Here is a 54,967-nt window from a genome sequence, read left to right on the forward strand (position 1 = left end):
CGCCCCCCCGGGGGGCCCGGGCCGGGGGGCGCGCGTCCCCCCCCGGCTCCCCCCCCCGGGGGGGGCCCGCGGGGGCGCCGCGCGCGCCCCCCCACCGCCGTTCCCGGAACACGGCACGGAGCACGACACGGCGTACACGCGCACGGGACTCGGCCGCCCGTGCGCATGGCGGAGGGCTGGCGAACGGCGGCGCGCCGAGGGCGCTCACTCCTTCGGGTGAGATCGCCGGGGGGTGTTCCCCCATGGACCGCACGGTCGGCAGAATCGACGCGGCCGCAGGGGCGGACCTGTGGGCCGCAGGGCCTTCGGGCGCTGTCGAGGCTCGGGAAGGGCCGTGCATGATCCGTACCAGGTCGTTGGTCTCCGCTGGCTCCCGGCTCCGCCGGCTGGCCCCGCTCGCTCTTCCCACCGCCTGGGGCGCGGTGGCCGTGGTGTGGAAGTTCGGCTGTCCGCTGGCCCGGCAGCCGGGACTGCCCATGCGGATCGCCACCAGCGTCGTCTTCCTGACCGTCGGCACGGGGCTCGTCCTCGGTGTCCGGCGGGGGCTCGCCCGCGAGCTGGCCCGGGTGCGGGCCGTCGCCGATGCCACCCAGCAGGTGCTGCTCCGGCCGCCTCCCGCGCGTCTCGACGGACTGGCGCTCGCCGCCGGGCAGTTGTCGGCCTCGCGGAGCGCGTCCGTCGGCGGGGACCTGTACGAGGCGGTGGCCACTCCGTACGGTGTGCGGATCGTCGTCGGGGACGTGCGGGGGCACGGGCTCGCCGCCCTCGGCGCGGTGGTGGCCGTTCTGGGGAGTTTCCGCGAGGCCGCCCACGACGAAGCGGAACTGGGCGGTGTCCTGCGGAGGTTGGAGCGGGCCCTCGAACGGCATCTTCGGGAGCGGGCGCGCGACGAGCACCCGGCGCGGAGCGGGGTGGCGCCGGAGCCGGTGGCCGAGGAGTTCGTGACCCTGCTGCTCCTGGAGGTCGCGGGCGACGGACGGCTGTCGGTCCTCAACTGCGGTCATCCCGGCCCCTACCGCATCGGACGGAGGGTGGAGCGGCTGCCGCTCGGCGAGCCGCTGCCGCCGCTCGGAGTCCTTCCGCTGCCCGTCGCGCTCGCGCCGTACACCGCTTCCCGGCTGCTTCCCGGCGAGACGCTGGTCCTGTACACCGACGGGGCGGAGGAGGCCCGTGATCACCGCGGCCGGTTCTTCGCCCTCGACGACGCCCTGGCCGCCGTGGCCGACGAGGCGCCCGCGGCGCTGGTCCGCCGGGTCCACGCGGCCGTCCTCGACCACACGGGCGGCCGGCTCACGGACGACATCGCGCTTCTCGTCGTCCGCAACGACCGTGTCCGGGTGCCGGCGCAGCCCGCCGAACCCGGGCTGCGCCGTCCCCGGCCCGCCCCCTCCTCCCACTGTTGAGCGGAGGGGCCGGCGCCGGCGTCGCCCGCTCCGCCACGGAGTGTCGGGCAGATCGGCGGAGCGGGCGACGCGGACCGGGCGGCCGCACTGTTTGAGGGGGGAGCCGGCGGCCCGGTCGTCGCCTTGCGGCGAGAAGCACAGTCAACCGGCGCGGGGCCGGGCCCGGCAGAGTACGCGGACCGGAAGAACGGGTACTTCGTTCACACCCCGTGCGAAATCGACCCGTAGGGATTTGGTCACGCGCCGGGGCCGAAACGCCCTAGGGTGAGTTCACCGAGCGATCGGAGGGGGCATGCAGCCCAACACCCTGCTCGACGCCCTGCTCGACGAAGCGGGCGTCTCCCACGCCGGGCTCGCCGCCCGGGTGAACCGGGCCGGTCGGGCCAGGGGGATTCCCCTGCGGTACGAACACACCGCCGTGGCCCGCTGGTTGAAGGGCCAGCGGCCACGCGGCCAGGTGCCCGACCTGATCTGCGAAGTGCTCGCCGCACGGCTGCACCGCCAGGTGACCCTCGACGACATCGGCCTCGGGGTGCCGGGCGGACCGCCGCCCTCCTTCGGGGCCCCGCTCTCCGGCTTCGTCGAGCGCGCCGCTGCCCTGTGGCGCTCCGACGAGCAGCAGCGCCCGCACATAGTCGGTGCGCAGGCCGTGACGGGTACGCCCGCGGTGATGCCGGTGTGGGAGTGGGAGAACCCTCCGGAGGACGTGGACGTCTCCCGCGACGGCCGGGGCACCACGGTCTCCGCGGCCGACATCGCCGTACTGAGCGCCGCCCGGTCCCACTACGAGCAGATGTACCGCAAGGCGGGGGGCATCGCGACCCGCGCCAGGATCGTCGGCTTCCTCACCACGGAGACCGCGCCGCTGCTCCGGGGCGCGTACAGCGACGCCGTCGGCCGGCGGCTGCACCGGGCCACGGGCGGGCTCGTGGCGGTGGCCGGAATCTGCGCGTACGACGCGGACGCGCACGGTCTCGCCCAGCGCTACTTCCATCAGGCGCTGCGGCTCGCGAAGGCCAGCGGGGACCGGGGGCTCGGCGCCTACGTCATCGCTCTCCTGGTCAACCAGTCGCTGTTCATGGGGGAGTACCGGCAGGCGGTGGCGTTCGCGGAGGCGGCGCTGCGGGCCGCGGGCCGGCGGATCACTCCGGCGCTCGCCGCCGATCTGACGGCGATGCAGGCGAAGGCGTACGCGCACCTGGGCGACGGGGCGGCGGCCCTGGCCTGCATCCGGCGGGCGGAGGCGGAGGCGGAGCGGATCAGCCCGGGTGCGGAGCCCGCCGAGACGGGCTATGTCCAGCCGGGGTTCGTCAACGTACAGGTCGCGGAGGCCCTGCTGGGTCTGGGTGATCTCGCGGCGGCCCACGAGCACGCCTCGGCAGCGGTCAGGACGCCCTCGCACGACCGGGGCCGGGTGCACCGGCTGGCCATGCTGTGCCAGATCGAGCTGCGGCGGGGCGAGGCCGACGAGGCGGCGCGCACGGCGGTGGAGATGACCGAGCGGGCCCGGGGGATGGAGTCGCGGAGGCTGCGGGACCGGCTGCGGCAGGTGCGGAAGGATCTCCTCGCGAGTGGCGGAGGCGATGCCCGGGAGGCGGCCGCTCTTATCGACGGGGCCCTGCGCGTTCCCCTGTAGACCGTCAACTGCTGCGATATTGCCACCAAACAAGCACCGACCAGTCGGAAGGTGGCAAGAACGTGCAGTGGACGAAACTGAGTGAACACTCTGTCTATGAGAATCGCTGGTTCCAGGTGAACCTCGCGGACGTCGAACTCCCGGACGGCCGCCACCTCGACCACTATCTGATCCGGCTCCGCCCGGTCGCCGTGGCGACCGCCGTCAACGAGGCCGACGAAGTCCTGATGCTCTGGCGCCACCGCTTCATCACCGACAGCTGGGGCTGGGAACTGGCCGCCGGTGTCGTCGAGGACGGGGAGGACGTCGAGACCGCCGCCGCCCGCGAGATGGAGGAGGAGACCGGCTGGCGGCCGGGGCCGCTGCGCCATCTCCTCACCGTCGAGCCGTCGAACGGCCTGACCGACGCCCGCCACCACCTCTACTGGGCCGAGCAGGCCACGTACACCGGTCCGCCCGAGGACGCCTTCGAGTCCTCACGGCGCGCCTGGATCCCGCTCAAACAGGTCCCCGACATGATCGCCAGGGGCGAGATTCCGGCCGCCAACATGGCCGCCGGGCTGCTGATGCTCCACCATCTGCGCCTCGGCTGAGGCCCTTGGAGGGAACGGCGCGTGACATGCCGGACGGCCCGTACCTGTGCGTGAGTGCGGGCCGTCCGGTGTTCAGGGGAGGCGTCAGGCGTACGGGTAGAAACCCGAACCCGTCTTCCGGCCGAGCCGGCCCGCGTCCACCATGCGCTGGAGCAGCGGGGGAGCGGCGTACAGCGGCTCCTTGAACTCGGCGTACATCGAGTCGGCGATCGAGGCGATCGTGTCCAGACCGATGAGGTCGGAGAGCTTCAGCGGGCCCATCGGGTGGGCGCAGCCGAACTCCATGCCGTTGTCGATGTCGTCGCGGCTCGCGATGCCCGACTCGAACATCCGGATCGCGGAGAGCAGGTACGGCACGAGCAGGGCGTTGACGACGAAGCCGGAGCGGTCCTGCGCGCGGATCGCGTGCTTGCCGAGCGCCTTCTCGGCGAAGGCCTGCGCACGGCTGATCGTGCCCTCGGAGGTGGTGAGGGCCGGGATCAGTTCGACGAGCTTCTGCACCGGTGCCGGGTTGAAGAAGTGGATGCCGATGACCTGGTCGGGGCGCGAGGTCGCCACGGCCAGCTTGACGAGCGGGATGGAGGAGGTGTTCGAGGCCAGGATGGCGTCGGGCCGGGTCATGACCTGGTCGAGCACCTGGAAGATCTCGGTCTTGACCTGCTCGTTCTCCACGACCGCCTCGATCACGAGGTCACGGTCGGCGAACTCGCCCAGGTCGGTGGTGAAGCTGAGGCGCGCCAGCGTCGCGTCCCGCTCCTCCTCGCTGATCTTGCCGCGTTCGGCGGCCTTCGACAGCGAGTTGTAGAGCCGCGTGCGGCCGAGTTCCAGCGCCTCGCCGGTGGTCTCGGCGACCTTCACCTCAAGGCCGCTCCGGGCACACACCTCCGCGATGCCCGCGCCCATCTGGCCGCAACCCACCACTCCGACGCGCTCAATGTCGGCCATGGAGTCCGTCACCTCGTGCCTTTCGCTCTTCTCTGGCGGCGGGCCCCGTGTGATTCCGGTGTGTCCGCCTCGACCCCCACGACGTTACCGCTCATTAACCGATGATCGATCGTCCGGGCCGGGCATGCTGTCCGGGTGCGTGTGACGTATCCGACAGGAGAGGGGTACAAGTGCGGCCTATCGGCAGAAGAGGGTTCGTGGCCGGCGCCACCGGAGCGGTGCTCACGGTGACGGGCGCGACATCGGGGGCGGCGGGCGGAGCGGTGGCGGCAGGGGAGGAGGCGGCTTCCAAGGCAGCGGGCTCCGGCCGGAAGGGGGCGCGCGGGTATGAGTTCCGGGGGATGTGGGTGGCCACGGTCGCCAACCGCGACTGGCCCTCCCGGTCCGGCCTGACCGCCGAGGAGCAGCGCGCCGAGCTCCTCGCCCTCCTCGACACGGCGGTCGAGCGCCGCCTCAACGCGGTGGTCCTCCAGGTCCGGCCGACCGCCGACGCCCTGTGGCCCTCGCCGTACGAGCCGTGGGCGCAGTACCTGACCGGTACGCAGGGCCGTGACCCGGGCTGGGACCCGCTGGAGACGGCCGTCGAGGAGGCCCACGCGCGCGGGCTCGAACTGCACGCCTGGTTCAACCCGTACCGTGTGGCGAACCACACGGATCCGGCCCGGCTCGTCGCCGACCACCCGGCCCGGCTCCGTCCGGAGTGGGTGCTGCCCTACGGCGGGAAGCTGTACTACAACCCCGGCCTGCCCGAGGTCCGCCGCTTCGTCCAGGACGCGATGCTGGACGCGCTGCGCCGCTACGACATCGACGCCGTGCACTGGGACGACTACTTCTATCCGTATCCGGTGGCCGGGCAGGTCTTCGCCGACGACGAGGCGTACGCGCGGTACGGCGGGGACTTCCCCGACAAGGCGTCCTGGCGGCGGAACAACACCGACCTGCTGGTCTCCGAGATGTCCGCCCGGATCAAGGAGACCAAGAGACACGTGGCCTTCGGCATAAGCCCCTTCGGCGTGTGGCGGAATGTCGCCACCGACCCGGAGGGCTCGGACAGCCGCGCCGGAGTCCAGACGTACGACGACCTGTACGCCGACACCCGCAAGTGGATCCGGGAGGGCTGGATCGACCACGTCGTCCCGCAGCTGTACTGGAACATCGGCCTGCCGGCCGCCGACTACGCGAAGCTGCTGCCCTGGTGGGACGCGGTGGTACGGGGCACCGGCGTCGGCCTGTACGTCGGCGAGGCGCTCTACAAGGCGGGCGACCCCGCCCAGCCGGCGGCCTGGCAGGACCCGAAGGAACTGTCACGCCACCTGGAGCTCGCCGCGACGTACCCGTCGGTCGGCGGGCACTGCTTCTTCGCGGCGAAGGAGGTGGCCGAGGACCCGGCCGGGGCGATGGCCACCGTGGTGGCCGACCACTACCCGACCAGGGTCCGTCCGCCGAAGGAGAGGGCTCAGCGAGCCTCCGCCTCCGGGTGATGGCGTACGACGGTGTCGGGGCCGGGTGACATCAGAGCCTCGTGACCGTCGTCGTCGAATTTCACGCGGTACGGAGGAGTGCCGTTCTCCCCCAGTACCTGCAGAACCTCGGCCGTACGGTCGTGGTGACCGACGGTGCGGCCGTGCACCAGCAGCTTGTCGCCCACGCTCGCCTGCATCGGGGTGACCTCCTCGCGAAACCGCGCCAGTCCTACTCGGGGCCTATGTCTGCCATTGTGACCCGGGTCACCCCGATCCGTCGCGTCGGTGGCGGCTCCGTCAGCTCCTCGCCCGCTGGGTCACCGCGATGCAGACCAGGACACCCACGGCGGCGAGGGGGGCGGCCAGGGGCAGCGACTCCCCGAGCAGGAAGACCGACCAGAACAGGGTGAGCAGCGGCTGCCCCAGCTGGAGCTGGCTGGCCTTGGGGATGCCGATCTCCGCCATGCCCCGGTACCAGACGTACAGGCCGAAGAAGGTGGAGCCGGCGGCGACCCACAGCAGGCCGACGACGCCATGGGCGTTGAGGTGGACCGGCTCGATCGACAGCGTGACCGCCGAGGCGACCACCATCAGCGGCAGGCAGAGGACCAGGGCCCAGCCGATGACCTGCCAGCCGGGCATGAGCGACGCGAGCCGGCCGCCCTCCGTGTAGCCGGCGGCGCACACGAGCAGCGCTCCGAAGAGGTACACGTCGCCCGTGGACACCGCGCCGCCGCTCTGCTGGAGCGTGAAGGCGATCACCACGAAGGCTCCGGAGACGGCGGCGAACCAGAAGGTACGGGACGGGCGCCGCCCGGTCCGGATCGCGGCGAGCGTCGCCGTGGTGAGCGGCAGTAGGCCCACGACGACGGCGGCGTGCGAGGTGGTGGAGGTCTGCAGGGCCAGGGTGGTCAGGAGCGGGAAGCCGATGACGACACCGCAGGCGACGACGGCCAGGCCGGCCCAGTGGCGGCGATCCGGCAGCCGGACCCGGCCGGCGAGGAGGAAGGTGCCCGCGATGAGCGCGGCGAGCGTGGAGCGCACGGCGACCAGGGACCAGGGGCCGAAGCTCTCCAGGCCCCAGACCGTCGACGGGAAGGTCAGCGAGAAGGAGACCACGCCCAGGAGGGCGAGCAGGGTGCCGCGGGTCCGGGCGGCGGGGGCGTCGCGGTCGGCGGTGGTGGCGTCCGTGGTGCGAGCCGTCGCTTCCGCGGTGCCGGGTGCGGCACAGGCCGCGACTCCGGAGGTCCGGGCGGAAGTGCTTCCCTCGGTGGCGGTGACCGCTATCGTGGTGGCGGCGGTAGCGCTATCCTGTGCTCTCATGCACGAGCGTAGCAGTGTGGCTGAACTGGCGGAATCCCTGAAGGCAGAGCTCAACCGCTACTCCCCAGGTGGAAAGCTGCCGTCGAGCCGGGCTCTCGTCGAGCGCTACCGCGTCTCCCCGGTCACCGTTACCCGAGCCCTCGCCCAGCTCGCCGCCGAGGGCCTCGTCGTCACCCGCCCCGGCGCCGGCGCCTTCCGTGCCGAGACACGCGCCACCCCTGTCGCCGGGGACACCTCCTGGCAGGAGCTCGCGCTCAGCGCCGACACCGCCACCGAGCTCGTCCCCCGGGCCGTCGACGCTTCCGGCGTCCTCGTCACCCTCTCCGCGCCGCCGACCGGAGTGATCGAGTTCAACGGCGGCTACCTCCACTCCTCCCTCCAGCCCGAGCGGGCCCTCGCCGGCGCCCTCGCCCGGGCCGGCCGCCGCCCCGGCGCCTGGAGCCGCCCGCCCACCGACGGCCTGCCCGAACTGCGCGAGTGGTTCGCCCGGGAGATCGGCGGCAGCGTCACCGCCGCCGAGGTGCTGATCACCGCGGGAGGCCAGTCCGCCATCACCACCACCCTGCGCGCCCTCGCCCCGCCCGGCACCCCCGTGCTCGTCGAGTCGCCCACCTACCCCGGCATGCTCGCCGTCGCCCGCGCCGCCGGGCTCCGGCCCGTCCCCGTGCCGGGCGACGCCGACGGGGTCCGCCCCGAACTCCTCGAAGCCGCCTTCCGCGCGACCGGGGCCCGGGTCTTCGTCTGCCAGCCGCTCTTCCAGAACCCGACCGGCACCGCGCTCGCACCGGAACGGCGCCGGGAGGTCGTCCGCATCGCCCGCGCCGCCGGTGCCTTCGTCGTCGAGGACGACTTCGCCCGCCGCCTCGTCCACGAGGACGCGGGGCCGCTCCCCGCGACGCTCGCCGCCGAGGACCCCGACGGTGTCGTCGTCCACGTCTGCTCGCTCACCAAGCCCACCTCGCCCAGCCTGCGCGTCGGCGCGCTCGCCGCCCGAGGCCCCGTCCTGGAGCGCCTGCGCGCCATCCAGGTCGTCGACAGCTTCTTCGTGCCCCGGCCCCTCCAGGAGGCCGCGCTCGAGCTCGTCGGCTCCCCGGCCTGGCACCGCCACCTCCGGGCCGTCTCCCAGGAGCTCAGGAACCGCCGCGAGGTCATGACCGCGGCCGTCGCCCTCCACCTTCCCGAGTTCGCCCTGCCCCGCGTCCCCTCCGGCGGCTACCACCTCTGGCTCCGGCTCCCCGACAGCCTGCCCGAGGCCTCGCTCCTCGCCACCGCCCTGCGCGCCGGCGTCGCCGTCGCTCCGGGCCGCCCCTACTTCTGCGCCGAACCCCCCGCCGGGCACATCCGGCTGAGTTTCGCGGGTGTGGCCGGCCCCATCGAGATCGTGGAGGGCGTGCGCCGCCTGCGGACGGCCGTCGACGAACTCACCGCCTGAGCCGCGCCCGGGTCCGGGCGAGGGCCCGGACCGGCCGCACCGGGATGAGCGCGCGCGGCAAATTCACCTGACAACATCCCGCGCCTCCTGCGACCCTGCGGCCATGAACCCCCGCACCACCTCCGCAGCCCCCGGCGCCACCGTCATGCACGGGGCGTACGAGATCTCAGCCGATCCCGCACGGATCGACGCGGCCCGCGTCCACCACTGGCTCTCCACGGACGCCTACTGGGCCCTCGGCCGACCTCGGGAGAAGCAGGACGCGGCCATCGCCGGCTCGCTCAACTTCGGCGCCTACCACGGCGAGACCGGCGAGATGGCCGCGTACGCGCGCGTCGTCACCGACTACGCCACCTTCGCCTGGCTCTGCGACGTGTACGTCGACCCGCGGGCCCGCGGTACGGGCCTCGGCACCGCGCTCACGACCGCTGTCCGCGACCACCTCGCACCGTGCGGACTGCGCCGCATCCTGCTCGCCACCGCCGACGCGCACGGCGTGTACGAGAAGGTCGGTTTCACGCCACTACAGAATCCGGACAAGTGGATGGCTCTCGGACAGCAGTGACCCGGCGCCCCTCCCGTCCTGGGGAATGACCCCTTGACCTGGGGCGCCACCGGCCTCACGATCGCGGCCATGGGTCTTCGGGTGACGCTCGTCGCGGCGGCACGCAGCTCCTCCCTGCTCGCCGAACGCTTCGACGACGACCGGCCGCTCGACGAGGCCGGTTGGTACGAGGTGCAGGTCGCCGCGCCCGCGCTCATCCCGCTCGGCGCGGCCGAGCTGCGCTACTGCTCCCCGACCCCGCGCAGCCGCGCCACGGGCACCGCCCTCGGCTATGCGCCCCTTGCCCAGCCCGCGCTGCGCGAGTGCGACATGGGCCGCTGGCGCGGCCTCACCCTCGCCGAGGTCGCCGCCCTCGAACCGGCCGGCGTCGATGCCTGGCTCACCGACGCTCGCACCGCCCCGCACGGCGGGGAACCGCTCCTCGCCTTCATCACCCGCATAGGGAACTGGCTCGACACCCGCCCCGCCGAGGACTGCTCCGTCGTCGCCGTCGCCGAACCCTCCGTCATCCGCGCCGCCCTCGTCTACGCCCTGAAGGCGCCACCCGCCACGTACTGGAACGTCGACGTCCGCCCGCTCTCCACCGTCACCCTCACCGGCCGCCCCGGCCTCTGGCACCTCCAGCTCGACGCGGCCCTGCGCTGAACGGCAGAGCCGGCGGACAGCGCTTCGTACACCTCTCCAGCCGGTGGACGCCGACCGCGTACGACCTCCGGCCGGCGGGCACCGACCCCGTACGACCGCGTACGAGGGAGCGCGGCCGGGGTACGGACACGCCGACGTCACGGAGCGCGGTCGAGCGCACCCCGGCGATGACCACCCCCGCCACCGGCCCCGCCTTTCCCGGGGACCCGGACGCCCGCAGCCCTTCGCCACACCACGGGAAGGACTCCCCGCCGCCGCCGGCGGGCACGCTGAGGGGGAGAGGGGGGCCGCGACCGGCTAGCCTGGGAGCACGATGAACCGTTTGACCACGTCATGGGGCGCCTTCACGCTGACCCGCTTCCCCGAGGACCCGCGCGATCCGCTGCGGGCCTGGGACGCGTCCGACGAGTACCTCCTCGGCCACCTGGCCGAGAGCGGTACCGACCTGTCCGGCACCGTCGCCGTCCTCGGCGACCGCTGGGGAGCCCTCGTCACCGCACTCCAGGCCGCCGGTCCCGGGGAGCTCGTCCAGATCTCCGACTCCTACCTGGGCCGGCAGGCCACGCGGGCCAACCTCGAGCGTGCCGGGGCCGCGCCGGACGCCGTCCGGCTGCTGACCACCCAGGACACTCCGCCCGAGCGGATCGACGTCCTCCTCGTCCGCGTCCCCAAGAGCCTCGCGCTCCTGGAGGACCAGCTGCACCGGCTGGCACCCGCCGTGCACGAGGGCACCGTGATCGTCGGCACCGGCATGGTCAAGGACATCCACACCTCCACGCTCCGCCTCTTCGAGCGCATCCTGGGGACCACCCGCACCTCGCTCGCGGTGAAGAAGGCCCGGCTGATCCACACCACGCCCGAGCCCGGCATCTCCCCGCGCCCGAACCCCTGGCCGCACCAGTACGCCCTCCCGGCGGACACCCCCGCCCCCGGCCTCCCCGGGCTGGTCGTCACCAACCACGCCGGCGTCTTCTGCGCCGACCGCCTCGACATCGGCACCCGCTTCCTCCTCGCGAACCTGCCCGGTGGCCTCGGCCGGGCCCGCGTCGCCGACCTCGGCTGCGGCAACGGCGTGGTCGGCCTCGCCATCGCCCTCCACGAGCCCGACGCGGAACTGGTCTTCGCCGACGAGTCGTACCCTGCGGTCGCCTCGGCCGAGGAGAACTTCCGCACCCACGTCGGCGAGCACCGCAAGGCCGAGTTCCTCGTCGGCGACGGTCTCTCGGACCTGCCCGCCGGCTCGGTCGACCTCGTCCTCAACAACCCGCCGTTCCACAGCCACCAGGCCACCACCGACCGCACCGCCCGCCGGATGTTCACCGACGCGCGGCGCGCGCTGCGCCCGGGCGGCGAACTGTGGGTCGTCGGCAACCGCCACCTCGGCTACCACGTGACCCTCCGCCGCATCTTCGGGAACAGCGAACTCGTCGCGAGCGACCCGAAGTTCGTGGTCATCCGCGCCGTGCGTCAGCCCGATCGCGACGACACCGCCTGAGGCGTCAGCCCCAGGTACGGGAGCAGAGGACGAGCTGGTAGCCGTCGGGGTCGGCGACGGTGACGCCGTACTCGTCCCAGTACGGGTTGTGCGCGGGTATCCGCGTACCGCCCGCCGCGAGCAGCCGCTCGACCTGCTCCTCCTCGACGGGCGCGCCGAGATAGACGACGAACAGGTCCTCGACGGTGGGGGCGGGCTCCACCGGGCGCTCGGGATCGCGCGTCAGCTCGAAGTGCCAGCCGCCACCGGGCGGGCCGACCATGAGGAGGTCGTGCTCGCCGGGCTCCCGCGCGGTGGTCCGCCACTGCACGGCGGGCCCGAGCCCGTCGACGTAGAACCGCTCGGCGGCGGCGAGGTCCCGTGAGGGGCGGGCGACCCGCACGTGGGTCTGCGCATCGATGATCATGCCTCCAGATTAGGAGCATCTCGCTCGGCGGCGTCTCCGGGATCACCCTCCCTCTCCCCGCCTGCCCACCGGCACCACGCACGACCGCACCCGCCGTCTCCGCGGCCCCCGCCGTCCGCAAGGTCCCCGCCGCACCCGCAGGATCCGCCGTCTCCGCCGTCTCCGCCGTCCCCGCAGGACCCGCCCTCCCCGTCACGCCAGGGTGACGAGCCCCCGGTACTCCTCGCTCCACAGGTCCTCGTCCGCGTCCGGGAGCAGCAGGACCCGCTCCGGACGCAGCGCGTCGATGGCACCCTCGTCGTGTGTGACCATGACGATCGCGCCCGGGTAGGTGCCCACGGCCGCCAGGACCTCGTCGCGGGAGGCGGGGTCCAGATTGTTCGTGGGCTCGTCGAGGAGCAGCACGTTCGCTCCGGAGTGGACCAGGGCGGCCAGCGCCAGCCGGGTCTTCTCGCCGCCCGACAGCACCCCGGCCGGCTTGTCGGCGTCGTCGCCCCGGAAGAGGAAGGCGCCCAGCACCGCCCGTACCTCACCGTCCGTCAGGTGCGGCGCGGCCGCCGCCAGGTTCTCCCGGACCGTACGCCCCCGGTCCAGCGTCTCGTGCTCCTGGGCGAAGTACCCGAGACGCAGGCCGTGGCCGCGTACGACCCGCCCCGCGTCGGGGGTCTCCGCCCCGGCGAGGAGCCGCAGCAGCGTCGTCTTCCCGGATCCGTTGAGTCCGAGGACCACCAGCCGGCTGCCCCGGTCCACCGCCAGGTCCACCCCTTCGATGACGGGGACGGGGCGCTCCCCGTACGTCTTGGTGAGCGAGACCGCGCCCAGCGGCGTACGGCCGCAGGGCGCGGGCTCCGGCAGTCGGATGCGGGCGACCCGCTCGGCCTGGCGCGCGGGGTCGAGGCCGGCGAGCATCCGGTCCGCCCGGCGCGCCATGCTGCGGGCCGTCGTCGCCGTCGCCACCCGGGACTTCATGCGGTCGGCCTGCGCGTGCAGGGCGGCCGCCTTCCTCTCGGCGTTGGCGCGCTCGCGCACCCGGCGCCGCTCGTCGGACTCCCGCTGGGCGAGATAGACCCGCCAGCCGGTGTTGTGGACGTCGAGCGCGGCGCGCGCCGGATCGAGGTGGAAGACCCGGTTGACGGTGTCGGTGAGGAGCTGGACGTCGTGGCTGATCAGCACCAGGCCGCCCCGGTGGGCGGTCAGGAATCCGCGCAGCCAGCCGATCGAGTCGGCGTCCAGGTGGTTGGTCGGCTCGTCGAGGAGCAGGGTGTCCTCCGGCCCGTGACCAGCGAAGAGGATCCGCGCCAGCTCGACCCGGCGCTTCTGCCCGCCGGACAGCCGCCCGACGGGCCGGTCCATGACCTCGGCGGGCAGGCCGAGCCCGGCGGCGACCCGGGCCGCCTCCGCCTCCGCCGCGTATCCGCCGCCCGCCTCGAAGGCGGCCTCCGCCCGGGCATAGGCGGCGAGCGCCCGCGCGTCCGGCGCCTCGCCGAGCCGGCGGGCCGCCTCCGCGAGCCGCCGCACGGCGACGTCGAGGCCGCGCGCGGAGAGGATCCGGTCGGTGACGGACACGGTCGGGTCGGCGGCCCGCGAGTCCTGCGGGAGATGGCCGACGGAGCCGGTACGGGTGACGGTGCCGGCGGCCGGGGCGCGCAGCCCGGCCAGGATGTCGAGCAGGGAGGTCTTACCGGCGCCGTTACGGCCGACGAGGCCGATCCGGTCGCCGGGGGCGACGTGGAAGGAGACGCGGGACAGCAGGAGCCGGGCGCCGACGCGCACGTCGGCACCACGAACGGTGATCATGGGATAACGCTCCGAAACAGCTGAAGGACACACGGGTGGCGTGGGCGTGGGTCCGCAGCTAGGAGATTCGGGGCGTAGACATACGTCGAGGCTACGGGAGCGGGCACGGCGACGCATCGGAATATCGCCTCGCCTTGGCCCCCATCCCCACGCCCCCGCCCCGCAGAGCCTGCCGGGCCTCTCACCCGTCGGGAAAGGCCAGGTCCAGGGCGCGCACCCGGTCCTCCCCGGTGGTGATGTCGAGGGCGACGATCCGGTCGTGCCGGAGCGCGAACGCCACCGCGGACACCGGGAGGCCGGCGACGAAGGCGACGACCCCGACGGACCCGTCGACCAGCGCGGGCCTGGCGACGTCGGCGAGGCGGGCGAAGGCGGCCGCCGCCTCCGCGACGGCCGGGGCGCCGTGGACCGGGCCGCGCTCGGAGTACGCCACGACGTCCGGGGCGAGGACGGCGGCCAGCGTGCGGGCGTCACGCGCGCGTGACGCCGCGAGGAACCGCTCCACCACCGCCCGCCGCCGCACCGGATCGCCGCCCGTACGCCCGGACCCGCCGCCCCGGATCCGCTCCCGGACGCGCCGGGCGAGCCGCGCCGCGTCCACGGGGGAGCCGCCGGTGACGCGGGCCGTCTCGTACGGCGGCAGCCCGAACACGTCATGCAGGACGTACGCGAGCCGCTCCTCGGCCCCGAGGGACTCCAGGACCACGAGCAGCGCGAGCCACACGGAGTCCACCCCGGCCGGCACCCCGGGCGAGGCGGTGCCTCCGCCCTCGCTCCCCGTCCGCCCCGCGGCCGCCCGCTCCTGGAGTCCGCGGACGCACGCCCGCCCCACATGGGCCGCCAGCCAGGACCGTACGGCGACCACTCCGTCCCGCTCGAGCTCCGCCCGCGCCGCCGCGAGCACGTCCTCCGCCTCGGCCCACGCCCCCGTCATCCGCAGGGCCACGTCCCGCAGCAGCTCCTGATCGGCGTCGAAACGCCTGTTCAGAGCGGTGAGCAAAATGTCGTCGTGCATGGGGCCTCACTCCTCGTCGGTTCCGTCAGCCCGTTGACGACAGGACACCCCCCGTTGTGACACGAGCCCCCGGCACGGGCCTCCGAGGCCCGTCCCAGGTCAGCCGTCGTTGCATAAAACTGCGGACGCACGTATAGTCATGCCATCTATGAGGAGGGTTTCGATGAAGGTACGAGCAGCGGTCGCCGGCGCGAGCGGGTACGCGGGCGGAGAGCTCCTGCGCCTCCTTCTCGCCCACCCCCACGTGGAGATCGGCACCCTGACGGGCCACTCCAACGCGGGCCAGAAGCTCGGCTCGATCCAGCCCCACCTGCTCCCGCTGGCCGACCGCGTCCTCGCGCCGACCACCGCCGAGGAGCTCGCCGGGCACGACGTCGTCTTCCTGGCGCTGCCGCACGGGCAGTCCGCCGCCGTCGCCGAGCAGCTCGGTCCCGACGTCCTCGTCGTCGACATGGGCGCCGACTTCCGGCTCCAGGACCCCGCCGACTGGGAGACGTACTACGGCTCCCCGCACGCCGGGACCTGGCCGTACGGCCTTCCCGAACTGCCGGGCGCGCGCGTCGCCCTCGAAGGGTCCAAGCGCATCGCGGTGCCGGGCTGCTACCCCACCGCCGTCTCGCTCGCGCTCTTCCCGGCGTACGCGAACGGTCTCGCAGAGCCCGAGGCCGTGATCGTCGCCGCCTCCGGGACCTCCGGCGCGGGCAAGGCCGCCAAGCCGCACCTCCTCGGCAGCGAGGTCATGGGCAGCATGTCGCCGTACGGCGTCGGCGGCGGCCACCGCCACACGCCCGAGATGATCCAGAACCTCAGCGGCCCGGCGGGGGAGCGGGTCACCGTCTCCTTCACGCCCACCCTGGCTCCGATGCCCCGCGGCATCCTCGCCACCTGCACGGCCGCCGCCAGGCCCGGTGTCACCGCCGAGTCCGTGCGGGACGCGTACGAGAAGGCCTTCGCGGACGAGCCCTTCGTCCGCCTGCTCCCCGAGGGGCAGTGGCCGGCGACGGCGTCCGTCTACGGTTCCAACGCCGTTCAGGTGCAGGTCACGTATGACGCGGCCGCGAACCGGATCATCGCCATCAGCGCCATCGACAACCTCACCAAGGGCACCGCCGGCGGTGCGGTGCAGAGCATGAACATCGCCCTCGGCCTCCCCGAGGCCACCGGACTTTCCACGATTGGAGTCGCTCCGTGAGCGTCACCGCAGCGAAGGGATTCACGGCAGCGGGCATCGCCGCCGGAATCAAGCAGAACGGCAACCCGGACCTGGCCCTCGTGGTCAACACCGGGCCCCGCCGCGCCGCCGCGGGAGTCTTCACCTCCAACCGCGTCAAGGCCGCGCCGGTCCTCTGGTCCCAGCAGGTCCTCGCCGACGGCGAGCTGACCGCCGTCGTCCTCAACTCCGGCGGCGCCAACGCCTGCACCGGCCCCCAGGGCTTCCAGGACACCCACGCCACCGCCGAGAAGGTCGCCGAGGTCCTCAGCGCGACGGGCGCCGCGGGCGCGGAGGTCGGCGCCGGTGACGTCGCCGTGGCCTCCACCGGCCTCATCGGCATCCTGCTCCCCATGGACAAGCTCCTCCCCGGTGTCGAGAAGGCCGCGGGCGAGCTCTCCGAGCACGGCGGCGAGAAGGCCGCCATCGCCATCAAGACCACCGACACCGTCCACAAGACCTCCGTGGTCACCAAGGACCGCTGGACGGTCGGCGGCATGGCCAAGGGCGCGGGCATGCTCGCCCCCGGCCTCGCCACCATGCTCGTCGTCCTCACCACCGACGCCGACGTCGACGCCAAGACCCTGGACAGCGCCCTCCGGGGCGCCACGCGCGTCACCTTCGACCGCGTCGACTCCGACGGCTGCATGTCCACCAACGACACCGTGCTCCTCCTCGCCTCCGGCGCCTCCGGCGTCACCCCCGCGCAGGACGAGTTCACCGAGGCCGTACGGGCCGTCTGCGACGACCTCGCCCGCCAGCTCATCGGCGACGCCGAGGGCGCCAGCAAGGACATCCGCATCGAGGTGATCAACGCCGCGACCGAGGACGACGCCGTCGAGGTGGGCCGCTCCATCGCCCGGAACAACCTCCTCAAGTGCGCCATCCACGGCGAGGACCCCAACTGGGGCCGCGTGCTCTCCGCCATCGGCACGACACGGGCCGCCTTCGACCCGGACCGGCTGAACGTCGCCATCAACGGCGTGTGGGTCTGCAAGAACGGCTCCGTCGGCGAGGACCGCGATCTCGTCGACATGCGCTACCGCGAGGTCACCGTCACCGCCGACCTCGCCGCCGGCACCGAGTCCGCCGTCATCTGGGCGAACGACCTCACCGCCGACTACGTCCACGAGAACAGCGCGTACTCGTCGTGAACAAGTCCGAGAACCCCAACACCCCCGCGCGGAAGCACACCGCCCTCCCGAAGGCCCAGATCCTCATCGAGGCCCTGCCCTGGCTCACCCGCCACCACGGCAAGACCGTCGTCATCAAGTTCGGCGGCAACGCCATGATCGACGAGGACCTCAAGGCCGCGTTCGCCCAGGACGTCGTCTTCCTGCGCCACGCCGGCCTCAAGCCGGTCGTGGTGCACGGCGGCGGCCCCCAGATCAGCGCCGCCCTCGACAAGCACGGCATCGTCAGCGAGTTCAAGGCCGGCCTGCGCGTCACCACCGAGGACGCCATGGACGTCGTACGGATGGTGCTCGCCGGACAGGTCCAGCGCGAGCTCGTCGGGCTGCTCAACCAGCACGGCCCGTTCGCCATCGGCATGACGGGCGAGGACGCGCACACCATCACGGCCACCAAGCACCAGCCGGTCATCGAGGGCGAGCCGGTCGACATCGGCCGGGTCGGCGAGATCACCGCCATCGACACCGGTGCCATCGAGGCGCTCCTGGAGGACGGCCGGATCCCGGTCATCTCCTCCATCGCCCGCTCCCAGGACGACGGACATGTCTACAACGTCAATGCTGATACGGCGGCTGCGGCACTCGCTGCGGCGCTGGGTGCCGAGACCCTGATGGTCCTGACCGACGTCGAGGGCCTCTACGAGGACTGGCCGAACAGCGACGAGGTCATCAGCAGGCTCACCGCGAGCCAGCTGGAGAAGCTGCTGCCCGAGCTCTCCAGCGGCATGGTCCCCAAGATGGAGGGCTGCCTGCACGCCGTACGGAACGGGGTCACCACGGCCCGCGTGATCGACGGCCGGGTCCAGCACTCGATCCTGCTGGAGATCTTCACCGACGAGGGCATCGGCACGATGGTCGTGCCCGACGGACAGGGGGACTGAACCGATGAGCAGCGCCGGCAACGAGCAACTGACCCAGCGGTGGCAGGGTTCGCTCATGGACAACTACGGCACCCCCCGGCTGCCCCTCGTCCGCGGCGAGGGCGCCAAGGTCTGGGACGCCGACGGCAAGGAGTACCTCGACTTCGTCGGCGGCATCGCCGTCAACGCCCTCGGCCACGGACACCCGGCGATCGTCGAGGCCGTGACCCGGCAGGTCCAGAGCCTCGGCCACGTCTCCAACCTCTTCGTCGCCGAACCGCCCGTCGCCCTCGCCGAGCGGCTGCTCGGCCTCTTCGGCCGCCCCGGCAGGGTCTTCTTCTGCAACTCGGGCGCCGAGGCCAACGAAGCCGCGTTCAAGATCGGCCGGCTCACCGGCCGGTCCCACATGGTCGCCACCGACGGCGGCTTCCACGGCCGGACCATGGGCTCCCTGGCGCTCACCGGCCAGCCCGGCAAGCAGACGCCGTTCCTGCCGCTGCCCGGTGACGTCACCCACGTCCCGTACGGGGACGTCGAGGCGCTCCGCGCCGCGGTCACCGAGGACACGGCCTTCGTCATCATCGAACCCATCCAGGGCGAGAACGGCGTCGTCGTCCCGCCCCCCGGCTACCTCAAGGCCGCCCGGGAGATCACCCGCGCCACCGGCACCCTCCTCGTCCTCGACGAGGTCCAGACCGGCATCGGCCGCTGCGGCCACTGGTTCGAGCACCAGGCACACGAGGGCGTCGACCCGGACGTCGTCACCCTCGCCAAGGGCCTCGGCGGCGGCCTCCCGCTCGGCGCGACCGTCGCCTTCGGCCCGGCCGCGGAGCTCTTCGGCCCCGGTCACCACGGCACCACCTTCGGCGGCAACCCGATCGCCTGCGCCGCCGGACTCGCCGTCCTGGACACCCTCGGGGCCGACGCGGCCCTCGACCACGTCAAGTCGGTCGGGGAGCGGCTGCGCCAGGGAATCGAGGGTCTAGGCCACCCGCTGGTCTCCCACGTCCGTGGTGCGGGCCTCCTGCTGGGTATCGTGCTCACCGAGCCCCTCGCACCGCAGGTGCAGCAGGCGGCTCAGGACGCCGGCCTCCTGGTGAACGCGCCCGCCCCCGATGTCGTACGGATCATGCCTCCGCTGGTCCTCGCCGACGACGAGGCGGACACCTTCCTCCGGGCCCTCCCCGGAGTCCTCGACGTGGCGAACGGGCAAGGACGAACCGGAGAATGAGACGACGATGACCGACGCGCAGGAGAACGAGCACGGCGGGCCGTCCGTTCCGCAGACCCGCACCGCACGCCACCGCAGGATCGTCGACATCCTCAACCGTCAGCCGGTGCGCTCGCAGAGCCAGCTCGCCAAACTCCTCGCGGACGACGGGCTGAGCGTCACTCAGGCGACGCTCTCCCGCGACCTCGACGAGCTCGGCGCGGTGAAGATCCGCAACACCGGCGGAGAGCTGATCTACGCGGTGCCCAGCGAGGGCGGCTTCCGCACGCCGCAGGCGCCGCTCGGCGAGTCCGCCAAGGAGGAGCGCATGCGCCGCCTCTCCGGCGAACTGCTGATCTCCGCCGAGGCCTCCGCCAACCTGGTGGTGCTGCGTACCCCGCCGGGCGCGGCCCAGTTCCTCGCGTCGGCCATCGACCAGGCCGAACTCCGGGCGATCCTCGGCACGATCGCGGGCGACGACACCCTGCTGCTGATCAGCCGGGACCCGACAGGCGGCCAGGCACTCGCCGACCACCTGCTGCGCCTGGCCCAGAAGGACCGCTGACCCGCGACGCACGCGAAGCTCTGACGCAGGGGCAGCTTTGACGCGGTATCAGTACCGCGTGATCGCCGTCGGACCGCCGCGCGTGCCGACGGCGATGTGCGGTCGGCGCGCGGGATCGGCCCAGGCGAGGACCGCGCATGGCGGCGGCCGGTACGGACACGCAACCGGCCGTCGCGCCGCACCCGTCGACGTGCAGGAAGATCCAGGCCGAGGAGCATCCCGCACACGACAAAGGGCCATTAGGCGGGCGGAGCGGCCAGTCCTGCTTCGCCCAACTTGCCCGCCTCAGCGCCGCCGTTCCGCGTTGCGCCTCCGTATCTCCGCGAGCCGGTGGGTGAGTTCGACGGCATGCCGGTCGCGCAGTGCGCGGATCTCGTCCGCGTGCGGGCCGGTGATCTCCGTGCGCCCCCACAGGACTCGCACGGCCTCGTCGCGGGCCCTCGTCCGTACGGCGCCGTCCGCGTCGTCGCACATGCGCAGAGCCACGAGGAGTGACTCCGGCCCCCGGCGGCGCAGGATCAGGGCGAGTCCGGTGGCACGCCGGGCCCGTGGGCTGCCGGGGGCGACCATGTCGAGCAGCAGGGGCAGGGGGATGTCGTGCGACGTCTCCAGCAGTGTGCCCGCCGCCGCCCGCGCGACCTTCGGGGACGGGTCGTCGAGGAACGGCAGGGCCGCGGGCCAGTCGATGCTGTGCCTTAGCGACAGATGCGTCAGCGCCCCGGCCCGTACGTCCGCGTACGGGAGGGACAGGAGGTCGCGCAGCGCGCGGGGACTGTCGCGTACGAAGCTCAGGGCCGTGGCCCGCACCGACGGGTGCGGGTCGTCGGCGTACGCCGACGGTTCGTCGCCGGGCAGTGCCCCCAGCATGCGGAGAGCGGCGAGGGCCCGAGCACGCACCGTTCCCCGGGGGTGCCGAGTCAGGGAGCGCAGGAGGGGGATGTCGTCTGGCGTTCCGTGCTCGGCGAGGCCGGAGACCGCCCCGGGGGTGACGGCCGACGGGTCCACGCAGGCGGTCCTGTACGAGGTGTGCGGATCGCCGCCCGTAGCCAGGAACTCACGGCACGCGGCCGCGCGCACGCGTGCGTACGCGTCGGTCAGATGCCGCTCCAGCTCGTCGCCCCGGCCGGCTGGCCGCAGTCGTTCGACGGCCGCTGTCCGTACGACCGCGTCCCGGGCGGTCAGCAGCCGGTCGAGATGTGGGTCGCCGTCGGTGCCGATTGTCAGGGCGGTGACGACACGCCGCCTGATCACCGCGTCGTGGTGCGTGAGGGCGAGCCGTACCGAGTCCTCTGGGCGGAGGAGGTCCGCCTTCTGGGCACCGGTCAGCGCCGCGTGGCGGAGGGAGGGATCCCGGCAGGCGTCGAGGAAGGCGAGGAAGCGGTCGCGCGCGTCCTTCGGTGCCGGTCCGTCGCCCGCCGGTCCGTCGCCCGCCGGTGCGGCCCGCACGGCGATCCGGATCGCCGTGCGCACCGCGTGCGCCCGGACACTCATGTCGCCGTCCCGTTCCGCAAGCGCGTACGCCTCGGCCGACCGGATCCGGCCTGCCGCGGCGCCGGCCCGCAGTCCGGCGATCCGGAACTCCGGACGACGGCTCGCCATCAGCTCGTCCACCGCCCGCGCGGGTGTCCCGCCGACCCGGGCGAGGACCGTCTCGCGGCCCCATCCTCCGAACCGACGCAGGTCCAGGACGAGGGCGAGCGGAGCCAGCGCCCGCACGACGTCCTCGTGGGCTTCCGCGAGTGCGCGGTCGAGAACCGCGCGAGCGAGCTCGCGGACCGTCGTGTCCGTGTCGGCGCAGCGGATCAGGACGAGCGGCAGGGCGGTGGCGGGCAGCGCACCGTCCTCGACGAGCCGGAGCGCGGCGAGGCGGATCCTGGGGTCGTCGTGACAGAGCCCCATGGCGATCTCGCACTCGGTGGGCGGCGAGCTCCAGCACACACCTGCCCCCGTCCCCGCCCCCGCGTCGGCCTCGTGCCAGTGGGGTGACCTCCTCCAGTCCGAGATCTCGCGGTCGTCGAACCAGTGGAAGCCGACGCGCAGGCTGCCCTGCCTCGACCAGCGGGCGTCCGTTCTCCAGGCGTACGTCCACACGCTGCTGTCGAGCGCGATCCAGTCCTCCGCGCGTCCCGCTCCCGCGGCCGAGGCGATGCCCTTCCCGTGCAGCAGTCGTTCTCCGGGGGAGTAGTACCGCGTGGGAAGCAGCGGTGGGAGCGGTTGGCGCGTTGTCATGCGGGGGACCTTAGCTCCGCCACGCGGTCGTCACCTGCGAATATCCGGTCTGCCGAGCGCTAGATTGACGAAACATGCGGCGCTCTGCATACTCATGCAAAGGGGTGTCGTCGCAGGCGGCCCAAGGATGACCATCCACGTTCGATCGAGGAGCAGCAGTGAGCAGCAACAACGGTGACGTCCGGCTCTGGGGCGGACGGTTCGCCGACGGCCCCGCCGAGGCCCTCGCGAAGCTGTCCGCGTCGGTCCACTTCGACTGGCGTCTCGCGCCGTACGACATCGCCGGCTCCCGCGCCCACGCCCGTGTGCTGCACAAGGCGGGCCTGCTCACCGAGGACGAGCTGACCCGCATGATCGCGGGCCTCGACCTGCTGGAGGCGGACGTCGCCGACGGCTCCTTCGTCGGCACCATCGCCGACGAGGACGTCCACACCGCCCTCGAGCGCGGCCTCCTGGAGCGCCTCGGCCCCGACCTCGGCGGCAAGCTGCGCGCCGGCCGGTCGCGGAACGACCAGGTCGCCACCCTCTTCCGCATGTACCTCCGGGACCACGCCCGTGTCATCGGCGGCCTCGTCGCCGACCTCCAGGACGCGCTCGTCGGACTCGCCGAGGCGCACGCCGACGTCGCCATGCCCGGCCGTACGCACCTCCAGCACGCGCAGCCGGTGCTCTTCGCCCACCACGTCCTGGCCCACGCCCAGTCCCTCTCCCGGGACGCCGAGCGGCTGCGCCAGTGGGACACTCGGACGGCCGTCTCCCCGTACGGCTCCGGCGCCCTCGCGGGCTCCTCGCTCGGGCTCGACCCCGAGGCGGTCGCCAAGGACCTCGGCTTCGAGCGCGGCTCGGTCGGCAACTCGATCGACGGCACGGCCTCCCGTGACTTCGTCGCCGAGTTCGCCTTCATCACGGCGATGATCGGGATCAACCTCTCGCGGATCGCGGAGGAGATCATCATCTGGAACACGAAGGAGTTCTCCTTCGTGACCCTGCACGACGCCTTCTCCACCGGCTCGTCGATCATGCCGCAGAAGAAGAACCCGGACATCGCCGAGCTGGCGCGGGGCAAGTCGGGCCGTCTCATCGGCAACCTGTCGGGCCTGCTCGCGACCCTCAAGGCCCTCCCGCTCGCGTACAACCGCGACCTCCAGGAGGACAAGGAGCCCGTCTTCGACTCCTGCGACCAGCTGGAGGTCCTGCTGCCCGCCTTCACCGGCATGATGGCCACGCTCACGGTCAACCGCGAGCGCATGGAGGAGCTGGCCCCGGCCGGCTTCTCGCTCGCGACGGACATCGCCGAGTGGCTGGTCAAGCAGGGTGTGCCGTTCCGGGTGGCGCACGAGGTGGCCGGCGAGTGCGTGAAGGTCGCCGAGTCCGAGGGCAAGGAGCTGGACGAGCTCACGGACGAGCAGTTCGCCAAGATCTCCGAGCACCTCACCCCCGAGGTCCGTACGGTCCTCAACGTCCCCGGCGCCCTCGCCTCCCGCGACGGCCGCGGCGGCACCGCCCCCTCGGCGGTCGCGATCCAGCTCGTCGAGGTCAAGGCGGACCTGGTGATCCAGCACGCCTGGGCCACCGCGAAGAACTGACCGACCCCGTAGTCCAGCGCAGTCCTACAGCGCCGCCGCCCACTCCACGAGCGCGTCGAAGTCCGGCCGGAGCAGTCCGATCCGGGGGTCGACGCGCAGCAACAGGGCGGCGGCGAGGTGGTTCCGCTCCACGTACTCGCGGTCGTACGACGTGATGTCGTCGTCGACCCAGGCGAACGGCCGCCCCTCCGCGTACTCCAGGATGTACTGCGTCTTCCAGAAGGTCCCGCGAGGGGCCTTCCCGTGCATTCGGGGCCAGTCGATGAACGGCAGCTCGGGCAGCCCGAGTTGCGGTCCTATCCAGTCGTTCGCCTCGTCCTTCCACGTCGTCGCCCACACCAGCTCGTACGCCTCGGCGAGCGCGAGCAGCTCGCCCCCGTGCTCCGGATTCAGCCACACGCGCAGGGGCTTCGCCTCGAACAGCCAGCCGCTCGGTCGCATCCGGTGCGTCGTGTACCCCTCCGGGCGCCGCTCGCGCTGCGCCGCGTACGGATTCAGCGGCCCGTCCACATCGATCAGCAGCAGTGGCTTCGTCATGTCCACAGCATTCCGTTCCCGACCCCGATGAGGCGTCGAAATATCAGGTGAGACATTCATGTCTCATTCGGTGTATGGTCGTCTCATGTCAGTCGATCGCACCCAGGTGCTCCACAGCGCCGCCGCCCTGCTCTCCCGCAAGGCGACCGCCACCATGGACGAGGTCGCGCGGGCCGCCGGGATCGGCCGGGCCACGCTGCACCGGCACTTCGCCGGGCGCGACGCCCTGGTCAGGGCGCTGGAGGAGCTGGGGATCCAGGAGCTGGAGGCGGCCCTCGACCAGGCCCGCCTCGACGAGGGGCCCGCCGACGAGGCCGTACGCCGGCTCGTCGCCGGGATGGAGCCGATGGCCCCGCTGCTGTCGTTCCTCGTCACCGAGAACCAGCTCTTCGAGGGCGACCAGCAGAACGACGGCTGGGCCCGTCTCGACACCCGGGTCTCCGACCTGTTCCGGCGCGGCCAGGAACAGGGCACCTTCCGGATCGATCTGACCCCCGCCTGGCTGACCGAGGCCCTCTACGGGCTCATCGGTTCGGGCGCCTGGGCCGTGCAGGACGGCCGGGTCGCCGCCAAGGACTTCCAGTACATGATCGTCGAGCTGCTGCTCGGCGGAGCACGCAGGAGCGTGGAGAAGTGAGCACCAGCACCGTCAAGCACCCGGACCATATCGAGGGCGTGCACCGCCCCGGCCGGTGGCTCGCCCTTTCCGTTCTCGTCCTGGCCGTCCTCCTCGTCGCCGTGGACGCCACGGTGCTCGGTCTCGCCACCCCCTTCCTCTCCGAGGACCTCAAGCCCACGGGCACCCAGCTGCTCTGGATCGGCGACGTCTACTCGTTCGTCATCGCCGGATTCCTGGTCTCCATGGGCAGCCTCGGCGACCGCATCGGCCGGAAGAAGCTGCTGCTCGTCGGTGCCACGGCCTTCGGCGCCGTCTCCGTCCTGAACGCCTACGCGACCAGCCCCGAGATGATGATCGTGGCCCGCGCGCTCCTCGGCGTCGCCGGCGCCACCCTGATGCCGTCCACCCTGGCGCTCATCCGGAACCTCTTCCACGACCCGCGCGAGCGCAGCCTCGCCATCGGCATCTGGGGCGCCATGGCCTCGGCCGGTGCCGCCGTCGGACCGGTCGTCGGCGGATTCCTCCTGGAGCACTTCTGGTGGGGCTCGGTCTTCCTCATCAACCTGCCCGTCATGGCCGTCCTCGTCCTCGTCGGCATCAAGATGATCCCCGAGTCGAAGAACCCGAACCCGGGCCCCTGGGACCTCCCCAGCGTCGGCCTCTCTCTCGTCGGCGTGATCGCCGTCGTATACGCGATCAAGGAGCTGGCCTCCCACGGCCTCTCCCTCGACGCGGCGCTGGCCGCCCTCGCCGGTGCCGCCGCCCTGACCTGGTTCGTCCGCAGGCAGCTGACCCTGCCCGCCCCGCTCCTGGACATGCGCCTCTTCCGCAACCGCGGCTTCTCCGGCGCGGTCCTCGCGGACCTGCTGACCATCCTGGGCCTCTCCGGCCTGGTGTTCTTCCTGTCCCAGTTCTTCCAGCTGGTCCAAGGCCGCCAGCCCCTGGAGGCCGGACTTGCCGAGCTCCCCGCCGCCGTCGGCGCGGTCACGGCCGGTCTCGTCGCCGGTGTCGTCGCCCGGCGGTTCTCCGTGCGGTCCGTCGTGGCGGGCGGCCTCGCGGCCGTCGGTCTCTCCCTCGCCGTCCTCACGACGATCGACGGGAGCAGCAGCTATCCGATGCTCGGCGCGAGCCTGCTCGTCGTCGGTGTGGGAGCCGGCTTCGCCTTCACCGTCACCGCCGACGTGATCCTCTCCAGCGTCCCGAAGGAGCAGGCGGGTTCCGCGTCAGCCGTCTCCGAGACCGCGTACGAACTCGGCGCCGCGCTCGGAATCGCCGTACTCGGCTCGATCGTGACCGGTGTCTACCGTGACTTCGTCACCCCGGCCGGAGTCCCCTCCGACATCGCCTCGGCCGCCCACGAGTCGCTCGGCGGCGCCGTCGAGGCCTCCGGCGCCCTCGCCCCGGACGCGGCGACGGCCCTGGTGTCGGCCGCGCAGCTCGCCTTCGTCGACGGTCTGCGGATCGCGGCCGGCGCCGGCGCGGCGGTCCTCCTCGCGGCCTCCGTCGCGGCCTGGTTCCTGCTCAGGGGCCAGAAGCTGGAGGACGGCGTCGAACACTGACGCCCGGGGAACACGCCGGTGCCCCCGTACAGCCGGACTGTACGGGAGCACCAGCACACGTGAACACGTGCGTACGCAGGGGACCGCGGGCGTACGCAGGGGACGCGAGCGTACGCAGGGGAACGCGGGCGTACGAGCGTTACTAGCGTTACGCGGCCTTCGCCTTGGTGGCGTACATGTCGACGTACTCCTGCCCGGACAGCCGCATCACCTCGGCCATCACCGAGTCCGTCACCGCCCGCAGGACGTAACGGTCGCGGTCCATGCCGTCGTACCGCGAGAACTCCATCGGCTCGCCGAAGCGGACCGTGACCTTGCCCGGCCGCGGCACGCCCGCCCCGCCCGGCTGGATCTTGTCGGTGCCGATCATCGCGAACGGCACCACCGGCGCGCCGGTCATCAGGGTCAGCCGGGCGATGCCCGTACGGCCCCGGTACAGCCGGCCGTCGGGGGAGCGGGTGCCCTCCGGGTAGATCGAGAAGACCTTGCCCTCGTCCAGGACCCGACGCCCGGTCATCAGCGCCGCCACACCGCCGCGACCGCCGTCCCGGTCCACCGGGATCATGCCGACGCTGGTGAAGAACCAGGCCATCGCCCGGCCCTTGATGCCCTTGCCCGTCACGTACTCGTCCTTGCCGATGAAGAAGACCTGACGGTCCAGGCAGATCGGCATGATCATCGAGTCGATGAAGGTCAGGTGGTTGCCCGCGAGGATGACGGGACCGGTCCCCGGGATGTTCTCGGCGCCCTCCACGCGGGGGCGGAACATCAGGCGCATGACCGGCCCGAGCACTGCCTTGATGATCGCGAGACGGGACAACGGTTCCTCCGGGGGTGGCGCGGGGTGCGGGCCGGCTGACGGTGCAGCTGGCGACGATACTCGCGGGTCACCGCCGTACGCACATCGGGTTCACCGAGTGGATACGCAGTGTTGACGTGTGTTTCCGCCATGTTCGGCAGAGGTCTGCCGTCCGTAGGGCCTCTGTGCCTAGCGTCGGAGCTCCCCGTTGACAGGTGCGGGACATCACACACGAGGAGCCTTCATGACCCAGGGCGAGCGCCGGACCCCGGCACGGCGGACCGTTCTCGGAGCGGCCGGAGCCGCTGCCGTACTGGGGGCCTCGACGGCCCTCTCCACGGGCACCGCCCACGCCGACGAGGCCACGGCCGGCGAGGCCCGCGGCGACGGCAGGGGCCACGGCTACCGCTCCCTCCCCGTCCCCACCGTCATCGCCCACCGCGGCGCCAGCGGCTATCGCCCCGAGCACACCCTCGGCTCCTACCGCCACGCACTCGACCTCGGCGCCCACGTCATCGAGCAGGACCTCGTCCCCACCCGGGACGGCCACCTCGTCTGCCGCCACGAGAACGACATCACCGGCACCACCGACGTCGCCGACCACCCCGAGTTCGCCTCCCGGAAGACCACCAAGAGCATCGACGGCACCACGCTCACCGGCTGGTTCACCGAGGACTTCACGCTCGCCGAGCTCAAGACGCTGCGCGCGAAGGAGCGCATCCCCGCCACCCGCCAGGAGAACACCCTCTACGACGGCCGCTGGACGGTCCCCACCTTCGAGGAGGTCCTGCGCTGGGCCGAGGAGGAGGGCCGCCGCCGGGGCCGCGAGGTCTGGCTGCACGTCGAGACCAAGCACCCCACCTACTTCCGCTCCCTCGGCCTCGGCCTGGAGGAGCGGCTCGCCAAGCTCCTGCGCCGCTACGGACGCCACCGCGCGAACTCGCCGGTCTTCCTGCAGTCCTTCGAGCCCAGCAGCATCCAGCGACTGGCGAAGCTGGTCGACTCCCCGGGAGTGGTCCTGCTCTCCGCCGCGAGCAGCCGCCCCTGGGACTTCGTCCTGGCCGGGGACCCGCGCACCGTCGCCGACCTGGTCACGCCCGAGGGCCTGCGCTGGATCGCCTCGTACGCGCAGGGCATCGGCCCCACGCTCGACCTGGTCATCCCGAAGGACGCGACCGGGCGCCTCGGCACCCCGACCACCCTCGTCCGCGACGCGCACGCCGAGGGGCTGCTCCTCCACCCGTACACGCACCGCAACGAGAACAGCTTCCTGCCCGCCGACTTCCGCCGGGGCACGGACCCGACGGCGTACGGCGACGCCTTCGGGGCCCTGAAGCGGTACCTGGAGACGGGGATCGACGGCATCTTCTCCGACAACCCCGACACGGCGCTGCTCGCCGCCGCGGACTTCACGGCCGCCCGCGACTGACGGAACCGGGAGGAGGTCGCGCGGCCGGCGCCGCACGACCTCCTCCCGGGTGGTTTACGCCCCGCACCGCAACCGCGCCCCCGCACCCGCACATCGTGCCGGTCATGACCACCCCCGAGACCGCCCCCGGCACCACCGTCACGCCGGCACCCGAGACCGCTCCCACGCCGGCCGGCCGGCCCCACCCGCACGCGCACGCGGCTCCCCACCCGGCCCCCGCCCCCGCCTCCACCGTGCCCCCCGGCCTCCTGGCCGCCCTCGCCCCGCTCCTCGCCGCCGAGTCGGACGCCGAGGCTCCGGCCGCCGGCGTCGACCCGAGCGACCTCGAACAGGCCGTCTGGCTCCGTCTCCTGGAGCGCCTCCAGGAGACCGGCGCCCCCGAGCGCCCCGCCGACTGGCTGCGCCGCGCCGTCCGCGCAGAGGCCCGCCGCGCCCGCCGGACCACCGACCGCGAGCGCCCCTATCAGGACGAGCCCGCCCCGCCGCCGGACACCGAAGGCCCGCACAGCTCCCCGGAGACCACGCTCCTCGTCGCCGAACGCCACCGCACCCTGCGCGCCGCCGTCACCCGAACGCCCGGCAGGTGCCCGCGCCTGCTCACCGCGATGCTCGATCCGGAGGACCCCACCTACCGAGAAATCGCAGGAGAGTTGGGTATCTCACAGGGCAGTCTGGGGCCGACGCGTTCCCGTTGCCTGGGATGCCTGCGCAGAATGCTGGCTGCAGAGGTTCCCGCCCCCGGCCGACGGGGAAGGGTGCGATAAACCGACGGCGAACCACATGAGCGGGAGGCGTGCACACATGGGCCTGAGTGTGACCATCTCAGCAGCGGACGCACAGGACGCGGAGCACATCCTGAAGCTGCAGTACCTCTGCTACCAGAGTGAGGCGGAGCTGTACGGGGACTGGTCCATCGAACCGCTCACCCAGTCGCTCGACGCCCTGCGCGCCGAACTGGACGAGGGGTACGGCCTGGTGGCCAGGCTCGGCGACGAGGTCGTCGCCTCCGTACGGGCCCGCCTCGACGAGGACGGCACGGTACGGATCGCCAAGCTGATCGTCCACCCGCGCATGCGGCGCCACGGCCTCGGAGGACGGCTCCTCGACGGCATCGAACGCCACTTCGCCGCCGAGACCACGCCGGCGGAGCCCTCCGCCAAGCGCTTCCAGCTCTTCACCGGCCACCGCAGCGAGGGCAATCTGCGGCTCTACCGCAGCAAGGGGTACGCGCAGGTGGCGGCCCGCGAAGTGGGGCCGAAGCTCACCCTGGTGACCCTGGAGAAGGCCGCCGCCTGACTCAGGCGGACGCCACCGCGCGGGACCGGCGGAGCCACCAGATGCCGGTCATCGGCAGCAGGACCGGAATGAAGAGGTACCCGTACCCGTAGTCCGACCAGACCGTCGCGTCCGGGAAGGCGGACGGCTCCACCAGGGTCCAGGTCCCGACCACCAGGACGCCCGCGAGCTCGGCGGCGCAGCACACCAGCGCCGCCCTGCGGGCCGTCTCCCCGCCCCGCACCAGCGTGTAGGTGATGAAGGCGTAGACCACGGCCGCCACCGCCGACAGGGAGTACGCGAGCGGCGCCCGGTCGAACTCGGTCGCGATCTGGTAGATCGAGCGCGATACCGCGCCGACCGACATCACGCCGTACAGCCAGACGAGCAGGATGCCCGGGCCCGAGACGAGACGGGTCCTCGCGCCCCGCGCCGCCTTCTCCTGGATCTCCGCCATGGTCAGCCCACCGTCCAGATGTCGTAGAGACGCACTTCGAGCACGGCGAGGACGACCGCACCGGCGGCCACGGTCGCCGAGCCCCACCGGCTGCGCTCCGCGAGCGACATGAACCCGGCGATCGGCACCGCGCACAGCGCGCCCAGCAGATAGGCGACGAAGATCGTCGCGCCCTCCTCGGCCTTCTCGCCGCGCACCAGCTGCACGATGCCGACGACCAGCTGGACCAGCACCAGGAAGGTCACCACGGCCATGCCGATGAAGTGCCAGTCCTTGGTCGGCTGGTCCCGGAAGGCGGCGAAGCCGCACCAGGCGGCGAGGGCGAGCGCGGCCACGGAGACCGTGACCGTCAGGGCGTCGAGCATGCGCCCGAGGGTATTACGGTCCGAAAGGCCCGATGCGCTCGCCCCCCGGAAGGCGGTGGCCGCCCACCCCGTGGCCTTGGCCACACCAGCCGCCCGCCCCCGGTCCGCCGGCCGGCGCCGACGGCACCGGCCGGCCGGGCCCGCCCCCGCAGGCCACGCGCGGGGGAGCGGCACGCACGCGCCCCCAGCGGGTGTCCGTATGGCATCTCAGGGGTGTCCGCTATTCGGACGCCCCCCTTTCGTTCGCGAGTGCGCATGCTTTACTTGCAGACATGACCACGACGAGCAGCCGCACCCTTGCGACCGAGGCGATCACGACGCCCGGTGCTCGTTGTATGTGTCGAATGTGCGCCTTCTGAGGGCCCCCGCCTGAGTTTCGCGCCCCGAAGCGAGACCCGACGGCCAGCCGATCCCCCGCCATCCGGCGGCGGACCGTGCCTGCCCCGCGCACTCGCCGCCCCCGGCCACCCACCGGACCGGCCTCCGTGCGCCTGGCTGTCCGAACGACGAATGCCCCGTGCCCGGCGGACCCCGCGCCGCGCACTCGACAGTGACGGAAACCCTGTGATCACCACTTCGGGCCTGACCAAGGTCTACGAGTCGCGCGGCCGCCAGGTCACCGCTCTGGACGGCGTCGACCTGCACGTCCGCGAGGGCGAGGTCTTCGGCGTGATCGGCCAGAGCGGCGCCGGCAAGTCCTCGCTCATCCGCTGCGTCAACCTCCTGGAGCGCCCCACCTCCGGCACCGTGACCGTCGACGGAGTCGACCTCACCGCCCTCGCCGGCAAGGGCCGCCGCGCCGGCAAGGACCTGCGCCGGGCGCGCAGCAGCATCGGCATGGTCTTCCAGCACTTCAACCTGCTGTCCTCCCGCACGGTCAAGGACAACATCGAGCTCCCCCTGGAGATCCTCGGCGTCTCCGGCGCCGAGCGCTCCCGCCGCGCCCTCGAACTCCTCGACCTCGTCGGCCTCGCCGACAAGGCCAAGTCCTACCCGGGCCAGCTCTCCGGCGGCCAGAAGCAGCGCGTCGGCATCGCCCGCGCCCTCGCCGGCGAGCCCAAGGTCCTCCTCTCCGACGAGGCCACCAGCGCCCTCGACCCGGAGACCACCCGCTCCATCCTCCAGCTCCTGCGCGACCTCAACCAGCAGCTCGGCCTCACCGTCCTGCTGATCACGCACGAGATGGACGTCGTCAAGACGATCTGCGACTCCGCCGCCCTCATGCAGCACGGCCGCGTCGTCGAGTCCGGCACCGTCACCGAACTGCTCGCCACCCCCGGCTCCCAGCTGGCGGCCGAACTCTTCCCGGTGAGCGGCGCCGCCACGGGCCCCGAACGCACGGTCGTCGACGTCACCTTCCACGGCGAGTCCGCGACCCAGCCGGTCATCTCCCAGCTCTCCCGCACCTACAACATCGACATCTCGATCCTCGGGGCGGCGATGGACACGGTGGGCGGCAAGCAGATCGGCCGGATGCGGATCGAGCTCCCCGGACGGTACGAGGACAACGTCGTCCCGATCGGCTTCCTGCGCGAGCAGGGCCTCCAGGTCGAACACGTCGAAGAGGACGCCGAGGCGCCGGCCGACACCGCGCCCGTACTGGCCAAGGAAGGTGCCAAGTGACCTGGTCCGAGATGCAGCCCCTGCTGGAGCAGGGCACCGTCGACACGCTCTACATGGTCCTCTGGGCCGCCGTCGTCACCGTGCTCGGCGGCCTGCCGCTCGGCATCCTCCTCGTCCTCACGGACAAGGGCGGACTGCTGCAGAACCGGCCGGTGAACAAGATCGTCGGTGCGATCGTGAACATCGGGCGTTCGCTGCCCTTCATCATCCTGCTGATCGCGCTGATCCCCTTCACCACCTTCGTCGTCGGCACCTTCATCGGTCCCACCGCGATGATCGTGCCGCTCGCCATCGGCGCCATCCCCTTCTTCGCGCGCCTCGTCGAGACGGCGATCCGCGAGGTCGACCACGGGCTCGTCGAGGCCGTCCAGGCCATGGGCGGCGGCATCCCCACCATCGTCCGCAAGGTGCTGCTCCCGCAGGCCCTGCCCTCCCTCGTCTCGGGCGTCACCACCACCGTGATCGTGCTCATCGGCTACTCGGCCATGGCCGGCGCGGTCGGCGGCGAGGGCCTCGGCTCCAAGGCCGTCACCTACGGATACCAGCGCTTCGACACGACGTTCATGCTCGTCACCGTCGTCGTCCTGGTCCTGATCGTGACCGTCGTCCAGCTCATCGGCGACGGAGTCGTCCGGCTCCTCGCCCGCCGGGGCCGCACGGCCTGAGCCGCACGGCCCGAGACGTACCGCGGGCCACGCCCCACCCCAAGGCTTCGTTTTTCGAAGAACAGCCCGGACTTGTTGTCCAGGCGTCCACCGCTCCACCGGAAAGAGGCACTCTTCGTGCGTAAGAACATCAAGCTCACCGCCGGTATCGCCGCCACCGCCGCCCTCGCCCTCGGCCTCACCGCCTGCGGCACCTCCTCGGACCCGTCCTCCACCAAGGACTCGGCCGGCTCCGGCGACACCTCCAAGCCGCTCGTCGTCGCCGCGTCGCCGACGCCGCACGCCGACATCCTCAACTTCGTCAAGGACAAGCTGGCCGAGAAGGAAGGCCTGAAGCTGGAGGTGAAGGAGGTCACGGACTACGTCCTGCCGAACACCGCCACCCAGTCCGGCCAGGTCGACGCCAACTTCTTCCAGCACAAGCCGTACCTCGACGACTTCAACCAGAAGAACAAGACCACCATCGTCCCCGTGGTCAACGTCCACCTGGAGCCGCTGGGCCTCTACTCCAAGAGCCTCAAGTCGGTGAAGGACATCAAGCCCGGCCAGACGATCGCCGTCCCCAACGACACCACCAACGGCGGCCGCGCGCTCCAGTTGCTCGCCGCGAACGGCCTGATCACCGTCAAGCCGGGAGTCGGCACCAACGCCAAGCTCTCCGACATCACCGACAAGAAGGGCCTGGAGTTCAAGGAGCTGGAGGCCGCCACCGTGCCCCGCGCCCTGAACGACGTGGACGCCGCCGTCATCAACGGCAACTACGCCATCGAGGCCGACCTCTCGCCGGCGAAGGACGCCCTCGTCCTGGAGAAGGCCGAAGGCAACCCGTACGCCAACTTCCTCGCCGTCAAGGCGGGCAACGAGAAGGACGCCCGCGTGCAGAAGCTCGCCAAGCTCCTCAACTCGCCCGAGGCGAAGAAGTACATCGAGGACACCTACAAGGGCTCGGTCGTCCCGGCTTTCGGCGCCGTCGCCAACTAGGGCCCGGCATCCGAGGAACCGTCAGACCGGTTCCCCCGTACAGTCCTTGCGCAGGAGGCCCCCCGCACCCCGTCCGGTGCGCGGGGCCTTCGCCGCACCCCCACCCGGCCATGCACGCCGACGTCCGCATGCTGCATGCTGTGCGTTCACGGTCGATTCGGACGGTTCACGGCATGGAGCTGAGCATGACTACCACCTTTCCGGACATCTCCATCAACACGGACCGGTTGGTGCTGCGCGCGCTCGAGGAAGCCGACGCCCCGGCTCTGGCCGAGATGATGAACGACGAGATGGTCGGGGCGTGGACGGCCGTCCCCCAGCCGTACACCGAGGACGCCGCCCGCCGCTGGATCACCGAGTACGCCCCCACCGAGCGCGCCGCCGGCCGGGGCCTCGACCTCGCCGTCACCGAGTTCCTCACCCAGCGCCTCGTGGGCATCGTCCAACTGAGCAACACCAACTGGCGCGTCCGCTCCACCGAGCTCTCCTACATCGTCGCCCCCTGGGCCCGCGGCGAGGGATACGCCTCCGAGGCCGCGCTCGCCACCGCCCAGTGGGTCTTCGGCGACCAGAAGTTCGAGCGCCTCGAACTCCGCACGGCCGCGGACAACACCGCCTCCCAGCAGGTCGCCCAGAAGATCGGCTGCATCAGCGAAGGCGTCCTGCGCAACGCCTGCATAGCCCGCACCCGCACCGAGGACGGCAACTGGACCGAGCTGCGCACCGACTTCATCGTCTGGGGCCTCCTCCCCGAGGACCTCGACGGCGTCGCCGACCAGATGGCCGAGGCCGGATACTCCTCGTACACCGACTGGAGCTGAGCGCCGGACACCGCGCCGGGGAGCCGAGCCCGAAAGCCCGCCCGGGGTACGCTCGACACGCCCCCGACCTGCGACGACACCACAGGAGACAGACGACGATGGCTGACCGGGTCACGGTGATCGGCTGGGACGGCTCGCCCCTCACCGCGGCAGCCCGGTCCGCGCTCTCCGCCGCCACCCTCGTGGCCGGCGCCGCCCACCACCTGGCGCTCCCCGAGGTGCCCCCCGCCGCCGAACGCATCCGCCTCGGCAGCGTCGACCTCGCCGCCCGCCGCATCGCGGGACACCGCGGCACCGCCGTCGTCCTCGCCGACGGCGACCCGGGCTTCTTCGGCGTCGTCCGCGTCCTGCGCGCCCCCGAGCACGGCCTGGAGGTCGAGGTCGTCCCCGCCGTCTCCTCCGTCGCCGCCGCCTTCGCCCGCGCGGGGATGCCCTGGGAGGACGCCAGGATCGTGGTCGCCCACCAGCGCACCCTGCGCCGCGCGGTGAACGTCTGCCGCGCGCACCCCAAGGTCGCCGTCCTCACCTCACCGGGCGCGGGACCCGCCGAACTCGCCCTTCTCCTCGACGGGGTCCACCGCACCTTCGTCGTCTGCGAGGAGCTCGGCACCGACCGCGAACAGGTCTCCGTCCTCACCTCCGACAGGGCCGCCGACCACTCCTGGCGCGACCCGAACGTCGTCCTCGTCATCGGAGGAGTGGGCGGCGCGGGCTCCGGCACGCCGACCGCCCCCTGGCTGATGGGCCAGGACCCGGCCGTGCGGCCCGTACGCGGCTGGGGCCTGCCCGCCGAGGAGTACGCCCCCGAGGGGCGCGGCGCGCGGGGACCCGGCCCCGGCGCCCCCGCTACCGCCCCGGCGCCGCGGCCCGGCGCGGGGCAGGACCCCGCACTGCGCGCCGCCCAGCTGGCCCGCCTCGGCCCCCGCGTCGGCGACCTCGTCTGGGACATCGGCTGCGCGGGCGGCGCGTTCGCCGTCGAGGCCGCCCGCTTCGGCGCCGCCGTCATCGCCGTCGACACCGACCCGGCCGCCTGCGCCCGCACCGAGGCCGCCGCCCGCCGACACGGCGTACCGCTCCAGACCGTCCAGGGCCGGGCACCGCACGTCCTGGAGAACCTCCCCGAACCCGATGTCGTCCGCATCGCGGCGGGCGGAGTTCCCGTCGTCACCGCCTGCACCGACCGGCGCCCGGAGCGCATCGTCGCCCACGCCTCCACCCGCGACGAGGCGGAGGCCATCGGCACCGCCCTCGCCGACGGCGGCTACGCCGTCGAGAGCCTCCTCCTCCAGACCGTCGGACTCGACCCGGACGACTGGTCGGAACGCGAGCGGTCGGTCGTGTTCCTGCTGGCCGGACGCAGGAGCGACGGCGCCCCGTGACCCTGCCGCCCCTGACGGGCAGGTAGGCTGGCCGATTGTTGTACCGCACTGGGACGTTCGGCATTTCTCCCCCTCGCTACGCTGGGGAGACCCATCGAATGTCTCGAATCGGCAGGCCCTCTCGGCTCGCTGATGTGGTACGGAGCAAGGGGGGACCGCGCGACGTGGCGCAGTCCACAGCACGCCGTGGCGGATCTGCCTGCCACGACGGCCGAGGGCCGCGACAATGAGTGGGTGTCCGCGTGTCCTTCGTGCCGCGCGGCGCGTGCGCTCGTTGTTCTCGACGGGCGCAGGTCTGAAGAAAGCACAAGCGATGGGCGAGGGGTACGCATGACGGACACCGGCCAGGTCTCGGGCGAGGGACTGCCGGAGAACGCAGGCATGGTCGAGCAGCCGGGCATCCCCGCACCGGGCGCGTACACCTTCCTGGACCCCTCCGAGCAGGCAACCGAAGACGACGACATCCTTCTCATGCCGGGCGCCCAGGGCGCCTGGAGTGAGCACCCGCCGGGCGTCGCGCCCGCGCCGCCGGTCGCCGTACCGGCCCCGCAGGCAACCCCCGCGGTCCCGCACCAGGGCGCGCAGCCCGTGGCCCTTGCTCCGGAGGCCCCGATGGGCGACCCGCTCACCGACCCGCTCCCGGAATCCTTCGTCCTCGCCGACGTCCTGACCGCTCCTCAGCCCCAGCCGCCCGTGCAGGCGCAGGCCGTGGGCACGCCGGCGCACGGGACTCCGGTCCACGGCACGCCGGCGCACGGCACTCCCGCGCACGGCACTCCCGCGCAAGGCACTCCTCCGCACGGCACGCCGACCCACGGCACCCCGACGCACGGCACTCCCGTCCACGGCACGCCGGCGCACGGCGTACCCATGGCCGCGCAGGAGCCCGTCCTCGCGGACCACGGCTACGAGCCCGGCATCCTCGACACCGGCGCCCACGAGGCCGCGGGCCGCGACTCCGGTTCGGTCGACCTCGGCGGCGTCCGCGTCCCGCCGCCGGCCGGCGCTCCGATTCCGCAGCCCGCCCGGCGCCCGCTGCACATGGGCCCGCCCGTGCCCGAGGCCGGCGGCGTCGTGCTCTCGCTCGCCGACCGCGGTCCGGCCGCGGTGCCCGCCCCGGCCCCGCAGTCCGCGCCGTTCGTGGCGACCGCCCCCGCGCCGATGCCCGTGCGGAACCAGGGACCGCCGACGACGGGCCCCGAGTACTTCGACATCCCGCAGGACCAGCAGCTCGCGCCGCAGGGCGCCGAGCCGTGGGCCGCGCAGCCGCAGGAGGCCGTGGCCCCGCAGCCGGTCCTCCCCGCAGAAACGGTCGTCCCGCCGACCGGGCAGTTCGTCCAGGTCGAGGGCTCCGTCCCGACAGCCCCGCACCTGGCCCCGACCCCGGTCGCCGAGGCCCAGGAGCCGACGGCTCCCGTGGCCGCCGCTCCCGAGACGGTGGGCGAGCCCGCGCAGGAGCCGGTCGAGGCCGAGGTCCCGGAGCCCGCCGAGACCCAGGCCACCGTGCCCGCCCCGCGCGAGGCGGAGCCGGCCGCGGAGGCCCCCGTACTGGTATCGGAGACCGAGCAGGCGCCCGAGGCCGAGGAGTCGGCGCAGGCCGCCGAGCCCGAGGCTCTCGTGGAGCAGGCAGCGGCGGAGGCGTTCGTCGCCGCGGAGGCCCCCGAGGCGGAGACCACGGCCGAAGCGGTGGCGCCGGAACACCCGGAGCAGCCCGCCCAGGTCGAGCTCACGGACCAGGCGGCGGCGCAGCCCGTGGCCGAGGCGGCCGAGGCGGTTCTCGAGGTGGCTCCCACCCAGGAGCCCGAGCCCGAGGCGACCGCGGACCCCGAGGGCGGCTTCGTGGACGCGGCGGACCTGGTGGAGGCCGACGAACTCCCGGCGACGGAACAGCAGACGGCCACGGAAGAGCAGACCGTCACGGCCGAAGCGACCGCGACCGACGAGCGAGGAGCCACGGACGCCGAACTCCTCGTCACAGAAGAGGAACAGGAAGCGCCCCTGGAAGCGCCGATCGCCGGGGCTCCGACTCCCGACGCCCAGGCACCCGACACGCCGCCTGTCGACGCCCAGGCACCCAGCACGCCGCCTGTCGACGCCCAGGCACCCAACATCCCGCCCGTCGACGCTCCGGCACCCAACATCCCGCCTGTCGACGCCACGACGCTCGACGCTCCGGCACCCAACACGCCGCCTGTCGACGCCACGAATCCCGACGCCACGAATCCCGACGCTCCGGCACCCGGCTACGCCGACGCCGAGCGTGAGGCCGTCCTGCGCGTGATGCGCGAGCGCCGCGACATCCGGAACGGCTTCCGCTCGGACCCGATTCCGCACGAGGTGCTGCTCCGCGTCCTGGAGGCCGCGCACACGGCCCCCAGCGTCGGCCACTCACAGCCCTGGGACTTCGTCGTCATCCGCTCCGCCGAGACCCGGCAGACGATGCACGAGCTGGCCCAGCGACAGCGCGACGCCTACGCCAAGTCGCTGCCGAAGGCCCGGGCGAAGCAGTTCAAGGAACTGAAGATCGAGGCCATCCTCGACACCCCGGTGAACATCGTCGTGACCGCCGACCCCACCCGGGGCGGCCGCCACACGCTGGGCCGCTACACGCAGCCGCAGATGGCCCCGTACTCCTCCGCGCTAGCCGTGGAGAACCTCTGGCTGGCGGCCAGGGCCGAGGGCCTCGGCGTCGGCTGGGTCAGCTTCTTCGACGAGCGCGAGATGGTCCGCACGCTCGGCCTGCCGGAGCACCTCGAAGTGGTCGCGTACCTCTGCGTGGGTTACGTCGACGAGTTCCCCGCCGAGCCGGAACTGGCACAGGCGGGCTGGTCCAAGCGCCGCCCGCTGTCCTGGGTGGTGCACGAGGAGACGTACGGCCGTCGCGCCCTGCCGGGCGAGGAACCGCACGACCTGCTCCAGGAGACGGTCGCCAACATCCGCCCGCTGGACGCCAAGGCGCTCGGCGAGGCCTGGGAGCGCCAGAAGCGCATGACCAAGCCGGCCGGCGCCCTCGGCATGCTGGAGATCATCTCCGCGCAGCTCTCCGGCCTCTCCCGTATGTGCCCTCCGCCGATTCCGGAGCCGGCGGCCGTGGCGATCTTCGCCGGCGACCATGGTGTGCACGCTCAGGGCGTCACGCCCTGGCCGCAGGAGGTCACGGGCCAGATGGTGGCCAACTTCCTCGGCGGGGGAGCGGTCTGCAACGCCTTCGCGAACCAGGTGGGTGCCGAGGTCTGCGTCATCGACGTGGGTGTGGCCTCCGAACTCCCGGCGACCCCGGGTCTCCTTCCCCGTAAGGTCCGCCCGGGCACGGGCGACTTCACCACGGGTCTCGCGATGAGCCGTGAAGAGGTCCTGGCCGCGGTCGAGGTGGGCATCGAAACGGCCCGCGACCTGGTCGCGGCGGGCAACAAGGCGATTCTCACCGGCGAGATGGGCATCGCGAACACCACCGCGTCCGCAGCACTGATCTCGGTCTACACCGGGGTCGACGCCGCCGAGGTCACGGGCCGCGGCACGGGCATCAACGACGAGACGCACGCCCGCAAGGTGGACGTGGTCCGCCGCGCACTGGCCCTGCACAAGCCGGACCCGGCGGACCCGATCGGCGTCCTCTCGGCGATCGGCGGCCTGGAGCACGCGGCCCTCGTGGGCCTGATCCTGGGCGCGGCCTCGCTCCGTACGCCGGTCATCCTCGACGGCGTCTCCACCGGCGCGGCGGCCCTCGTGGCCCGCGCGATCGCCCCGGAGTCGCTCGCGGCCTGCATCGCCGGCCACCGCAGCGCGGAGCCGGGCCACGTGGCGGCCCTGAACAAGCTGGGCCTGCGCCCCCTGGTCGACCTGGACCTCCGCCTCGGCGAAGGCACGGGCGCCCTCCTGGCGCTCCCCCTGGTCCAGAGCGCGGCGCGCGCGATGCACGAGGTGGCCACGTTCGACTCGGCGGGAGTCACCGAGAAGTAGCACGACCGGCGCGTCTCCCACCCACGCAGGGGAGTGGGGGACGCGCAGGGGCCGTGTTCGGGACGTAGAGCGTGTTTTGTGGCGCATGAGCGCCTCCGACCCGAATGGGCCCGAAGGCGCCGTAAAACATGCAGTCCCGAACACGGCCCCTGCGCGTCCCTCACGCACGCGCCCACGACCGGGAGATCCGTCACAGCGTGACTTCACTCCGCCCCCGATATCGTGGGAGCGCGGGGCAGCGCCCCCGCCAGCCCCACCAGCCCCACCAGCCGCTTCACCGCAGCAGCGGCCCCCCGTACACATCCTTCCGAGGAGCCGCTCACCCATGGCCGAGCACACCGAGAACGCGACGCACCCCGCCTACCCCGTCGGACTGCGCCTCGCCGGCCGCCGCGTCGTCGTTCTCGGCGGCGGCCAGGTCGCCCAGCGCCGCCTGCCCGCGCTGATCGCCGCGGGCGCCGAGATCACGCTGATCTCCCCGTCCGCGACCCCTTCCGTGGAGGCGATGGCGGAGGCGGGCGAGATCACCTGGATCACGCGTCGGTACGAGGACGGTGACCTCGCCGACACGTGGTACGCGCTGGTGGCCACCACCGACGCGACCGCCAACGCCGCCGCCTCCGCCGAGGCCGAGCGGACCCGCACCTGGTGCGTGCGCGCGGACGACGCCGAGGCGGCCACCGCCTGGACCCCGGCCACGGGCCGCGACGCGGGCGTCACCGTCGCCGTGCTCACCGGCCACGACCCCCGCCGCTCCGCCGCCGTGCGCGACGCGATCGTCGAGGGCCTCCGTGACGGCTCGATCGCGGCGCCCGCGCACCGCTCGCGTACCCCCTTCGTCGCCCTGGTCGGCGGCGGCCCCGGCGACCCGGACCTGATCACCGTCCGCGGCCGCCGTCTGCTGGCCGAGGCCGACGTGGTCATCGCCGACCGGCTCGGCCCCCGTGACCTCCTCGACGAGCTGCCCCCGCACGTCGAGGTGATCGACGCGGCCAAGATCCCGTACGGCCGCTTCATGGCCCAGGAGGCCATCAACAACGCGCTGATCGAGCACGCGAAGGCCGGGAAGTCGGTGGTCCGCCTCAAGGGCGGCGACCCGTTCGTCTTCGGCCGGGGAATGGAGGAGGCCCAGGCACTCGCCGCCGAGGGCATCGCCTGCACGGTCGTCCCGGGCATCTCCAGCTCGATCTCGGTCCCGGGCGCGGCCGGCATCCCGGTCACGCACCGCGGGGTGGCCCACGAGTTCACGGTGGTGAGCGGGCACGTCGCTCCCGACGACCCGCGCTCGCTCGTCGACTGGGCCTCGCTCGCGAAGCTCACCGGCACCCTGGTGATCCTCATGGGCGTCGACAAGATCGGGAAGATCGCCGAGGCGCTCATCGCCCACGGCAAGGCCCCGGAGACGCCGCTGGCGCTCGTCCAGGAGGGCACCACGGCGGCCCAGCGCAGGGTGGACGCCACGCTCGCGACCGTCGCGGAGACGGTCAAGGCCGAAGAGGTCCGCCCGCCCGCGGTCATCGTCATCGGCGCCGTCGTCGGCGAGGGACCCGGCAAGCTGGTGAAGTAACCAGAGGTAACTGAAACCTGTCACCAAGCGTCGCGCACCATTGGCACCACACCCCGGACAAGGCAGTATCACCCCGTGGCCGAACTCATCACGATCGACGACCCCGACGACCCGCGCCTGCGCGACTACACCGGTCTGACCGACGTCGAACTCCGGCGCAGACGCGAGCCCGCAGAGGGTCTGTTCATCGCGGAGGGCGAGAAGGTCATCCGGCGCGCCCGGCAGGCCGGGTACGAGATGCGGTCGATGCTGCTCTCCGCCAAGTGGGTCGACGTCATGCGCGATGTCATCGACGAGGTCCCGGCGCCGGTGTACGCGGTCCAGCCGGACCTGGCCGAACGCGTCACCGGCTACCACGTGCACCGCGGCGCCCTCGCGTCCATGCAGCGCAAGCCGCTGCCGGACGCGGCGGAGCTGCTCGCGGGCGCCCGCCGGGTGGTGATCATGGAGTCGGTCAACGACCACACCAACATCGGTGCGATCTTCCGCAGCGCCGCGGCCCTGGGCATGGACGCGGTCCTGCTCTCCCCGGACTGCGCGGACCCGCTCTACCGGCGCTCCGTCAAGGTCTCGATGGGCGCGGTCTTCTCCGTCCCGTACGCCCGCCTGGAGAGCTGGCCCCGCGGTCTGGAGACGGTACGGGAGGCGGGGTTCAAGCTCCTCGCGCTGACTCCGGCGGAGAAGGCGACCTCGATCGACGAGGCGGCCCCGCACCGACTGGAGCGGGTGGCGCTGATGCTCGGCGCGGAGGGCGAGGGCCTCTCCACGCAGGCGCTGCGCGCGGCCGACGAGTGGGTCCGGATCCCGATGGCCCACGGCGTGGACTCGCTCAACGTGGGCGCGGCGGCGGCGGTCGCGTTCTACGCGGTGGCGACGGGCCGCCCGGAATCCTGAGGCTCGCGGCAACACCACGAAGCCGACCGAGGCCCCAGGGGCCTTCAGGTCGGCTTCGGCCGTTCCAGGGGCCCTCGGCTTCGGCTAACCCTGCAAGGCCTGCGCGGCGGCGATGCCCAGGGCGACGACCAGCGTGACGACCACGAAGACGAAGAGGCGCTGCCGCAGCAGGCGGGGGTTGGCGGGGCGGCGGCCGGTGGACGTCGAGCGGGCGCCCGGCCGGGTGCCGGGACGGGACTGAGGGGCGCGTGAGCCGCCGGTCCGCGGTCCGGTGGAGGAGGGCCGTGAGATCTGCCCCGCGCCCCGGGCCTGCTGCCCCCGCTGCTCGCGCTCGGCGTCCCGGTCGGGACCGTGGCCGCGGGTGTCCCGCTCCGTGTACCGCTCGGTCGGCCGGACGGTGTTCCGCTCCTCGGCGCGCTCGCGCTGGACGGGCGGACGAGAGACCGGCAGGCCCTGTGCCTCGCGCGCGGCGATCTCCTTGAGGCGCATCGACAGCTGGAGGGTGCTGGGACGTTCCTCGGGGTCCTTCGCCAGGCAGGCCCGGATCAGCGGGGCCAGGGCGTCGGGGACTCCGTGCAGCTGGGGTTCCTCGTGTACGACCCGGTAGAGCATGACCTCCGAACTCCCGTGCCCGAAGGGGGAGTCGGCCATCGCGGCGTAGGCGAGGGTGGCGCCGAGGGAGAAGACGTCGGTGGCGGGGGTGACGGCCGCGCCGCGGACCTGCTCGGGGGCGAGGAAGCCGGGTGAGCCCACGGCCGTCCCCACGTGGGTGAGGGTGCTGGCTCCGGTGGCCCAGGCGATCCCGAAGTCGATGATGCGGGGGCCCTTGGGGGAGAGCAGGATGTTCGAGGGCTTCAGGTCGCGGTGGACGACTCCGGCCTCGTGGACGGCGACCAGGCCCTCCGAGAGCGCGGCCCCGATCGAGGCCACGTCGGCGGCGCGCAGCCCGCCCTCCTCGGCGACCCGGTCGTGCAGCGAGGGGCCGGGCACGTACTGCGTGGCGAACCAGGGGCGGTCGGCCTCCAGGTCGGCGGCGACCAGCCGGGCCGTGCAGCCGCCGCGGATGCGCCGGGCCGCGGACACCTCGCGGGCGAAGCGCGACCGGAACTCCTGGTCCTCGGCCAGGTCGGGCCGGATCACCTTGAGTGCCACGCGCTGACCGCGCCGGTCGGACCCGAGGTACACGACCCCCATCCCGCCGGCCCCCAGCCTGCGGTGGAGCCGGAACGACCCGACGATCCGCGGATCCTCGCGCCGGAGCCGCATCATCGCCATGTCCGTCCCCTCGTCCGTTCGACGTGGCACAGCTTACGTAGTGCCGCCCGAACGTGCTCATAGGCCGCGCCCTCGCAGCGGGATCGATTGTCAGTGCTGAGGGGGACGGCAAGGGGTCTCGCGCCCGGCGGCCCCGCACCAACCCCCGTCCTCTGTAGATCACTTGACGAACCGTCGCGACAGCTCGGCCGGACGGCGGCGGGCGGCTTCCCCAGCCGAGGAACCCCGGGATCCGGACAGGGCGGACGGAAGTGAGCGATGTCACGCCTGGTGACCTGCCGCACACCCCGACGCCCACCGGTCGCCACCCCGACGCGCACCGGTCGCCACCCCGAGGCTCACCCGGCACCACCCCGGACCGACCGGCCGCCACTTCCGTCCGTCCGAGGGGGCTCCGGCTCCCGGACGGGGCCGACCCCTCCGGGAAGACCCCCAGTTCCGGACGTCCGTCTCCACCCAGGGGAGTACTCCGCACGGCCGGGCGTCATCCTCCGGGAGGCCCGCAAGCCGGTACGCGGGCATGACGTCCGGGCGCCTCCCGGTCCCTAGTGTTGTTGTCAGCGGCGGGTGCAGCACTCGTCCCCCGAGGTCACGTACCCGCCGCGCCAGACACGACAGGAGAGGACCCATGGCGTACACGGCACCGCGGTCGACCACCAGCCCTTCGGGCCGTCGTCACCCTCTGGTGGCCACGGCCATGGTCCTCCCTCTCGCGGCCCTGCTCGTGGTCGTCTTCGGCGGCTGGGAAGCGGTGGTCACACAGGCGTCGTCCGTGGGCGTGATGTTGGGGCGCTGAACAGCGCCCGGACCAGGGAGAGCGGCCCGGGTCAGGGACATCCGGCCATCAACCCCGTGGGGACGGGGGTGTGGCGGACGGCAGCGTGAGGCCGGTCAGCTGGGGAGCTGACCGGCCTTCGCGCCGCGTACGCTCCCCGCGTGGACCCCGAAGCCCAGCCCGCACCCCCACCGCCCGCGACGCCCCCCTCCCCGCTGGACCGGCTCGCCGCCGTGGCGCGCGCGGCCGCTCACCGCCCCGGCGCGCCGTGCCGCTGCGCGAGCGGCCTGGTCGGGGTGCTCGCCGACCGGGCGGACGGGACGGTCGTACGTCACGGGGCGCTCGTCGCCAAGGCGCACGCCCCCGACACCGACCCCGAGGCGCACCGTGCCCGGCTGGCGCTCGCGGGTCACCCCGACGTCGACGGCGTCCTCCTGCCGCCGCTCCCGCTGCCGGTCCCGTCGCAGGGCGGTGCCGAACTCGACGGCCGTCCCGTCACGGTCTGGCCGTACGGGCCGCCCGTCGCCCCGGACGACCCCGACGCCGCTCCCTGGGAGGACGCGGCGCGGCTCCTGGCCCGGCTCCACCGCACGCCGCCCCCGCCGGTGCTCGCCCAGCGGCTCCCGGCGATGCGGGCCCCGCTCAAGGTGTCGCTCGCCGTGGAGCGGATGCGCGGGACGGCGCCGGACCACCCGGCCGCCGCGACGGTACTGAGCGCCTGGCGGACGCTCTCCAACGACGACAACAACGAGGACAACGACAACAACAACGATGGCAGCGGCGGCCCCGCCCTCCGCCTGCTCTGCCACGGAGACTTCCACCTGGGCCAACTGGTGCGTGAGCCCGGGCCGCTCGGCGACGGCCCCTGGCGGCTCATCGACATCGACGACCTCGGCCTCGGCGACCCCGCGTGGGATCTGGCCCGCCCCGCGGCCTGGTTCGCCGCCGGCATCCTGCCGCCGGAGGTGTGGTCCCGTTTCCTCGGCGCGTACCAGGAGGCGGGCGGTCCGGCCGTCGGGGCCGATCCCTGGGTCCAACTCGACGTTCCGGCCCGGGCCCTGACGGTCCAGACGGCGGCCCTGGCCATCGCCAAGTCGACGGTCGAACGCAGGCCGCTCGACGAGGTCGAGGACGTGATGATCGACACCTGTGCGCGCATAGCGGGACACCGAACCGAATCGTCCCCTTCGGCGTCCACGTAAAGTGAAGCCACCATTCGAACGGCAATGTCAGGGAGTTGAGCCGAGCATGCAGTGTCCCAAGTGCCATGCGGCGATGCACACGTACAACCGCAACGGCGTCCAGATCGAGCAGTGCAGCGGCTGCCGCGGGATATTCCTGGACTTCGGCGAGCTGGAGGCCCTGACCCGCCTGGAGTCCCAGTGGTCCCAGCAGGCGCCGCCCGCCCCGCCGGCGGCCTACCCGGCGCAGCCCGCCCCCGCGGCCCCGGCCTGGGGCGCCCCGCACCAGGGCGGCCACCACGGCGGCGGTCACTACCGCCAGCGCGGCTTCGGTCGGATGCTCTTCTCCTCCTGAGGACCTGAGCACGAAGAAACCCCCGGCCGCGAATTGCGGCCGGGGGCTTCTTCAGGTGGTGCGCGATACTGGGATTGAACCAGTGACCTCTTCCGTGTCAGGGAAGCGCTCTCCCGCTGAGCTAATCGCGCGGGTGTGATGCACACGTCGCATCCGAAGATACTCCATGCTGCGTGCGCGATACTGGGATTGAACCAGTGACCTCTTCCGTGTCAGGGAAGCGCTCTCCCGCTGAGCTAATCGCGCGGGGTGGTGCACACGTCGTGAACGGCGGTGCCGGGTACTGTGTGCGCGATACTGGGATTGAACCAGTGACCTCTTCCGTGTCAGGGAAGCGCTCTCCCGCTGAGCTAATCGCGCGGGGGATCCGAAGACCCAGGATCCGAAGATCCAGTGGACGATACTGGGATTGAACCAGTGACCCCTTCCGTGTCAGGGAAGTGCTCTCCCGCTGAGCTAATCGTCCTTGGAGGTGGAGACGGGATTTGAACCCGTGTAGACGGCTTTGCAGGCCGTTGCCTCGCCTCTCGGCCACTCCACCAGGAGTGATAACAGGGGTTCGGGAAGATCCCCCACATCGAGCGGACGACGAGATTCGAACTCGCGACCCTCACCTTGGCAAGGTGATGCTCTACCAACTGAGCCACGTCCGCTTGTCGTTTCCGTTCCGCTTGCGCGTCCCGGCGACGTGTTGAACTCTAGCGGATTCCTGGGCCAGTACAAAAACGCGTTTCCGCAGCGTGCTGACCTGCGCGCCGATCGGGGTGCCCGGCCGGACGGCCCGGAGGGTTCGTACGTCGTTCACTCGCCGTGTTCCCACTGTGGCGCGCAGCCCTCGCGCAGCCCTCTCGCAGGACCCGCGCACGCCCGGCGCGTGACCCCGCGCACGCGAGCCCGCAGGACCTGGTCCACCCCACCTAGACTCGATGCGTGTACGACTCTGCTCCTCTGGCCCGTTTCGGCGGCCTCGTCGCGACCGATCTCCGGGACGTCACCCATGACCCCGAGGCCCTGGACTCCACCGGCTTCTGGGCCGTCTGCGCGGACTTCGAGGGCCGGCTGACCTGCGCCCGCTTCGGCGACGTGCGGCCCGCCCCGGTGCCCGCGCCCGTGCCGGGGGCCTGGCGGGGACCCGGGGCCGGTGACTGGACGTCCTCGCTCGACCGCGCCGCGTACGTCGCGGGCGTCCGGCGCGTGCGCGAGCACATCGCGCGGGGCGAGGTCTATCAGGCGAACCTCTGCCGGGTGATGACCGCGCCGCTGCCGGACCCGGCCGCCGCCGACGTCGACGCGCTGACCGCGCTCCTGGCCCAGGGCAATCCGGCCCCCTACGCCGGAACGATTCGGCTGCCCGCCCACGGCGTGGAGATCGCCACCGCCTCCCCGGAGCTCTACCTCCGCCGCGAAGGGGCCCTGATCACCTCGGGCCCCATCAAGGGCACCGGTCGCACCGCCGCCGACCTGCTCCCCAAGGACCACGCCGAGAACGTGATGATCGTCGATCTGGTCCGCAACGACCTGGGCCGCGTCAGCGAGACCGGGACCGTCGCCGTCCCCGCGCTCTGCGCGATCGAGGAGCACCCCGGCCTCGTCCATCTCGTCTCCACCGTCACCGGCCTCCTGCGCGAGGACGCCGGCTGGCCCGAGCTCCTCGACGCCACCTTCCCACCCGGCTCCGTCACCGGCGCTCCCAAGTCCAGTGCCCTGCGGATCATCGAGGCCCTGGAGACCGCCCCCCGGGGCCCGTACTGCGGCGGCGTCGGCTGGGTCGACGCCGACGCGGGCACCGCCGAGCTGGCCGTCGGCATACGGACCTTCTGGATCGACCGGCCCGAGGGCGTGCTCCGCTTCGGCACGGGCGCCGGGATCACCTGGGGCTCGGACCCGGAGCGCGAGTGGGAGGAGACCGAGCTGAAGGCGTCCCGGCTGGTCGCGATAGCGTCGGGCGCCTACGAGTCAGGCGCCTACGAGGCGAGCGGAAAGGCCATCTCTCGATGAAACTCTGGGTCAACGGCGGGCTGCACGACGCGGAGGCCGCCCTGGTCTCCGTCCTGGACCACGGGCTGACCGTCGGCGACGGCGTCTTCGAGACCGTCAAGGCCGAGCGTGGCGAAACGTTTGCTCTCACCCTCCACCTGGAGCGGCTCACCCGCTCCGCCCGCGGCCTCGGACTGCCCGAGCCGGACCTCGACGAGGTCCGCCGCGCCTGCGCCGCCGTCCTCGCCGCCAATCCCATGGAGCTCGGCCGGCTGCGGATCACGTACACCGGTGGCCTCTCCCCGCTCGGCTCGGAGCGCGGCGACGCCGCCGGCAGCCTCGTCGTCGGACTCGGCGAGACCGTCCGCCGCGCCGACTCCACCGCGGTGATCACCGTGCCCTGGACCCGTAACGAGCGCAGCGCCCTCGCGGGGCTGAAGACCACCTCGTACGCGGAGAACGTCGTCGCCCTCGCCAGGGCGCGCGAGCAGGGGGCGTCCGAGGCGCTCTTCGGGAACACCGTGGGGCAGCTCTGCGAGGGCACCGGCTCCAACGTCTTCGTCGTCCTCGACGGCACCGTCCACACCCCGCCCGTCTCCTCGGGCTGCCTCGCGGGCATCACCCGGGCCCTCGCCGTGGAGTGGACCGGCGCCGAGGAGAGCGACCTGCCGCTGGACGTCCTGGAGAGCGCCGAGGAGATCTTCCTGACCTCGACGCTCCGCGATGTCCAGGCCGTCCACCGGGTCGACGGGCGCGCGCTCGCCGGCGCCCCGGGGCCGGTCACCGCCAAGGCCATGCGGATCTTCGACGAGCGCGCGGCCCAGGACCGGGACCCGCGCCTCGCCTGAACCCTCCGGCATGAACGGTCCGGCACGAACCGCCCGATCCGAGCCGCCTCGCGGGGGTCGGTGCGCGTAAATCCGGATGACGGACGGCCCGCGGGTGGGTAGAACACCCATGATGACCACCACCCTGCGGCCGTCCGGGCCGCTTCAGCAGACGCCCGACGGCGGCCGTTCCCGTACCTACGACGTGTGCGTGAACAGCCGCCGCGTCGGCTCCGTCCACCTCTCGACCGATCCCGGCTTCGGCGCCGCCTCGGGCCGGATCGAGGAACTCCGGGTCGACGAGCCCGACCGGCGGCGGGGCAGGGGCACTGTCGCCGCGCTCGCCTCCGAGGAGGTGCTGAGGGGCTGGGGCTGCGGCGAGGCGCAGATATCGGTGCCCGCCGAAGCGGAGGCGGCGCTGCGCATGGCCCGCTCGCTGGGCTACACCGAGCGCAGCCGGAACATGGTGAAGGAGCTGGGGGCCGAGCCCCCTGCCCTGCCGGAGGGCGTCGAGGTCAGGCCCATCACCGTGAGCGAGTTCACGGAGTGGAAGGCGCGGGCCATGGAGGGCTTCGTGCGGAGCTGGACCGACCGCGGCGTTCCCGAGGACCAGGCCCGCGCCAAGGCCGACGACAGCTACCGCCGGTACCTCTCCCAGGGCCTGGCCACCCCCGGCGTCGCGATCCACGTGGTCGTCAGGGACGGGCGGCCCGCCGGCTTCCTGTGGACCGGCCGCATCGAGCTCGAACCGGGACGGTGGGCCGCCTTCGTGTACGACATCGAGGTCGCGGAGGAGCGGCGCGGCCGCGGCTACGGCCGGGCCCTCATGCTGCTCGCCGAGCGGGTCGCGCGGGAGACCGGGGAGGAACTGCTCGGACTCCACGTCTTCGCGGGCAACACCCCGGCCATCCGCCTCTACGAGTCCCTCGGCTACCGCACGACCTACGTCAACAGCGCGAAGGAGCTCCGGTAGGGGGGATCAGCCCTTCAGGAGGCGGTCGGCGATCTCCTCGATGCGCCGGCGCAGGCCCTCCTGGCTCTGGCCGCCGTCGAGGCGCTCGCCGCCGATCACATAGGTCGGGGTGCCGGTGACCTTGATCGCCTTGCCCTCGGCCTCGTCCGCGTCGACGGTCAGCAGGTGCCGGCCGTCGATCAGGGCGGTGTCGAACTCCTCGGCGTCCAGCCCCAGTTCGATCGCCACCTCCAGGAGCACCGGCTCGCCGCGGTCGCCGAGCTCGGCGGTCCTGGCCAGCAGCGCCTCCACGTACGGCCAGCCCTTGCCCTGCTCGACGGCCTCCTCGGCGGCCTGGGCGGCGGCGTACGCGTGCTTGTGCTTCGGCAGCGGGAAGTGCCGCAGCTGTACGTCGAGGCGGGTGCCGTACGTCTCGCGCAGGGCGCGGACGTCGTCGAGGGCCACGAAGCAGTCGGGGCACTGGAGGTCGAACCAGGCCTCCAGGACGACGGGGGAGGCGGGTGCGGTGGTGGAGTCGTTCATGGCAGCAGTGTCCCTCACCGGGACCTGGGGAGGAGATCCGGCCGTGACGACCCCGAGATCTCCCTGAGAACGACCCCGGGGCATGGCCGCGAGCGCCCTCGGCGGTGCAGGATGGAAGGGACGTATCACCCGGACCAGGAGGATCGCATGCTCGCCGAGACCATTTGCTCCGCGGCGGCCGCGGCGGGCCTGGGCCTCGCCGCGATCACGGCGTACCGGAAGCGCTTCCTGTCCGCCGCCCGGATCGCCGCCTACGCCCTGGTGCCGCTGGGTCTCGTGATGACCGGCGTCGTGGACTGGATCGCGGGCACGGCCTTCAGCCCGGTCGCCTGGGCCGGGTTCGGTGTGCTCGGTCTGGCCTGGTTGCTGTTCTCGTCCACACGGGCCGTCGAGCGGCGCCGGGGCGGGCGCCGACAGATCGCCGGGGAAGCGGAGCAGCCCGCCGTGGCCCCGGCCGCTTCCTCACCCTCGCGCGCCGTGGCACCGAAGCCGCAGGCCGGGCAGGCCGGGCAGTCCGCCGGGGAGGACTTCAGTGACATCGAGGCGATTCTGAAGAAGCACGGAATCTGATCACTTCTGGCGATTACCGTTCCCGCGATCCACGGGAAGGGGTGAACACCCCTTACGGTGAGGCGTGTTGCGGGATTTCGAGGGTGGGACGTGCGTCATCATCCCCCCGAGATGCTGGATACCTCGCGGGAGCCCGTCCCCGCCGCCCCCGATGCCGCCGGTCCTGTCGACGTACCCCTGGAAGAGCCGCGAGGCTGTCTGTTCGCGCTCTCCCAGCCGCCGTTGATGATCTTCCTCGCGGTGATCGGCTGTCTGCTGCTGATGGCCGCCGTGCACGATCTCTTCGTGCTGTGACGCGTGCAGGGGCGGGTGTGCGGCGGGTGCTGTGACGCGTGCCGCCGTGCGCGCGGTGCGCGGACCGGTCCTGCGGTGTCAGCCCGCCGCTTCCTTGCGGCGCGCCCGGTACGCGGCGACGTGCAGGCGGTTGCCGCAGGTGCGGCTGTCGCAGTAGCGGCGTGAGCGGTTGCGGGACAGGTCGACGAAGGCCCGGCCGCAGTCCGGTGCCTCGCAGCGCCGCAGCCGCTCCTGCTCGCCCGCCACGACGATGAACGCGAGGGCCATGCCGCAGTCGGCGCCGAGGTGGTCCGCCACCGAGGCGCCCGGCGCGAAGTAGTGGACGTGCAGGTCGTAACCGTCGTGGTCGGTGAGCTGCGGGGTGGTGCCCGCGGCCGCCACCAGCTGGTTGATCAGCGGGGCCGCGATCCGGGGGTCGGGGGCCGAGAAGACCGCGGCGAACCTCTCGCGTACCTTGCGCACGGCCCTCAGGTCGTCGGGCCCGAGGTCGCCCACGTCGCTGATCTTGTGGGCGTGCACGAAGGTCCGCAGGCCTTCGAGGTCCGCGAGCTCGTCGGGACGGTCGCCCTGGGGGGCCGTGTTCATCAGATCGACAACGGTGTCGAGGGCGATCCGGGTGTCGTGGGGGATCAGCACGATTCGCTCCCTGGCCGGCCGCGAGCGGCGCCCGCGGAATGGCGCTGACTCTAGCGTGGCCGGGAAAGGGACAACGGCGCCCTCCACCGCGCCGGCTGCGCGGTGGGGAACGCCGTTGTCGTGCCTATGTGACTGCCCACGCGGCGCCGTCGCCCCGAGTCGGACGGTGCCGTGCGGCTCTCGGCCTGGCTCAGCTGTCCGCCAGGATGTGGGAGAGCTCCGTATCGAGATCGAAGTGCCTGTGCTCGGTGCCCGGTGGCACGGCGGCGTCGGTCCGCTTCAGGAACGACTCCAGGGCCCTCGCCGGGGCCTCGAGCAGGGCTTCTCCCTCGGGTGAGCTCAACGCGATGCAGACGACTCCCTGGCCGTGACTACGGGATGGCCAGACGCGGACGTCGCCCGTGCCGGTGGGCCGGTGCAGCCCCTCGGCGAGAAGGTCGCGGGCGAATACCCATTCGACCGTCTCTTCGGCTCCGGTGTGGAAGGTGGCGTGCACGGCATAGGGATCGGCCGTGTCATACCGCAGGCCCGCGGGTACAGGCAGTGAGGACTCGCTCGACACAACGAGGCGCAGGTGCAGCTCGCAGCTGACCGTGGTGTTCATAAGCGCCAGGGCCTTTCGCTCAGTGTGCGCTCGGGGATTCGCACGTCGGCGAAATCGACATGCCACCTCCAGTGCCGTTGTAAACCCCTCTGTCGGTTTTGTGATCGTTCAGGTAGCTCGAACGGACGCATGTAACTTTGGGTAATACCGCCATACCGGTTGGCCTCACGTGTCCGGTAAGTTGGGGGGTATGAATGCGGAGAGTGACGAGCGCACAGGGGATTCCGCAGCCGGCCAGGAAGCCGAATTGGGATCCCGCGCACCGGAGTTCATCAAGTCCCGACGAGGGCTGCACCTGAGCTGGCAGGTCGGCGTCTTCATCGTGGGACTGGCCGTCGTCGGCGCGGGCATCGTGATGCTGCCGCTTCCCGGTCCCGGCTGGCTGGTCATCTTCGGCGGCATGGCGATCTGGGCGACCGAGTTCGTCTGGGCACAGCTCGTGCTGCGCTGGACCAAGCGGAAGGTCACCGAGGCCGCCCAGCGCGCCCTCGACCCCAAGGTCCGCCGCAGGAACATCATCCTCACCACCGTCGGCCTGGTGATCATCGGCACCCTGCTCGGTGTCTACCTCTGGAAGTTCGGCATCGTCATGCCGTGGAAGATCGACGAGTGACCTTCCGATGGTTCGGGAGCCCCGCTGACATGGGGTAATGTTTGCGGTGCGCCCGGGCGATTAGCTCAGTGGGAGAGCACTTCGTTCACACCGAAGGGGTCACTGGTTCGAACCCAGTATCGCCCACCACCCGGCCCGAAGGCCCGGAGACGGAACACCGTCCCCGGGCCTTCCGCGTTTCCGGCTTTCACCGCATCCGCGCCAGCCGCTCCCGCAGCCGCCGGGCGTCCCGCAGTCGCTGCTCGTACGTGGCGCCCACCGCGAGCAGCAGGAGCCCGGCGAGGGCCGGCGGCAGCCAGCGGGGCAGCGCGCCCACCGCCTGCACGACGTACGGGGCCAGCTCGTGCAGCCCGTCCAGGGCCAGCACCGTCCCGCCGAGGACGAGCAGCGCCTGGAGCCGGAAGCGCGCGCCGAGCAGCGTCACGACCAGCGCCGCGACCCCCAGGAGCAGCGGGCGCACCCACGCGGGGTCGACCCAGGCCGCGACGAGACTCGGCAGCAGCGTCGCCGCGAGACCCGGCCCGTACGCCGCCCAGGACGAGGCCTCCGGGTCCCTGCGCCGCCGCAGGAACCCGACGACCAGCGCGGGCACCGTCACCGGCAGCGTGTACGCCTCCGGGGTCGTCACGTCCGAGACCGCGAGCCGCACCCAGGTGGCGAGCAGGAACAGGACCGCGGCCGTCCACGACGCGAACCGCCGCCGCTCCGGCCGGAGCGCCGTCGCCGCCGCGATCACCCCGCCGACGGCCAGGACGAGCGCGAGGAACGCGGGCCGGGACGTGGCGATCCCCAGGGCGAGCAGCCCCACGGAGGCGCCGGAGACCTCGGCCGCGAGGACCACCGGGCCCGTGCGCGTCCGGGCGGCGAGGGCCGCCGTGGCGGCCGGGACCAGGAGCAGGGCCAGCGCCGTCCAGTGGTCCTCGAACCCCGCGGCTGCCGCGCCCGCCAGGACGAGCCCCGCCGCCGTGAGCACGGCGGCGCAGGCGGAGATCACCCGGCGCGCGCCCTCCCCGAGCACGGCGACGCCCGTGAAGAGGCCCAGCAGCACCCCCAGGGCGGCGAACGTGGCCCCTCGGACGTCCAGGGCGAGCGCGACCGCGCTGCCGGCCGACGCGAGCCCGCCGGCATAGGCGCACCAGCCGAGCGCGGTACGGGGCTCAGGGGCGGCCGCCCGCGGCTGGGGCAGCCGGGGCACCCAACCGCCCCAGGGCGTCCCGGGGCCGGGAAGCGGCGGCACGGCGGGGCCGGCGGGCCGCCCGGCCGCCGCGTCCGGCACCTCGCTCCGGCGCAGTCCGCGCAGCAGCGGGCCGGGGCGGACGGCGAGGTGGAGGGCGGCCGCCGCGGTCAGGAGCTGGAGGGCGAGCGTCGTCGCGTACGCCAGGTCCAGCGAGACCGGCAGGGCCGTCAGCAGCGACCAGACGACCGCGAGCGCGCCGCACCGGGCCCAGAGTCGCGGGACGGCCGCGAGCGCGGCGGCGGCCACCAGGAGGACCAGGGCGGCGGTCGCCGGATACGAGGTCAGGGCGCGCTCGGCGTGCTCGCCGGACCACACGTCCGTCGTCCGGGCCACCGGTCCCAGCAGACCCACGGCCGCGGGCGGCAGCGCCCAGAGGGCGCCGAGCGCCACGACCCCGGCCCCGGCGGCGGTCAGCCCGACCCGGACGCCGCGCGGCAGCCACGCGGGCATGCCCGCTCGGGCCGCCCCGGGCGTCACAGTCGCCCCGGGCACGACAGCCGTGCCGTCAGTGCCGTCCGTACCGGCCGGCTTGTCCGCCGTACCCGCCCCGGCCGTCGTCGGCGCGGAGCCGGCGTGCCCGGACGGGGCGTCCGTCGTGCCGGCGCGCCACACCGACGCCAGGGCGAGACC

Annotated in this window: 52 protein-coding genes and 7 tRNA genes (1 of these 59 running past the window's edge); 37 read left to right on the plus strand and 22 right to left on the minus strand. The window is 72.8% G+C overall.

Annotation, left to right across the window (positions count from 1 at the left end; translation table 11 throughout):
- The first annotated feature begins 338 nt into the window (after positions 1 to 338).
- The 3 genes from ACWFR1_RS10015 to ACWFR1_RS10025 all read left to right on the plus strand — a co-directional run bounded on the left by ACWFR1_RS10015 (position 339) and on the right by ACWFR1_RS10025 (position 3,632).
- Positions 339 to 1,403 carry a PP2C family protein-serine/threonine phosphatase gene (locus tag ACWFR1_RS10015; protein ID WP_453548627.1) on the plus strand — a complete coding sequence of 355 codons (1,065 nt, stop codon included), beginning with the start codon at positions 339 to 341 and terminating at the stop codon, positions 1,401 to 1,403.
- Positions 1,404 to 1,695: 292 nt separating this feature from the next.
- Entirely contained in the window at positions 1,696 to 3,039 is a 1,344-nt protein-coding gene (locus ACWFR1_RS10020) for a transcriptional regulator (protein WP_453548629.1), read from the plus strand.
- Between the two features lie 62 nt (positions 3,040 to 3,101).
- Positions 3,102 to 3,632: an NUDIX hydrolase gene (locus ACWFR1_RS10025; RefSeq protein WP_453548631.1), complete on the plus strand. Its 531-nt coding sequence runs from the start codon at positions 3,102 to 3,104 to the stop codon at positions 3,630 to 3,632.
- An 84-nt stretch (positions 3,633 to 3,716) separates the two neighbouring features.
- Here the strand turns inward: ACWFR1_RS10025 and ACWFR1_RS10030 are convergent, their stop codons facing one another.
- Positions 3,717 to 4,577, minus strand: coding sequence for a 3-hydroxybutyryl-CoA dehydrogenase (locus tag ACWFR1_RS10030; protein ID WP_382706213.1), 861 nt, complete (start codon positions 4,575 to 4,577; stop codon positions 3,717 to 3,719).
- 170 nt (positions 4,578 to 4,747) lie between these two features.
- On the opposite strand from ACWFR1_RS10030, the gene ACWFR1_RS10035 reads away from it, so the two are divergent.
- Positions 4,748 to 6,058, plus strand: a complete 1,311-nt coding sequence (locus ACWFR1_RS10035; RefSeq protein WP_453548633.1) for a glycoside hydrolase family 10 protein — start codon at positions 4,748 to 4,750, stop codon at positions 6,056 to 6,058.
- Here ACWFR1_RS10035 and ACWFR1_RS10040 read toward each other — a convergent pair.
- Entirely contained in the window at positions 6,034 to 6,237 is a 204-nt protein-coding gene (locus tag ACWFR1_RS10040) for a DUF1918 domain-containing protein (RefSeq protein ID WP_376411394.1), read from the minus strand. The two genes, ACWFR1_RS10035 and ACWFR1_RS10040, sit on opposite strands and share 25 nt — an antisense overlap.
- Before the next feature lie 100 nt (positions 6,238 to 6,337).
- Positions 6,338 to 7,363 (minus strand): DMT family transporter, encoded by a 1,026-nt coding sequence (locus tag ACWFR1_RS10045; RefSeq protein ID WP_453548635.1) that lies wholly within the window; start codon positions 7,361 to 7,363, stop codon positions 6,338 to 6,340.
- Between ACWFR1_RS10045 and ACWFR1_RS10050 the strand changes: the two genes are divergently transcribed.
- From ACWFR1_RS10050 to ACWFR1_RS10065, 4 genes are all read left to right on the plus strand, one after another.
- Entirely contained in the window at positions 7,362 to 8,795 is a 1,434-nt protein-coding gene (locus ACWFR1_RS10050) for an aminotransferase-like domain-containing protein (protein WP_453548638.1), read from the plus strand. The genes ACWFR1_RS10045 and ACWFR1_RS10050 overlap by 2 nt on opposite strands.
- Before the next feature lie 103 nt (positions 8,796 to 8,898).
- Positions 8,899 to 9,360: a GNAT family N-acetyltransferase gene (locus tag ACWFR1_RS10055; protein WP_453548640.1), complete on the plus strand. Its 462-nt coding sequence runs from the start codon at positions 8,899 to 8,901 to the stop codon at positions 9,358 to 9,360.
- A 69-nt stretch (positions 9,361 to 9,429) separates the two neighbouring features.
- A complete protein-coding gene (locus ACWFR1_RS10060; protein ID WP_453548768.1) occupies positions 9,430 to 10,005 on the plus strand; it encodes a histidine phosphatase family protein in 576 nt (191 codons plus the stop codon).
- 313 nt (positions 10,006 to 10,318) lie between these two features.
- Complete coding sequence (locus ACWFR1_RS10065; protein WP_453548643.1) at positions 10,319 to 11,500, plus strand: methyltransferase; 1,182 nt, start codon at positions 10,319 to 10,321, stop codon at positions 11,498 to 11,500.
- A gap of 4 nt (positions 11,501 to 11,504) precedes the next feature.
- Here the strand turns inward: ACWFR1_RS10065 and ACWFR1_RS10070 are convergent, their stop codons facing one another.
- The 3 genes from ACWFR1_RS10070 to ACWFR1_RS10080 all read right to left on the minus strand — a co-directional run bounded on the left by ACWFR1_RS10070 (position 11,505) and on the right by ACWFR1_RS10080 (position 14,718).
- Positions 11,505 to 11,906, minus strand: coding sequence for a VOC family protein (locus ACWFR1_RS10070; RefSeq protein ID WP_453548645.1), 402 nt, complete (start codon positions 11,904 to 11,906; stop codon positions 11,505 to 11,507).
- Between the two features lie 192 nt (positions 11,907 to 12,098).
- The gene (locus ACWFR1_RS10075; RefSeq protein ID WP_453548647.1) at positions 12,099 to 13,703 is read right to left on the minus strand and encodes an ABC-F family ATP-binding cassette domain-containing protein; all 1,605 of its coding nucleotides are present in this window, start codon (positions 13,701 to 13,703) and stop codon (positions 12,099 to 12,101) included.
- A 181-nt stretch (positions 13,704 to 13,884) separates the two neighbouring features.
- Positions 13,885 to 14,718, minus strand: a complete 834-nt coding sequence (locus ACWFR1_RS10080; RefSeq protein WP_453548648.1) for a DUF4440 domain-containing protein — start codon at positions 14,716 to 14,718, stop codon at positions 13,885 to 13,887.
- 163 nt (positions 14,719 to 14,881) lie between these two features.
- Between ACWFR1_RS10080 and argC the strand changes: the two genes are divergently transcribed.
- From argC to ACWFR1_RS10105, 5 genes are read left to right on the plus strand one after another with little or no spacing between them, the layout of a single operon-like run.
- Positions 14,882 to 15,910: an N-acetyl-gamma-glutamyl-phosphate reductase gene (gene argC, locus ACWFR1_RS10085; RefSeq protein ID WP_453548649.1), complete on the plus strand. Its 1,029-nt coding sequence runs from the start codon at positions 14,882 to 14,884 to the stop codon at positions 15,908 to 15,910.
- Positions 15,907 to 17,082, plus strand: coding sequence for a bifunctional glutamate N-acetyltransferase/amino-acid acetyltransferase ArgJ (gene argJ / locus ACWFR1_RS10090; RefSeq protein WP_453548651.1), 1,176 nt, complete (start codon positions 15,907 to 15,909; stop codon positions 17,080 to 17,082). The genes argC and argJ overlap by 4 nt, the downstream gene beginning before the upstream one ends.
- Positions 17,079 to 17,999 carry an acetylglutamate kinase gene (gene argB, locus ACWFR1_RS10095; RefSeq protein ID WP_453548653.1) on the plus strand — a complete coding sequence of 307 codons (921 nt, stop codon included), beginning with the start codon at positions 17,079 to 17,081 and terminating at the stop codon, positions 17,997 to 17,999. Before argJ ends, argB begins: the two co-directional genes overlap by 4 nt.
- Positions 18,000 to 18,003: 4 nt before the next feature.
- Positions 18,004 to 19,209, plus strand: coding sequence for an acetylornithine transaminase (locus ACWFR1_RS10100; protein WP_453548655.1), 1,206 nt, complete (start codon positions 18,004 to 18,006; stop codon positions 19,207 to 19,209).
- Between the two features lie 7 nt (positions 19,210 to 19,216).
- Positions 19,217 to 19,753 carry an arginine repressor gene (locus tag ACWFR1_RS10105; protein ID WP_453548657.1) on the plus strand — a complete coding sequence of 179 codons (537 nt, stop codon included), beginning with the start codon at positions 19,217 to 19,219 and terminating at the stop codon, positions 19,751 to 19,753.
- 285 nt (positions 19,754 to 20,038) lie between these two features.
- Here ACWFR1_RS10105 and ACWFR1_RS10110 read toward each other — a convergent pair whose 3' ends face one another.
- The gene (locus ACWFR1_RS10110; RefSeq protein WP_453548659.1) at positions 20,039 to 21,982 is read right to left on the minus strand and encodes a hypothetical protein; all 1,944 of its coding nucleotides are present in this window, start codon (positions 21,980 to 21,982) and stop codon (positions 20,039 to 20,041) included.
- A 158-nt stretch (positions 21,983 to 22,140) separates the two neighbouring features.
- Here ACWFR1_RS10110 and argH point away from each other — a divergent pair, with 158 nt between their 5' ends.
- Positions 22,141 to 23,568, plus strand: a complete 1,428-nt coding sequence (gene argH / locus ACWFR1_RS10115; protein WP_453548661.1) for an argininosuccinate lyase — start codon at positions 22,141 to 22,143, stop codon at positions 23,566 to 23,568.
- A 24-nt stretch (positions 23,569 to 23,592) separates the two neighbouring features.
- Here the strand turns inward: argH and ACWFR1_RS10120 are convergent, their stop codons facing one another.
- Entirely contained in the window at positions 23,593 to 24,105 is a 513-nt protein-coding gene (locus ACWFR1_RS10120; RefSeq protein WP_453548664.1) for an HAD domain-containing protein, read from the minus strand.
- Positions 24,106 to 24,190: 85 nt separating this feature from the next.
- On the opposite strand from ACWFR1_RS10120, the gene ACWFR1_RS10125 reads away from it, so the two are divergent.
- Together ACWFR1_RS10125 and ACWFR1_RS10130 are read left to right on the plus strand one after the other, a co-directional pair.
- The gene (locus ACWFR1_RS10125; protein ID WP_453548666.1) at positions 24,191 to 24,742 is read left to right on the plus strand and encodes a TetR/AcrR family transcriptional regulator; all 552 of its coding nucleotides are present in this window, start codon (positions 24,191 to 24,193) and stop codon (positions 24,740 to 24,742) included.
- On the plus strand, positions 24,739 to 26,283 hold the full coding sequence (locus ACWFR1_RS10130) for an MFS transporter (RefSeq protein WP_453548668.1): 1,545 nt from the start codon (positions 24,739 to 24,741) through the stop codon (positions 26,281 to 26,283). The genes ACWFR1_RS10125 and ACWFR1_RS10130 overlap by 4 nt, the downstream gene beginning before the upstream one ends.
- Positions 26,284 to 26,431: 148 nt before the next feature.
- Here ACWFR1_RS10130 and ACWFR1_RS10135 read toward each other — a convergent pair whose 3' ends face one another.
- Complete coding sequence (locus ACWFR1_RS10135) at positions 26,432 to 27,103, minus strand: lysophospholipid acyltransferase family protein (RefSeq protein WP_453548670.1); 672 nt, start codon at positions 27,101 to 27,103, stop codon at positions 26,432 to 26,434.
- 223 nt (positions 27,104 to 27,326) lie between these two features.
- Between ACWFR1_RS10135 and ACWFR1_RS10140 the strand changes: the two genes are divergently transcribed.
- From ACWFR1_RS10140 to ACWFR1_RS10150, 3 genes are all read left to right on the plus strand, one after another.
- Positions 27,327 to 28,511, plus strand: a complete 1,185-nt coding sequence (locus tag ACWFR1_RS10140) for a glycerophosphodiester phosphodiesterase (RefSeq protein WP_453548672.1) — start codon at positions 27,327 to 27,329, stop codon at positions 28,509 to 28,511.
- Positions 28,512 to 28,615: 104 nt separating this feature from the next.
- Positions 28,616 to 29,275: a sigma-70 family RNA polymerase sigma factor gene (locus ACWFR1_RS10145; protein WP_453548674.1), complete on the plus strand. Its 660-nt coding sequence runs from the start codon at positions 28,616 to 28,618 to the stop codon at positions 29,273 to 29,275.
- Between the two features lie 37 nt (positions 29,276 to 29,312).
- Complete coding sequence (locus ACWFR1_RS10150; protein ID WP_453548676.1) at positions 29,313 to 29,807, plus strand: GNAT family N-acetyltransferase; 495 nt, start codon at positions 29,313 to 29,315, stop codon at positions 29,805 to 29,807.
- 1 nt (position 29,808) lies between these two features.
- Here ACWFR1_RS10150 and ACWFR1_RS10155 read toward each other — a convergent pair whose 3' ends face one another.
- Both ACWFR1_RS10155 and ACWFR1_RS10160 read right to left on the minus strand, forming a co-directional pair.
- Entirely contained in the window at positions 29,809 to 30,243 is a 435-nt protein-coding gene (locus tag ACWFR1_RS10155; protein WP_453548678.1) for a hypothetical protein, read from the minus strand.
- Between the two features lie 2 nt (positions 30,244 to 30,245).
- On the minus strand, positions 30,246 to 30,608 hold the full coding sequence (locus tag ACWFR1_RS10160) for a hypothetical protein (protein ID WP_453548680.1): 363 nt from the start codon (positions 30,606 to 30,608) through the stop codon (positions 30,246 to 30,248).
- A gap of 564 nt (positions 30,609 to 31,172) precedes the next feature.
- Between ACWFR1_RS10160 and ACWFR1_RS10165 the strand changes: the two genes are divergently transcribed.
- The 8 genes from ACWFR1_RS10165 to ACWFR1_RS10200 all read left to right on the plus strand — a co-directional run bounded on the left by ACWFR1_RS10165 (position 31,173) and on the right by ACWFR1_RS10200 (position 42,498).
- Positions 31,173 to 32,231, plus strand: a complete 1,059-nt coding sequence (locus ACWFR1_RS10165; RefSeq protein ID WP_453548682.1) for a methionine ABC transporter ATP-binding protein — start codon at positions 31,173 to 31,175, stop codon at positions 32,229 to 32,231.
- Positions 32,228 to 32,896 (plus strand): methionine ABC transporter permease, encoded by a 669-nt coding sequence (locus tag ACWFR1_RS10170; RefSeq protein ID WP_453548684.1) that lies wholly within the window; start codon positions 32,228 to 32,230, stop codon positions 32,894 to 32,896. The genes ACWFR1_RS10165 and ACWFR1_RS10170 overlap by 4 nt, the downstream gene beginning before the upstream one ends.
- A gap of 117 nt (positions 32,897 to 33,013) precedes the next feature.
- Complete coding sequence (locus tag ACWFR1_RS10175; RefSeq protein ID WP_453548687.1) at positions 33,014 to 33,877, plus strand: MetQ/NlpA family ABC transporter substrate-binding protein; 864 nt, start codon at positions 33,014 to 33,016, stop codon at positions 33,875 to 33,877.
- A gap of 185 nt (positions 33,878 to 34,062) precedes the next feature.
- Entirely contained in the window at positions 34,063 to 34,698 is a 636-nt protein-coding gene (locus ACWFR1_RS10180; protein ID WP_453548690.1) for a GNAT family N-acetyltransferase, read from the plus strand.
- A 98-nt stretch (positions 34,699 to 34,796) separates the two neighbouring features.
- Positions 34,797 to 36,077, plus strand: a complete 1,281-nt coding sequence (cbiE, locus tag ACWFR1_RS10185; protein WP_453548692.1) for a precorrin-6y C5,15-methyltransferase (decarboxylating) subunit CbiE — start codon at positions 34,797 to 34,799, stop codon at positions 36,075 to 36,077.
- A 330-nt stretch (positions 36,078 to 36,407) separates the two neighbouring features.
- Positions 36,408 to 40,037, plus strand: coding sequence for a nicotinate-nucleotide--dimethylbenzimidazole phosphoribosyltransferase (cobT, locus tag ACWFR1_RS10190; protein ID WP_453548694.1), 3,630 nt, complete (start codon positions 36,408 to 36,410; stop codon positions 40,035 to 40,037).
- A gap of 325 nt (positions 40,038 to 40,362) precedes the next feature.
- Positions 40,363 to 41,604, plus strand: coding sequence for a uroporphyrinogen-III C-methyltransferase (cobA, locus tag ACWFR1_RS10195; protein WP_453548696.1), 1,242 nt, complete (start codon positions 40,363 to 40,365; stop codon positions 41,602 to 41,604).
- Between the two features lie 75 nt (positions 41,605 to 41,679).
- Positions 41,680 to 42,498, plus strand: coding sequence for a TrmH family RNA methyltransferase (locus ACWFR1_RS10200; protein WP_453548698.1), 819 nt, complete (start codon positions 41,680 to 41,682; stop codon positions 42,496 to 42,498).
- Positions 42,499 to 42,582: 84 nt separating this feature from the next.
- Here ACWFR1_RS10200 and ACWFR1_RS10205 read toward each other — a convergent pair whose 3' ends face one another.
- Positions 42,583 to 43,773 carry a serine/threonine-protein kinase gene (locus ACWFR1_RS10205; RefSeq protein WP_453548700.1) on the minus strand — a complete coding sequence of 397 codons (1,191 nt, stop codon included), beginning with the start codon at positions 43,771 to 43,773 and terminating at the stop codon, positions 42,583 to 42,585.
- Between the two features lie 628 nt (positions 43,774 to 44,401).
- On the opposite strand from ACWFR1_RS10205, the gene ACWFR1_RS10210 reads away from it, so the two are divergent.
- The 3 genes from ACWFR1_RS10210 (at position 44,402) to ACWFR1_RS10220 (ending at position 46,084) form a co-directional block, all read left to right on the plus strand.
- Positions 44,402 to 44,569, plus strand: a complete 168-nt coding sequence (locus ACWFR1_RS10210) for a hypothetical protein (RefSeq protein ID WP_024758747.1) — start codon at positions 44,402 to 44,404, stop codon at positions 44,567 to 44,569.
- Between the two features lie 194 nt (positions 44,570 to 44,763).
- A complete protein-coding gene (locus ACWFR1_RS10215) occupies positions 44,764 to 45,750 on the plus strand; it encodes a phosphotransferase (protein ID WP_453548770.1) in 987 nt (328 codons plus the stop codon).
- A gap of 46 nt (positions 45,751 to 45,796) precedes the next feature.
- On the plus strand, positions 45,797 to 46,084 hold the full coding sequence (locus ACWFR1_RS10220) for a TFIIB-type zinc ribbon-containing protein (RefSeq protein WP_453548703.1): 288 nt from the start codon (positions 45,797 to 45,799) through the stop codon (positions 46,082 to 46,084).
- A gap of 56 nt (positions 46,085 to 46,140) precedes the next feature.
- On the opposite strand, the gene ACWFR1_RS10225 is transcribed toward ACWFR1_RS10220, so the two are convergent.
- The 6 genes from ACWFR1_RS10225 to ACWFR1_RS10250 all read right to left on the minus strand — a co-directional run bounded on the left by ACWFR1_RS10225 (position 46,141) and on the right by ACWFR1_RS10250 (position 46,737).
- Positions 46,141 to 46,215: transfer RNA gene (locus ACWFR1_RS10225), tRNA-Val, on the minus strand.
- Positions 46,216 to 46,258: 43 nt separating this feature from the next.
- Positions 46,259 to 46,330, minus strand: a tRNA-Val gene (locus ACWFR1_RS10230).
- Positions 46,331 to 46,372: 42 nt separating this feature from the next.
- Positions 46,373 to 46,444, minus strand: a tRNA-Val gene (locus ACWFR1_RS10235).
- 34 nt (positions 46,445 to 46,478) lie between these two features.
- Positions 46,479 to 46,550: transfer RNA gene (locus ACWFR1_RS10240), tRNA-Val, on the minus strand.
- A gap of 1 nt (position 46,551) precedes the next feature.
- Positions 46,552 to 46,625 (minus strand) — tRNA-Cys (locus ACWFR1_RS10245).
- 39 nt (positions 46,626 to 46,664) lie between these two features.
- Positions 46,665 to 46,737, minus strand: a tRNA-Gly gene (locus ACWFR1_RS10250).
- A gap of 277 nt (positions 46,738 to 47,014) precedes the next feature.
- Here ACWFR1_RS10250 and ACWFR1_RS10255 point away from each other — a divergent pair.
- The 3 genes from ACWFR1_RS10255 (at position 47,015) to ACWFR1_RS10265 (ending at position 49,861) form a co-directional block, all read left to right on the plus strand.
- Positions 47,015 to 48,082 carry a chorismate-binding protein gene (locus ACWFR1_RS10255; protein WP_453548705.1) on the plus strand — a complete coding sequence of 356 codons (1,068 nt, stop codon included), beginning with the start codon at positions 47,015 to 47,017 and terminating at the stop codon, positions 48,080 to 48,082.
- Positions 48,079 to 48,909, plus strand: coding sequence for an aminotransferase class IV (locus ACWFR1_RS10260; protein WP_453548708.1), 831 nt, complete (start codon positions 48,079 to 48,081; stop codon positions 48,907 to 48,909). The genes ACWFR1_RS10255 and ACWFR1_RS10260 overlap by 4 nt, the downstream gene beginning before the upstream one ends.
- A gap of 112 nt (positions 48,910 to 49,021) precedes the next feature.
- Positions 49,022 to 49,861, plus strand: a complete 840-nt coding sequence (locus tag ACWFR1_RS10265) for a GNAT family N-acetyltransferase (RefSeq protein WP_453548772.1) — start codon at positions 49,022 to 49,024, stop codon at positions 49,859 to 49,861.
- Positions 49,862 to 49,867: 6 nt separating this feature from the next.
- On the opposite strand, the gene ACWFR1_RS10270 is transcribed toward ACWFR1_RS10265, so the two are convergent.
- Complete coding sequence (locus ACWFR1_RS10270; RefSeq protein ID WP_453548710.1) at positions 49,868 to 50,383, minus strand: DsbA family protein; 516 nt, start codon at positions 50,381 to 50,383, stop codon at positions 49,868 to 49,870.
- Positions 50,384 to 50,530: 147 nt separating this feature from the next.
- Here ACWFR1_RS10270 and ACWFR1_RS10275 point away from each other — a divergent pair, with 147 nt between their 5' ends.
- On the plus strand, positions 50,531 to 50,953 hold the full coding sequence (locus ACWFR1_RS10275; RefSeq protein ID WP_453548712.1) for a hypothetical protein: 423 nt from the start codon (positions 50,531 to 50,533) through the stop codon (positions 50,951 to 50,953).
- Positions 50,954 to 51,064: 111 nt separating this feature from the next.
- Entirely contained in the window at positions 51,065 to 51,247 is a 183-nt protein-coding gene (locus ACWFR1_RS10280; protein WP_453548775.1) for a hypothetical protein, read from the plus strand.
- A 78-nt stretch (positions 51,248 to 51,325) separates the two neighbouring features.
- Here the strand turns inward: ACWFR1_RS10280 and ACWFR1_RS10285 are convergent, their stop codons facing one another.
- Positions 51,326 to 51,883: a CGNR zinc finger domain-containing protein gene (locus ACWFR1_RS10285; RefSeq protein WP_453548715.1), complete on the minus strand. Its 558-nt coding sequence runs from the start codon at positions 51,881 to 51,883 to the stop codon at positions 51,326 to 51,328.
- A gap of 190 nt (positions 51,884 to 52,073) precedes the next feature.
- Complete coding sequence (locus ACWFR1_RS10290; protein WP_015032345.1) at positions 52,074 to 52,487, minus strand: SsgA family sporulation/cell division regulator; 414 nt, start codon at positions 52,485 to 52,487, stop codon at positions 52,074 to 52,076.
- 190 nt (positions 52,488 to 52,677) lie between these two features.
- Between ACWFR1_RS10290 and ACWFR1_RS10295 the strand changes: the two genes are divergently transcribed.
- Positions 52,678 to 53,100, plus strand: coding sequence for a TIGR02611 family protein (locus ACWFR1_RS10295; protein WP_453548717.1), 423 nt, complete (start codon positions 52,678 to 52,680; stop codon positions 53,098 to 53,100).
- 54 nt (positions 53,101 to 53,154) lie between these two features.
- Positions 53,155 to 53,229: transfer RNA gene (locus ACWFR1_RS10300), tRNA-Val, on the plus strand.
- Between the two features lie 58 nt (positions 53,230 to 53,287).
- Here the strand turns inward: ACWFR1_RS10300 and ACWFR1_RS10305 are convergent.
- Positions 53,288 to 54,967, minus strand: partial view of an SCO7613 C-terminal domain-containing membrane protein gene (locus tag ACWFR1_RS10305; RefSeq protein ID WP_453548720.1) — the 3' portion only. It continues 945 nt past the right edge of the window; 1,680 of the gene's 2,625 nt are visible here — the last part of the coding sequence; the start codon falls outside the window, past its right edge; the stop codon is at positions 53,288 to 53,290.

The sequence above is a fragment of the Streptomyces sp. NPDC055103 genome (assembly GCF_053607625.1).

What these genes read in the sequence shown, in the direction of transcription:
- ACWFR1_RS10015 (WP_453548627.1), top strand. Translation starts at nt 339, where the DNA reads ATGATCCGTACCAGGTCGTTGGTCTCCGCTGGCTCCCGGCTCCGCCGG.
- ACWFR1_RS10020 (WP_453548629.1), top strand. Translation starts at nt 1,696, where the DNA reads ATGCAGCCCAACACCCTGCTCGACGCCCTGCTCGACGAAGCGGGCGTC.
- ACWFR1_RS10030 (WP_382706213.1), bottom strand. Translation starts at nt 4,577, where the DNA reads ATGGCCGACATTGAGCGCGTCGGAGTGGTGGGTTGCGGCCAGATGGGC.
- ACWFR1_RS10040 (WP_376411394.1), bottom strand. Translation starts at nt 6,237, where the DNA reads ATGCAGGCGAGCGTGGGCGACAAGCTGCTGGTGCACGGCCGCACCGTC.
- ACWFR1_RS10050 (WP_453548638.1), top strand. Translation starts at nt 7,362, where the DNA reads ATGCACGAGCGTAGCAGTGTGGCTGAACTGGCGGAATCCCTGAAGGCA.
- ACWFR1_RS10045 (WP_453548635.1), bottom strand. Translation starts at nt 7,363, where the DNA reads ATGAGAGCACAGGATAGCGCTACCGCCGCCACCACGATAGCGGTCACC.
- ACWFR1_RS10055 (WP_453548640.1), top strand. Translation starts at nt 8,899, where the DNA reads ATGAACCCCCGCACCACCTCCGCAGCCCCCGGCGCCACCGTCATGCAC.
- ACWFR1_RS10060 (WP_453548768.1), top strand. Translation starts at nt 9,430, where the DNA reads ATGGGTCTTCGGGTGACGCTCGTCGCGGCGGCACGCAGCTCCTCCCTG.
- ACWFR1_RS10065 (WP_453548643.1), top strand. Translation starts at nt 10,319, where the DNA reads ATGAACCGTTTGACCACGTCATGGGGCGCCTTCACGCTGACCCGCTTC.
- ACWFR1_RS10070 (WP_453548645.1), bottom strand. Translation starts at nt 11,906, where the DNA reads ATGATCATCGATGCGCAGACCCACGTGCGGGTCGCCCGCCCCTCACGG.
- ACWFR1_RS10075 (WP_453548647.1), bottom strand. Translation starts at nt 13,703, where the DNA reads ATGATCACCGTTCGTGGTGCCGACGTGCGCGTCGGCGCCCGGCTCCTG.
- ACWFR1_RS10080 (WP_453548648.1), bottom strand. Translation starts at nt 14,718, where the DNA reads ATGCACGACGACATTTTGCTCACCGCTCTGAACAGGCGTTTCGACGCC.
- argC (WP_453548649.1), top strand. Translation starts at nt 14,882, where the DNA reads ATGAAGGTACGAGCAGCGGTCGCCGGCGCGAGCGGGTACGCGGGCGGA.
- ACWFR1_RS10100 (WP_453548655.1), top strand. Translation starts at nt 18,004, where the DNA reads ATGAGCAGCGCCGGCAACGAGCAACTGACCCAGCGGTGGCAGGGTTCG.
- ACWFR1_RS10105 (WP_453548657.1), top strand. Translation starts at nt 19,217, where the DNA reads ATGACCGACGCGCAGGAGAACGAGCACGGCGGGCCGTCCGTTCCGCAG.
- ACWFR1_RS10110 (WP_453548659.1), bottom strand. Translation starts at nt 21,982, where the DNA reads ATGACAACGCGCCAACCGCTCCCACCGCTGCTTCCCACGCGGTACTAC.
- ACWFR1_RS10120 (WP_453548664.1), bottom strand. Translation starts at nt 24,105, where the DNA reads ATGACGAAGCCACTGCTGCTGATCGATGTGGACGGGCCGCTGAATCCG.
- ACWFR1_RS10125 (WP_453548666.1), top strand. Translation starts at nt 24,191, where the DNA reads ATGTCAGTCGATCGCACCCAGGTGCTCCACAGCGCCGCCGCCCTGCTC.
- ACWFR1_RS10140 (WP_453548672.1), top strand. Translation starts at nt 27,327, where the DNA reads ATGACCCAGGGCGAGCGCCGGACCCCGGCACGGCGGACCGTTCTCGGA.
- ACWFR1_RS10145 (WP_453548674.1), top strand. Translation starts at nt 28,616, where the DNA reads ATGACCACCCCCGAGACCGCCCCCGGCACCACCGTCACGCCGGCACCC.
- ACWFR1_RS10150 (WP_453548676.1), top strand. Translation starts at nt 29,313, where the DNA reads ATGGGCCTGAGTGTGACCATCTCAGCAGCGGACGCACAGGACGCGGAG.
- ACWFR1_RS10155 (WP_453548678.1), bottom strand. Translation starts at nt 30,243, where the DNA reads ATGGCGGAGATCCAGGAGAAGGCGGCGCGGGGCGCGAGGACCCGTCTC.
- ACWFR1_RS10160 (WP_453548680.1), bottom strand. Translation starts at nt 30,608, where the DNA reads ATGCTCGACGCCCTGACGGTCACGGTCTCCGTGGCCGCGCTCGCCCTC.
- ACWFR1_RS10180 (WP_453548690.1), top strand. Translation starts at nt 34,063, where the DNA reads ATGACTACCACCTTTCCGGACATCTCCATCAACACGGACCGGTTGGTG.
- cbiE (WP_453548692.1), top strand. Translation starts at nt 34,797, where the DNA reads ATGGCTGACCGGGTCACGGTGATCGGCTGGGACGGCTCGCCCCTCACC.
- cobT (WP_453548694.1), top strand. Translation starts at nt 36,408, where the DNA reads ATGACGGACACCGGCCAGGTCTCGGGCGAGGGACTGCCGGAGAACGCA.
- cobA (WP_453548696.1), top strand. Translation starts at nt 40,363, where the DNA reads ATGGCCGAGCACACCGAGAACGCGACGCACCCCGCCTACCCCGTCGGA.
- ACWFR1_RS10205 (WP_453548700.1), bottom strand. Translation starts at nt 43,773, where the DNA reads ATGGCGATGATGCGGCTCCGGCGCGAGGATCCGCGGATCGTCGGGTCG.
- ACWFR1_RS10210 (WP_024758747.1), top strand. Translation starts at nt 44,402, where the DNA reads ATGGCGTACACGGCACCGCGGTCGACCACCAGCCCTTCGGGCCGTCGT.
- ACWFR1_RS10220 (WP_453548703.1), top strand. Translation starts at nt 45,797, where the DNA reads ATGCAGTGTCCCAAGTGCCATGCGGCGATGCACACGTACAACCGCAAC.
- ACWFR1_RS10260 (WP_453548708.1), top strand. Translation starts at nt 48,079, where the DNA reads ATGAAACTCTGGGTCAACGGCGGGCTGCACGACGCGGAGGCCGCCCTG.
- ACWFR1_RS10265 (WP_453548772.1), top strand. Translation starts at nt 49,022, where the DNA reads ATGACCACCACCCTGCGGCCGTCCGGGCCGCTTCAGCAGACGCCCGAC.
- ACWFR1_RS10270 (WP_453548710.1), bottom strand. Translation starts at nt 50,383, where the DNA reads ATGAACGACTCCACCACCGCACCCGCCTCCCCCGTCGTCCTGGAGGCC.
- ACWFR1_RS10275 (WP_453548712.1), top strand. Translation starts at nt 50,531, where the DNA reads ATGCTCGCCGAGACCATTTGCTCCGCGGCGGCCGCGGCGGGCCTGGGC.
- ACWFR1_RS10280 (WP_453548775.1), top strand. Translation starts at nt 51,065, where the DNA reads ATGCTGGATACCTCGCGGGAGCCCGTCCCCGCCGCCCCCGATGCCGCC.
- ACWFR1_RS10290 (WP_015032345.1), bottom strand. Translation starts at nt 52,487, where the DNA reads ATGAACACCACGGTCAGCTGCGAGCTGCACCTGCGCCTCGTTGTGTCG.
- ACWFR1_RS10295 (WP_453548717.1), top strand. Translation starts at nt 52,678, where the DNA reads ATGAATGCGGAGAGTGACGAGCGCACAGGGGATTCCGCAGCCGGCCAG.